This is a genomic window from Clostridium sp. 1001275B_160808_H3 (assembly GCF_015550425.1).
Lineage (GTDB): Bacteria > Bacillota > Clostridia > Clostridiales > Clostridiaceae > Clostridium.
Window position 1 is genome coordinate 1 of record NZ_JADNAT010000023.1, and the last position, 52,678, is coordinate 52,678.

At 29.1% G+C, this 52,678-nt stretch carries 42 protein-coding genes, 7 tRNA genes, 1 riboswitch and 2 other annotated features; of the genes, 7 read left to right on the forward strand and 42 right to left on the reverse strand.

Annotated elements, in window-relative coordinates:
* Nucleotides 1–510 precede the first annotated feature (510 nt).
* The gene (locus tag I2A75_RS14730; protein WP_195265899.1) at nt 511–1,500 is read left to right on the forward strand and encodes a DUF5050 domain-containing protein; all 990 of its coding nucleotides are present in this window, start codon (nt 511–513) and stop codon (nt 1,498–1,500) included.
* A gap of 32 nt (nt 1,501–1,532) precedes the next feature.
* Here I2A75_RS14730 and murD read toward each other — a convergent pair whose 3' ends face one another.
* From murD to purR, 37 genes are all read right to left on the reverse strand, one after another.
* Nucleotides 1,533–2,912, reverse strand: a complete 1,380-nt coding sequence (gene murD / locus I2A75_RS14735; protein ID WP_195265901.1) for a UDP-N-acetylmuramoyl-L-alanine--D-glutamate ligase — start codon at nt 2,910–2,912, stop codon at nt 1,533–1,535.
* A gap of 269 nt (nt 2,913–3,181) precedes the next feature.
* Nucleotides 3,182–4,573 (reverse strand): glycine--tRNA ligase, encoded by a 1,392-nt coding sequence (locus tag I2A75_RS14740; protein ID WP_195265903.1) that lies wholly within the window; start codon nt 4,571–4,573, stop codon nt 3,182–3,184.
* Between the two features lie 44 nt (nt 4,574–4,617).
* Nucleotides 4,618–4,784: a binding site (T-box leader), on the reverse strand.
* A gap of 221 nt (nt 4,785–5,005) precedes the next feature.
* Nucleotides 5,006–5,080, reverse strand: a tRNA-Asn gene (locus I2A75_RS14745).
* A 31-nt stretch (nt 5,081–5,111) separates the two neighbouring features.
* A tRNA-Asn gene (locus tag I2A75_RS14750) sits at nt 5,112–5,186 on the reverse strand.
* A 31-nt stretch (nt 5,187–5,217) separates the two neighbouring features.
* Nucleotides 5,218–5,292 (reverse strand) — tRNA-Asn (locus tag I2A75_RS14755).
* A 164-nt stretch (nt 5,293–5,456) separates the two neighbouring features.
* Nucleotides 5,457–6,962 (reverse strand): lysine--tRNA ligase, encoded by a 1,506-nt coding sequence (gene lysS / locus I2A75_RS14760; RefSeq protein ID WP_195265905.1) that lies wholly within the window; start codon nt 6,960–6,962, stop codon nt 5,457–5,459.
* 14 nt (nt 6,963–6,976) lie between these two features.
* Nucleotides 6,977–7,459, reverse strand: coding sequence for a transcription elongation factor GreA (greA, locus tag I2A75_RS14765; RefSeq protein WP_195265907.1), 483 nt, complete (start codon nt 7,457–7,459; stop codon nt 6,977–6,979).
* A gap of 213 nt (nt 7,460–7,672) precedes the next feature.
* Nucleotides 7,673–8,659: a tRNA dihydrouridine synthase DusB gene (gene dusB, locus I2A75_RS14770; protein ID WP_195265909.1), complete on the reverse strand. Its 987-nt coding sequence runs from the start codon at nt 8,657–8,659 to the stop codon at nt 7,673–7,675.
* Nucleotides 8,660–8,665: 6 nt separating this feature from the next.
* Nucleotides 8,666–9,445 (reverse strand): type III pantothenate kinase, encoded by a 780-nt coding sequence (locus I2A75_RS14775; RefSeq protein ID WP_195265910.1) that lies wholly within the window; start codon nt 9,443–9,445, stop codon nt 8,666–8,668.
* Between the two features lie 132 nt (nt 9,446–9,577).
* Nucleotides 9,578–11,248, reverse strand: a complete 1,671-nt coding sequence (locus tag I2A75_RS14780; protein ID WP_195265911.1) for a formate--tetrahydrofolate ligase — start codon at nt 11,246–11,248, stop codon at nt 9,578–9,580.
* Nucleotides 11,249–11,566: 318 nt separating this feature from the next.
* Entirely contained in the window at nt 11,567–13,369 is a 1,803-nt protein-coding gene (ftsH, locus tag I2A75_RS14785; protein WP_195265913.1) for an ATP-dependent zinc metalloprotease FtsH, read from the reverse strand.
* A gap of 45 nt (nt 13,370–13,414) precedes the next feature.
* On the reverse strand, nt 13,415–13,954 hold the full coding sequence (hpt, locus tag I2A75_RS14790; protein WP_195265915.1) for a hypoxanthine phosphoribosyltransferase: 540 nt from the start codon (nt 13,952–13,954) through the stop codon (nt 13,415–13,417).
* Nucleotides 13,955–13,958: 4 nt separating this feature from the next.
* The gene (gene tilS, locus I2A75_RS14795; RefSeq protein WP_195265925.1) at nt 13,959–15,353 is read right to left on the reverse strand and encodes a tRNA lysidine(34) synthetase TilS; all 1,395 of its coding nucleotides are present in this window, start codon (nt 15,351–15,353) and stop codon (nt 13,959–13,961) included.
* 305 nt (nt 15,354–15,658) lie between these two features.
* Nucleotides 15,659–18,043, reverse strand: a complete 2,385-nt coding sequence (spoIIE, locus tag I2A75_RS14800; protein ID WP_195265927.1) for a stage II sporulation protein E — start codon at nt 18,041–18,043, stop codon at nt 15,659–15,661.
* Between the two features lie 431 nt (nt 18,044–18,474).
* Nucleotides 18,475–18,561: transfer RNA gene (locus I2A75_RS14805), tRNA-Leu, on the reverse strand.
* A gap of 5 nt (nt 18,562–18,566) precedes the next feature.
* Nucleotides 18,567–18,643: transfer RNA gene (locus tag I2A75_RS14810), tRNA-Met, on the reverse strand.
* A 6-nt stretch (nt 18,644–18,649) separates the two neighbouring features.
* Nucleotides 18,650–18,725: transfer RNA gene (locus I2A75_RS14815), tRNA-Met, on the reverse strand.
* 22 nt (nt 18,726–18,747) lie between these two features.
* A tRNA-Leu gene (locus tag I2A75_RS14820) sits at nt 18,748–18,834 on the reverse strand.
* Nucleotides 18,835–19,021: 187 nt separating this feature from the next.
* Nucleotides 19,022–19,432 (reverse strand): S1 domain-containing RNA-binding protein, encoded by a 411-nt coding sequence (locus tag I2A75_RS14825; protein ID WP_195265929.1) that lies wholly within the window; start codon nt 19,430–19,432, stop codon nt 19,022–19,024.
* A gap of 82 nt (nt 19,433–19,514) precedes the next feature.
* Complete coding sequence (locus I2A75_RS14830) at nt 19,515–19,799, reverse strand: septum formation initiator family protein (RefSeq protein WP_308463897.1); 285 nt, start codon at nt 19,797–19,799, stop codon at nt 19,515–19,517.
* 83 nt (nt 19,800–19,882) lie between these two features.
* Nucleotides 19,883–20,272: a spore cortex biosynthesis protein YabQ gene (gene yabQ, locus I2A75_RS14835; protein WP_195265931.1), complete on the reverse strand. Its 390-nt coding sequence runs from the start codon at nt 20,270–20,272 to the stop codon at nt 19,883–19,885.
* Nucleotides 20,273–20,280: 8 nt separating this feature from the next.
* Complete coding sequence (gene yabP, locus I2A75_RS14840; protein ID WP_008681654.1) at nt 20,281–20,574, reverse strand: sporulation protein YabP; 294 nt, start codon at nt 20,572–20,574, stop codon at nt 20,281–20,283.
* A 51-nt stretch (nt 20,575–20,625) separates the two neighbouring features.
* Entirely contained in the window at nt 20,626–20,886 is a 261-nt protein-coding gene (locus I2A75_RS14845; RefSeq protein ID WP_142691423.1) for an RNA-binding S4 domain-containing protein, read from the reverse strand.
* A gap of 65 nt (nt 20,887–20,951) precedes the next feature.
* Nucleotides 20,952–21,227 (reverse strand): HU family DNA-binding protein, encoded by a 276-nt coding sequence (locus I2A75_RS14850; protein ID WP_008681650.1) that lies wholly within the window; start codon nt 21,225–21,227, stop codon nt 20,952–20,954.
* A gap of 203 nt (nt 21,228–21,430) precedes the next feature.
* The gene (mazG, locus tag I2A75_RS14855) at nt 21,431–22,903 is read right to left on the reverse strand and encodes a nucleoside triphosphate pyrophosphohydrolase (protein WP_195265934.1); all 1,473 of its coding nucleotides are present in this window, start codon (nt 22,901–22,903) and stop codon (nt 21,431–21,433) included.
* A 19-nt stretch (nt 22,904–22,922) separates the two neighbouring features.
* The gene (locus I2A75_RS14860; RefSeq protein ID WP_195265936.1) at nt 22,923–24,458 is read right to left on the reverse strand and encodes a polysaccharide biosynthesis protein; all 1,536 of its coding nucleotides are present in this window, start codon (nt 24,456–24,458) and stop codon (nt 22,923–22,925) included.
* 105 nt (nt 24,459–24,563) lie between these two features.
* Entirely contained in the window at nt 24,564–25,112 is a 549-nt protein-coding gene (gene spoVT, locus I2A75_RS14865; RefSeq protein ID WP_195265938.1) for a stage V sporulation protein T, read from the reverse strand.
* A gap of 454 nt (nt 25,113–25,566) precedes the next feature.
* Nucleotides 25,567–26,544: a peptidylprolyl isomerase gene (locus tag I2A75_RS14870; RefSeq protein WP_195265940.1), complete on the reverse strand. Its 978-nt coding sequence runs from the start codon at nt 26,542–26,544 to the stop codon at nt 25,567–25,569.
* Between the two features lie 96 nt (nt 26,545–26,640).
* Nucleotides 26,641–30,150 (reverse strand): transcription-repair coupling factor, encoded by a 3,510-nt coding sequence (gene mfd / locus I2A75_RS14875; RefSeq protein ID WP_195265942.1) that lies wholly within the window; start codon nt 30,148–30,150, stop codon nt 26,641–26,643.
* Between the two features lie 20 nt (nt 30,151–30,170).
* A complete protein-coding gene (gene pth / locus I2A75_RS14880; RefSeq protein WP_195265944.1) occupies nt 30,171–30,746 on the reverse strand; it encodes an aminoacyl-tRNA hydrolase in 576 nt (191 codons plus the stop codon).
* A gap of 121 nt (nt 30,747–30,867) precedes the next feature.
* A complete protein-coding gene (locus I2A75_RS14885; protein ID WP_195265946.1) occupies nt 30,868–32,004 on the reverse strand; it encodes a S1C family serine protease in 1,137 nt (378 codons plus the stop codon).
* Nucleotides 32,005–32,028: 24 nt separating this feature from the next.
* A complete protein-coding gene (locus I2A75_RS14890) occupies nt 32,029–33,450 on the reverse strand; it encodes a HAMP domain-containing sensor histidine kinase (protein ID WP_195265981.1) in 1,422 nt (473 codons plus the stop codon).
* Complete coding sequence (locus tag I2A75_RS14895) at nt 33,450–34,136, reverse strand: response regulator transcription factor (RefSeq protein ID WP_195265948.1); 687 nt, start codon at nt 34,134–34,136, stop codon at nt 33,450–33,452. Before I2A75_RS14895 ends, I2A75_RS14890 begins: the two co-directional genes overlap by 1 nt.
* A 167-nt stretch (nt 34,137–34,303) precedes the next feature.
* Nucleotides 34,304–35,263, reverse strand: coding sequence for a ribose-phosphate diphosphokinase (locus I2A75_RS14900; RefSeq protein WP_195265950.1), 960 nt, complete (start codon nt 35,261–35,263; stop codon nt 34,304–34,306).
* Nucleotides 35,264–35,312: 49 nt separating this feature from the next.
* Nucleotides 35,313–36,683 (reverse strand): bifunctional UDP-N-acetylglucosamine diphosphorylase/glucosamine-1-phosphate N-acetyltransferase GlmU, encoded by a 1,371-nt coding sequence (gene glmU, locus I2A75_RS14905; RefSeq protein WP_195265952.1) that lies wholly within the window; start codon nt 36,681–36,683, stop codon nt 35,313–35,315.
* 236 nt (nt 36,684–36,919) lie between these two features.
* Nucleotides 36,920–37,204 carry a septation regulator SpoVG gene (gene spoVG / locus I2A75_RS14910; protein ID WP_008681625.1) on the reverse strand — a complete coding sequence of 95 codons (285 nt, stop codon included), beginning with the start codon at nt 37,202–37,204 and terminating at the stop codon, nt 36,920–36,922.
* Nucleotides 37,205–37,331: 127 nt separating this feature from the next.
* Nucleotides 37,332–38,150, reverse strand: a complete 819-nt coding sequence (purR, locus tag I2A75_RS14915; RefSeq protein WP_195265955.1) for a pur operon repressor — start codon at nt 38,148–38,150, stop codon at nt 37,332–37,334.
* Between the two features lie 279 nt (nt 38,151–38,429).
* Between purR and murC the strand changes: the two genes are divergently transcribed.
* The 3 genes from murC (at nt 38,430) to I2A75_RS14930 (ending at nt 42,210) form a co-directional block, all read left to right on the forward strand.
* Nucleotides 38,430–39,803 carry a UDP-N-acetylmuramate--L-alanine ligase gene (murC, locus tag I2A75_RS14920; protein ID WP_195265957.1) on the forward strand — a complete coding sequence of 458 codons (1,374 nt, stop codon included), beginning with the start codon at nt 38,430–38,432 and terminating at the stop codon, nt 39,801–39,803.
* 269 nt (nt 39,804–40,072) lie between these two features.
* The gene (locus I2A75_RS14925) at nt 40,073–40,891 is read left to right on the forward strand and encodes a purine-nucleoside phosphorylase (protein ID WP_195265959.1); all 819 of its coding nucleotides are present in this window, start codon (nt 40,073–40,075) and stop codon (nt 40,889–40,891) included.
* Between the two features lie 98 nt (nt 40,892–40,989).
* Nucleotides 40,990–42,210: a NupC/NupG family nucleoside CNT transporter gene (locus tag I2A75_RS14930; RefSeq protein WP_195265961.1), complete on the forward strand. Its 1,221-nt coding sequence runs from the start codon at nt 40,990–40,992 to the stop codon at nt 42,208–42,210.
* Between the two features lie 274 nt (nt 42,211–42,484).
* Here the strand turns inward: I2A75_RS14930 and I2A75_RS14935 are convergent, their stop codons facing one another.
* Nucleotides 42,485–43,561, reverse strand: a complete 1,077-nt coding sequence (locus I2A75_RS14935; RefSeq protein WP_195265963.1) for an aminopeptidase P family protein — start codon at nt 43,559–43,561, stop codon at nt 42,485–42,487.
* 297 nt (nt 43,562–43,858) lie between these two features.
* Between I2A75_RS14935 and I2A75_RS14940 the strand changes: the two genes are divergently transcribed.
* Nucleotides 43,859–44,557, forward strand: coding sequence for a metallophosphoesterase family protein (locus tag I2A75_RS14940; RefSeq protein ID WP_195265965.1), 699 nt, complete (start codon nt 43,859–43,861; stop codon nt 44,555–44,557).
* Between the two features lie 43 nt (nt 44,558–44,600).
* Here the strand turns inward: I2A75_RS14940 and I2A75_RS14945 are convergent, their stop codons facing one another.
* A complete protein-coding gene (locus tag I2A75_RS14945) occupies nt 44,601–45,038 on the reverse strand; it encodes a cytochrome b5 domain-containing protein (protein ID WP_195265967.1) in 438 nt (145 codons plus the stop codon).
* 94 nt (nt 45,039–45,132) lie between these two features.
* Nucleotides 45,133–45,430: a binding site (T-box leader), on the forward strand.
* A gap of 53 nt (nt 45,431–45,483) precedes the next feature.
* Here I2A75_RS14945 and asnS point away from each other — a divergent pair.
* A complete protein-coding gene (gene asnS / locus I2A75_RS14950; RefSeq protein WP_195265969.1) occupies nt 45,484–46,878 on the forward strand; it encodes an asparagine--tRNA ligase in 1,395 nt (464 codons plus the stop codon).
* A 120-nt stretch (nt 46,879–46,998) separates the two neighbouring features.
* Here the strand turns inward: asnS and I2A75_RS14955 are convergent, their stop codons facing one another.
* From I2A75_RS14955 to xylA, 3 genes are all read right to left on the reverse strand, one after another.
* Complete coding sequence (locus tag I2A75_RS14955; RefSeq protein WP_195265971.1) at nt 46,999–48,228, reverse strand: chloride channel protein; 1,230 nt, start codon at nt 48,226–48,228, stop codon at nt 46,999–47,001.
* Nucleotides 48,229–48,308: 80 nt separating this feature from the next.
* Nucleotides 48,309–48,381, reverse strand: a riboswitch (Fluoride riboswitch).
* A 54-nt stretch (nt 48,382–48,435) separates the two neighbouring features.
* Nucleotides 48,436–49,890: a xylulokinase gene (gene xylB / locus I2A75_RS14960; protein WP_195265973.1), complete on the reverse strand. Its 1,455-nt coding sequence runs from the start codon at nt 49,888–49,890 to the stop codon at nt 48,436–48,438.
* Nucleotides 49,891–49,956: 66 nt separating this feature from the next.
* Nucleotides 49,957–51,264, reverse strand: a complete 1,308-nt coding sequence (gene xylA, locus I2A75_RS14965; RefSeq protein ID WP_195265975.1) for a xylose isomerase — start codon at nt 51,262–51,264, stop codon at nt 49,957–49,959.
* A 174-nt stretch (nt 51,265–51,438) separates the two neighbouring features.
* Between xylA and I2A75_RS14970 the strand changes: the two genes are divergently transcribed.
* Nucleotides 51,439–52,587 (forward strand): ROK family transcriptional regulator, encoded by a 1,149-nt coding sequence (locus I2A75_RS14970; protein ID WP_195265977.1) that lies wholly within the window; start codon nt 51,439–51,441, stop codon nt 52,585–52,587.
* The last annotated feature ends 91 nt before the right edge of the window (nt 52,588–52,678 follow it).

Below are 52,678 nucleotides of genomic sequence, written 5' to 3' on the forward strand. Positions count from 1 at the left end.
CTCAATAAAAAGTTTAATCTCTTCGCTCAAATTACTTTGAGTCTTAATTTTAAGACGTCTAAAAGAATTGCTGGTTTTTACTTAACTTATATTCTGTTCAATTTTCAAAGATCTACACTTTGCCGTCTCATCGACTGCTTTATCATAATAACATTTCACTACTCAATTGTCAACACTTTTTTGTCATCAATTTTTCTTGAATTTTTCTTGTTATTTAGCTTTCGTTCCCGACGACGTTATTTATAATATCATGATTATAATTATCCCTAACTCCAATTTCATATTATTTATTTATTTTATTATTAAATTTCTAGCTAATTCTAATTTATTCTCTTTTTTTCATATAATGATACACCAGGCAAAGTTAACTGCTAATTCTACAGTTTTAACACAATTAATATCATATTTCATCAAAATTATCTATATTTTCACAATTTTATTTTACTTAATATCAATTTTAATCTAAAATATTATTATAAAATAATACAAATTAAATATTGGGAGGCATATATGGTAAAAAGGGCTTTTTTTATTTTAATTATATCAACATTTTTATTTGTAGGTTGCGTAAACAAGAATTCAGATACATCTTCTACAACCAACTCTACATCTCTATCGACATCATATAAGGAAAATATAAATAATAATACTAAAGCAACTCTTTCAGGTAAGACTTCTACTTATACTAAATATATATCTTTAGGTAATTATTTATTCTTTCCTAATGTTGCTAACAATAATAAATTATCGATATTAGATATTTCTAAACCTATAAATAAAATAACTAACAATTTAGTTGTAGATAGTTTTGATTATTCTGTTGACTCATTAGCTACTGATAATAATTTCATCTACTTTTCATCAACATCTAATAGTAAAGGACTTTATAAATTAGATTATCAAAAAAAGAATGTTACAAAAATTAATGATAGCTACCCTAAAGGATTAGTTTATCAAAATGAGAAACTATATTATACCGATTTAAATACCCAAAACATCTACTCATTTGATGTTAAATCTAACTCTAAAACATTATTATCAAATACTAGGGTAGGAGAATTTATCGTAAATAATAATTCTATATACTATAAAAATTTGGATGATTCCTCAAAACTATACTGCCTAAAATTAGATAAAAGTGCAAACTTCAAATTAACAGATGCTCCTGTAGATAGCTTTATAACTTATAGTAATAAAATATTATTTATAAATACATCAGATAATAATTCTTTATATTCTTTAGACTTATCAAATAATGAAGTAAAAAAAGTTATAGATATTAATGCTACTAAATTAAAGCAATTCGATGATAAAATTTATTTTATAAATAATAATGATCCAAATTCTATCTATGAACTTAAAGCTATAGATCAGAATAGTAATTTTGATTATAATAAAGTATTTTCAGATTTCACAAATGAATATTTTCCTACAGATAAGGGAATTTTCATAGAGACTTCGTCAAATACTAATGAAATAGAAATTCTTAATATAAACTAAAAAAATAAAAGGCCATCTGGCCTTTTATTTTTTTATGATATTCTATTTACTATTTCCTTAAATTTATTTCCTCTTTCAGCAAAGTTAGGGAACATATCAAAAGATGCACAAGCTGGTGATAAAGTAACTATATCCCCCTCTACTGCTAATTCTTTAGCTTTAAATACAGCATCCTCCAAAGTATCTACCAGACTTATAGAAACTTCAATACCTTTTTCTTCTTTCAATTTTAAAAATGCATCTTTAATTAAATCCTTTGTAGCTCCTAGCAATATTAATTCCTTTATATACGGATATCCTTCCTCTGCTAAAGGCTCAAAAGGAATATGCTTATCATAGCCTCCTGCTATTAAAATTACTTTTCTTTCAAAAGCGAATAATCCAGCTAATGTTCTTGTTGGACTTGAAGCTATAGAGTCATTATAATATTTAACACCATTAATTTCCCTAACTAATTCACATCTATGCTCAACACCACCAAAGTTCTCAGCAACTTTCTTCATAACCTCTATAGATACATCATCTTTTGTTGCTAAAAATGCAGCTAAATAATTCTCTATATTATGAATTCCTTTAATAGCTATATTTTCTTTATCACAGACCATCTTACCTTCTAGATATAACACGTTATCCTTTAAGTATGCACCATTTTCAATTTGTCTTTTAGAACTAAACTCTTTAACTATTCCTTTTGCCTCTGAAACGAATCCATGAGTTATTTCATTTTCTCTATTTAATATTAAAACTCCATCTTTATCTTGATTTAAAAATATGTTTTTCTTAGCATCTATATATTCTTGCATATCAAGATGCATATCTAAATGATTTGGTGCAAGATTTGTTACTATCGCAATATCAACCGGAGCATCCATAGTCATAAGCTGAAAGCTAGATAATTCTAAAACAACTTTATCTTCTTCTCCTATTTCTTCTATATCGGAGAACAATGGGGTTCCTATATTTCCACCAACCCACGTTTTATATCCTGCTTCTTCTAGAAGCTTTGATATAATCGTTGTTGTTGTTGTTTTTCCATCACTTCCTGTAATTCCGTAAACTTTCCCCTTACAATATCTAACAAACTCCTCCATTTCTGAAGTTATATATGCACCTTCATTTTTTACTTTTACTAAAGCATCACAATCTATTCTCATTGAAGGAGTTTTAAATACAACATCAAATCCCGTTAACCTATCTAAGTAACCATCTCCTAGTTCTAAGATAACTGATAATTCATCAAACTCTTTTGCAATGTCACCTAACTCTTCTCTATTCTTCTTATCAAATGCAGTTACAACCGCTCCAAGCTTAACTAAAAACCTTATAAGCGGTATATTGCTAACTCCTATTCCTACAACAGCAACTTTTTTCCCTTTTATAAAACTTTTAAATTCATTAAATTGCTTTTTCATAATCTTCCTCCAAAACCATCTATAAAATATTATATGAAACTCTTTTTAGTAAGTTCAAATTAGTAATATAAACTTATTAAACAAATCATTTATAACCAACTAAATATGTATTATCATTTCTCACATTTGTTCGGATTAGTAACTTCTCCTTGCCAAACGTAAAATTTGGAACCTCTCTTAAAGTCTGTCCCAATTCCTTCTAATTATAACACTTAAATTAATTAAATACAAAAGAGAGGAGAATTTCAACATCTCCTCTCTTTTTAGAATTAGAATTCTAAGCTTTTTTCAATGTAAGCTTCTAAATCTGAAATTTTTACTCTCTCTTGTTCCATAGTATCTCTATTTCTAATAGTAACTGATTCATCTTCTAAAGTATCAAAATCTATTGTTATACAGAATGGAGTTCCTATTTCGTCTTGTCTTCTATATCTCTTACCGATACTTCCAGCCTCATCATATTCTATATTGAATTTTTTGCTTAAATCAGAATATACATCTAAGGCTTTTTCGGAAAGTTTCTTTGAAAGTGGTAAAATCGCAGCCTTATATGGAGCTAAAGCTGGATGTAAATGCATAACTGTTCTAACATCTCCACCTTCTAACTCTTCTTCATCATATGCATCTACTAAGAATGCTAAAGCAACTCTATCAGCTCCTAAAGATGGTTCTATAACATAAGGAACATATTTTTCGTTAGTTGTTGGATCTAAGTAGCTCATATCTTGACCTGAATGTTCTTGATGCTTTTTTAGATCATAATCTGTTCTATCAGCTATTCCCCATAATTCACCCCATCCAAATGGGAATAAGTATTCTATATCTGATGTTGCATTTGAATAGAATGATAGTTCTTCTTCACCATGATCTCTCATTCTTAAGTTATCTTGTTCTACTCCTAGATTTAATAAGAAGTTCCAGCAATAATCCTTCCAGTACTTAAACCACTCTAAGTCTGTTCCTGGCTTACAGAAAAATTCTAACTCCATTTGTTCAAATTCTCTTGTTCTAAATGTAAAGTTTCCTGGAGTTATTTCATTTCTAAATGATTTACCAATTTGAGCAATACCAAATGGAACTTTCTTTCTTGAAGTTCTTTGCACTGATTTAAAGTTTACAAATATACCTTGAGCTGTCTCCGGTCTTAAGTATATTGTACTAGCGGAATCCTCTGTTATTCCTTGGAATGTTTTAAACATTAAATTAAACTTTCTTATATCAGTATAATTTAATTTTCCGCACTTAGGACATACTATATTATTCTTTTCTATGTATTCCTTTAATTGCTCATTAGACCATCCATCTGCGCTAGCAACTTCTGCTCCATTTTCAGTCATATGATCTTCTACAATTTTGTCTGCTCTAAATCTTGCTTTACATTCTTTACAATCCATTAAAGGATCTGAAAATCCACCAACGTGTCCTGATGCAACCCATACTTCTGGATTCATTAATATAGCACAATCTACTCCTACATTATACGGACTTTCTTGAACGAACTTCTTCCACCATGCTTTTTTAACGTTATTTTTAAATTCAACTCCTAATGGACCGTAATCCCAAGAGTTCGCTAATCCTCCGTATATCTCTGATCCTGGGAATACAAAACCTCTACTCTTACAAAGAGCAACTATTTTTTCCATAGTTTTTTCTACTGCCATTTTAATACCTCCAATTTTTTTATAAATAAAAAAAGCCTCAGACCTAAAGGGACGAAATTTCAATTCCGCGGTTCCACCCTTCTTGGCTTTAGCCCAACTTTCAATGTTAATACTCAAAAGCGCCCTTCAACTTAAATTAATAACGATTCACACCAACCATCGTCTCTCTAAAAGAAATATTAAGTTTACTCCTCTTTATCATTGTACCTATTAAATTATATATTAATTTTACCAAAAGCCTTTTATATGTCAAGTATAAAAGACTTTTTATTAAATATTTAAATTATATTAATAACTTATATCATTTTGATTGTACTTAACTTCAAATACTATAATTCAAATTCTAGAATTCAAATATTATATATCATTATATAATAAAAGAGTTTTATAACAATAGATAAATTATCTACTCTTATAAAACTCTTATAAAAATGGCTCCGTGGAGAGGATTCGAACCTCCAACCTATCGGTTAACAGCCGAGTGCTCCACCATTGAGCTACCACGGAATATTCTTATAAATTAATCTTAAAATTAAAATGGCTCCGTGGAGAGGATTCGAACCTCCAACCTATCGGTTAACAGCCGAGTGCTCCACCATTGAGCTACCACGGAATATTCCTATAAATTAATTTCAAAATTAAAATGGCTCCGCGAAGAGGATTCGAACCTCCAACCTATCGGTTAACAGCCGAGTGCTCCACCATTGAGCTATCGCGGAATATTTACTACATTAGTTATTATATCAAGTTTTATTAATATTGCAAGTGTTTTTTGTAATTTTTTTAATTTTAATTTCTAAAAATAAAAAAAATATTCAAAAGCAATAAACCATTTGCATAAAATTAAATAAAATGGGAGCAAAAAACTTTACTCCCTAAAATATTATTTTTGTGGTTTCATTGTTGGGAACATTATAACATCTCTTATAGATGCTGAATCTGTTAAGAACATTATAACTCTATCTATACCTATACCTAATCCACCTGTTGGAGGCATACCTGTTTCTAAAGCGCTCATAAACTCTTCATCTATCATGTATGCTTCATCATCACCTAGTTCTCTTTCTTTTTCTTGTTGATTAAATCTCTCTCTTTGAACTATTGGGTCATTTAATTCGGAATATGCATTACATATTTCTCTTCCAAATACAAATCCTTCAAATCTTTCAGTAAATTTATCATTTCCTCTTTTCTTTTTAGTTAAAGGAGATATTTCTACTGGATAATCACAAATAAAGGTTGGTTGTATCATATGTTGTTCTGCATATTCTTCAAATAGAACATTTAACACTTCACCTTTTGTAACATGCTTAATATTCTTTTTAAATTCTAAATTCTTTTCTTTAGCTATAGTTTGAGCTTCTTCATCTGATTTTATTTCATTAAAATCTATACCTGTATGTTCTTTTACAGCATCAACCATAGTTATTCTTCTCCATGGTGGTGCAAAGTCAATTTCTGTACCTTGATAATTAACCTTAGTTGTTCCATTTACTTTTTCACATACTGATGCTATCATATTTTCTGCAATTTCCATCATATCATTATAGTCAGAAAATGCTTCATATAATTCTATCATTGTAAACTCAGGATTATGTCTTACAGACATACCTTCATTTCTGAAAGTTCTTCCCATATCATAAACTTTTTCTAATCCAGCAACTATACATCTCTTTAAATATAATTCTGGAGCTATTCTTAAGTACATATCTATATCTAAAGTATTATGATGAGTTATAAATGGTCTTGCTGATGCTCCTCCTGCTATAGGTGCAAGCATTGGAGTTTCAACTTCTATAAATCCTCTGTTATCTAAGAACTCTCTCACGCCTTTAAGTATAGCTGCTCTCTTCATAAAGTTAGTCTTAACTTCTGGATTTGAGATCATATCTACTTCTCTTTGTCTATATCTTAAATCTGGATCTTTTAATCCATGCCATTTTTCTGGTAATGGTTTTAATGATTTACATATTAATTCGAAGCTCTTAACTTTAACTGATACTTCTCCAGTTTTAGTTTTAAACACTTCTCCAGTTGCAACAACCCAATCACCTAAATCATATGTTTTATATGATTTTAAGGCTTCTTCTCCTACTTCATCTATTTTTATAAATAATTGAATTTTTCCATCTCTATCTTGTATGTCTGAGAATACAACTTTTCCTTGACCCCTCTTAGACATAATTCTTCCAGCAACTGTAACTATAGTTCCTTCTAAATTTTCAAAATCATCCTTAACATCCTCTGACATATGTGTTCTTTCAACTTTATAAACGTCAAATGGATCCTTTCCTTGATTTTGTAACTCTATTAGTTTTTCTCTTCTTAATGCTTCTTGCTCACTAAACTGAGATTCTAACTCTTGTATATTCATTTCCTCAGTTGACATTAAATATCCCTCCGTTACTCTCTTCTTATTCCTAATACTTCAAACTTGTTTGTTCCACCTGGAACTAACACTTCAACAATCTCTCCAACCTTTTTACCTAATAAAGCAGCTCCTACTGGTGATTCATTTGATATTTTGAATTCCATAGGATCTGCTTCTGCTGAACCTACTATTGAATATTCAACTTCTTCATCAAATTCATAATCCTTAACTTTAACTATTGTTCCTACTGCAACCTTATCTGTTGGAATTTCTGATCCATCAACAACAACAGCATTCTTTAGCATATTTTCTAATTGAATAATTCTACCTTCAGTAAATGCTTGTTCGTTTTTAGCTTCATCATATTCTGAGTTTTCGCTTAAATCTCCGTATCCTAATGCTACTTTTATTTTTTCAGTTATTTCTTTTCTTTTAACAGTTTTTAAAAATTCTAATTCATCTTCTAACTTTTTTACACCTTCGTATGTCATTACGAACTTTTTAGTTTCACTCATGATTTTCTCCCCTTCAAATTTCTACTTTTATTTAAATACCTAACACTAGGTCTGATATTCTTAAAATCATTTAAAACATTATAAATCAGCAAGTATTATATGTCAACTAAGTTATAAGCTAAAGGTATCCCTTTATCTTTATTTAACAGATATATAGTATTCTCGCTTTTAATATATTTATTCTTTTAAAAATTTATTATTCAGGTATATAATTTAAACTTTATCGAAACTTCTTATTAATTCATACTTATAGTTATTTAACAATTCAATTACAGAATTGCTATCTTCTAAAGTATTCATAACTCCCCTTATGTCATTACTTTTAGGTAATCCCTTCATATACCAAGATGCATGTTTTCTCATTTCCCTCACAGCTTTTCTCTCGCCATCGTACTTAATTGCTAATTCATAATGTCTTAAACACATATTTATTCTGTCTAAATAACTTATTTCTAAAGGTGAATTTCCTTTTAAGGCATATTCAATTTGCTTAAATATCCACGGATTCCCCATACTCCCTCTTGCAACCATAATTCCATCGCAATTAGTTTTATTCTTTAACTCTAGTGCATCTTCTGCTGTAAATACATCTCCATTTCCTAACACTGGTATTGAAACAGCATCCTTAACTTTCCCTATTATATCCCAATCTGCTTTTCCTTCATACATCTGTTCTTTGGTTCTTCCATGAACAGTAATCGCATCTACTCCAGCATCTTCAAGACCCTTAGCAAATTCAACAGCATTGATATTTCCTTCATCCCAACCTTTTCTGAATTTAACTGTTACTGGTTTAGTAGATACCTTTTTAATTTCTCTTACTATATTGGCTGCTAACTCCGGATGCTTTAGTAAAGCTGATCCTTCCCCATTCTTAGTAATTTTATTTACAGGACACCCCATATTTATATCTATTAAACAAATATCTTCTCTTTCATTAAAATATCTTTGTACTACTTCAGCCATTATCTTAGGATCATTCCCAAAAATTTGAGCTGCAACAGGAGTTTCTTCATCAGCTATTCTAAGCAATGACTTTGTATTTTCATTTCCATAGTAAAGGGCTTTAGCGCTTACCATCTCTGTATAAACTAACCCACATCCCATCTCCTTACATAGTCCTCTAAAAGATATATCTGTTACCCCTGCCATAGGTGCTAGAAAAACATTATTTTCAAATTCTAGGTTTCCAATTTTCATATTATACTACTCCTTATTTTTTTCGTATATTATTCTTAACCCCTCTAATGTTAAACTAGAATCAACCTTATCTATAACGTCTGTTTCCTTAGCTATTAATTTTGCTAATCCCCCTGTCGCTATAACTAAAGGTTCATCTGAACCAAGATCTTTCATTTCTTTTTTTATTTTATTTACTATATATTCTACCTGCCCTATATATCCATAAATTATACCCGCTTGCATGCTAGATATAGTATTTTTACATATTATATTTTTTGGTACTTCTAATTCTACTCTCGGTAACTTTGCAGCTCTATCAAATAAAGCATCAGATGCTATTCTTATTCCTGGTGTAATACATCCCCCAAGATAGTTTGCTTCTTTAGTTAATGAACAAAATGTTGTTGCTGTTCCAAAATCTATTATTATAAGATCTCTCTTATACTTGTCATGAGCAGCTACAGCATTTACAATTCTATCAGCTCCCACTTCCTTTGGATTATCATATTTAATATTTATTCCAGTTTTAACCCCTGGACCTACAATTAAAGGATTAATTCCAAAACTCTTTTTTATCATATTCTCTAATGAATGCATTATATTAGGAACAACAGATGAAATTATTATTCCTTTTACTTCTCTAGGATTTAGATTACTTTGAATAAAAAGCTGCATAACTTGAATAGAATATTCATCTGATGTTTTTTTTGCATCAGTAGAAATTCTCCAGCTAGCAATATTTTCAGAATTATTATATACTCCCAAGACTATATTTGTATTACCTACGTCTACTACTAAAATCATACAAGCACCACCTTAATACAATTAAAAGCAGCTTTGAAAGCTGCCTTTATTTAAATAAATATAATCACAATAATTTAACAATTTAATTTTAACAATTACAAATCATTTGTCAAGTGTTGTAAAATCTATATATTAAAATAATCCTACTATTTCTCCATTATCTAGTATATCCATTTTATTTGCGGCTGGAACCTTTGGAAGTCCTGGCATTGTCATTATATCACCATTTAGTGCAACAATAAACCCAGCTCCATTAGAAACTCTTATCTCTCTTACAGTTATTTCAAAATTTTCAGGTCTACCTTTTAATGATGGATTATCAGATAAGGAATATTGAGTCTTTGCCATACATATAGGTAATTTATCTAATCCAAATCTCTCTAACTCCTCAATTTGTTTTTTGGCATTTGGAGTAAAGACCGCCTTATTTGCTCCATAAATTTCTCTAGCAATTATATTTATCTTTTCTTCAATAGTATTTTCTACATCATAAATTGGTTTAAAGTTAGACTTTTCTTTTTCTAATACCCCACAAACAACTTCTCCTAGCTCAATTCCACCTTCTCCACCTTTTGCCCACACATCTGATAAAGCAACCTTAACACCTAATTTATTGCAATAATCTATAATAAATTCCACTTCTTCATTGCTATCACTTACAAATTTGTTAATAGCTACAACTACTGGTACATTATATTTTTTAATATTTTCAATTTGCTTTTCTAAATTAGTTATTCCCTTAGCTAAAGCTTCAACATCTGGAGTGTTTAACATCTCCTTGCTCACCCCACCATGATTCTTTAGTGCTCTAACAGTTGCGACTATAACAACACAATCTGGAGTTAATTCACCATATCTACATTTTATATCCATGAATTTTTCAGCACCCAAATCAGCACCGAACCCTGCTTCAGTAACAACTATATCACCTAATTTAAGTGCCATTTTTGTTGCTATTATAGAGTTGCATCCATGAGCTATATTTGCAAACGGTCCTCCATGTATTATTGCTGGAGTATTTTCTAATGTTTGAACTAGATTAGGCTTTATAGCATCTTTCATAAGTAAAGCCATTGCTCCTTGCACATTTAGCTGCTTTGCATAAACTGGATTTCCATCTAAATCATAAGCTATTAATATATTACCCATTCTCTCTTTAAGGTCTGATAAACTATTAGCTAAACATAGAATAGCCATAATTTCTGATGCAACAGTTATCATGAATCCATCTTCTCTTAGAAAACCATTAAGCTTTCCGCCTAGTCCAACAACTATATTTCTAAGTGCTCTATCATTCATATCCATTACTCTTTTAAATACTATTCTTCTTGAATCAATTCTTAAATCATTACCTTGATGTATATGATTATCTATAGCTGCCGCTAATAAGTTATTAGCACTAGTAATAGCATGCATATCCCCTGTAAAATGTAAATTTATATCTTCCATGGGTACTACTTGAGCATAGCCACCACCTGCTGCTCCCCCTTTTATTCCAAACACTGGTCCAAGTGAAGGCTCTCTTAATGCTATAACTGCATTCTTCCCCATTTTACAAAGTGCTTGCCCTAGGCCAACTGTAACTGTTGACTTTCCTTCACCTGCTGGTGTTGGGTTTATTGCAGTAACCAAAACTAGCTTGCCATTTTCTTTATTCTTATTTTTTTCTAATATATCTAAAGATAACTTACATTTATATTTCCCATATTGCTCTATATCATCTTCAGTTAAATTTAACTTTTCTGCTATTTTTGTTATATACTCCATTTTGGCTTCTTGAGCTATTTGAATATCACTCTTCATCTCAATACACTCCTGTCTTTTATAAAATTATTTAATATTCTTATTCTATACATAAATTATATCATCTATTTCATAACTTTTAAATATTCATTCGAATATTATTAAATTATTTTTAATTATAATTCGCTATATTGTGTTAAATTCTTATTTTTGCTTTAATTTCAAAATATATAATTCGTGTTTTTTAATACATATAATAAAATTTATGAATAATCCTTATATTACACAACCTTTTTACATCTTAATAATTAATTTTAAATTTTATAATAAATTCTCTATAATAAGAAAGAGTAGCCATATGGCCACTCTTTCTTATTATTAGCTAGCTTCAAAAATTCTTACAAATTCTTCACCATCTATTTTTTCTTTTTCTAATAAAGTTGCTGCTACCGCATGTAATTTATTAATATTTTGACTTAATAAACTTTCTGCTCTTTCATATGCTTCATCAATAAATCTCTTAACTTCTTTATCGATTTCTGCTCCAACTTCTTCACTGAAGTTTCTGCTATGTCCTAGGTTTCTTCCTAGGAACACTTCATTATTATCTCCGCCATATGAGATAGTTCCAAGCTTATCGCTCATTCCATATTCCATTACCATAGCTCTTGCTATAGCACTTGCTCTATCAATATCATTCTTAGCTCCAGTACTAATATCTGATAATATTAATTTTTCAGCAACTCTACCTCCAAGTAATCCAACCATATCATCTTTTAACTTTTCTTTTGATGTATATGATCTATCTTCTTCTGGTAAATGCATTGTATAGCCACCAGCCATACCTCTTGGTATTATACTAATTTCATGAACTGGATCTGAATGAACTAAAAGTTTCATTACAACTGCATGACCTGCTTCGTGATATGCAGTTAACCTTCTATCATGTTCATTAATAGCTCTACTTTTCTTTTCTGGTCCAGCTATTACTCTAGTTATAGCTTCTTCAAAATCTTGCATACCTATTAATTTTTCATTTTTTCTAACAGCTAATAACGCTGCCTCATTTGCTAAGTTTTCTAAATCTGCCCCACTAAATCCTGGAGTTCTCTTAGCTAATACTTTTAATTCTACATCTTCTGATAAAGGCTTTTTCTTAGTATGAACCTTTAGTATCTCTTCTCTTCCCTTTACATCAGGAGCCCCAACAACAATTTGTCTGTCAAATCTACCTGGTCTAAGTAACGCTGGATCTAATATGTCAGGTCTATTTGTTGCTGCAATCATTATTATTCCTTCATTAGCACCAAAACCATCCATCTCAACTAACAATTGATTTAATGTTTGCTCTCTTTCATCATGTCCGCCACCAAGACCTGCACCTCTTTGTCTACCTACTGCATCTATTTCATCTATAAACACAAGTGATGGAGCACTCTTTTTAGCTTGCTCAAATAAATCTCTGACTCTTGATGCACCAACACCAACGAACATTTCAACGAAATCTGATCCTGATATACTATAGAAAGGTACTCCAGCCTCACCAGCTATTGCTTTTGCTAATAAGGTTTTACCTGTTCCAGGAGGTCCTACTAATAAAACTCCCTTAGGTATTCTAGCTCCCATCTCAGTATATCTAGATGGTTGTTTTAAGAAATCAACTATCTCTTCTAATTCTTGCTTTTCTTCATCAGCACCCGCTACATCATCAAATGTAACTCTTTTTGCATCTGGAGGCATTACTTTTGCTCTGCTTTTTCCAAAGTTCATAACACCTCTTCCGCCACCACCACCTTGTGACTGTTGTGACATCATAAAGAAGAATACAAAGAATAGAACCATTATCATTATTGTAGGTATTATACTAATCCATACACTACTATTTGAAGGCTGTTTAAAATCTACTCTTATATCATCTTTAGGAGTTTGAGCCATTAACATCTGCACCATTTCACTAGGAGCATATGTATTAAATTGCTTATCGTCTCTTGTTTTTCCTGAAATTAACATCTTATCTGGATGAACCATAATACTTTCTATCTCATCATTAACCCATTTTTGTTGAAAATCACTGTATGATATCTCATCTGCCATCTTACCGCTATTCCATAAGAATGTTGCAGATAAGAAAAGTATCAAAATAACAAATATCCATACTGTTGCACTTGAATATTTTTTCATTCAAGGCCCCCCTTTCCTCTAGTTTTATTATATTGCATTTTAAATTTAATTTTTATATACTTCTTCTTTTAATATGCCTACATATGGTAGATTTCTATATCTTTCTGAAAAATCTAATCCATACCCAACTAAAAATTCATCTGGAACTTCATATCCACAATATTTAACTTCTATATCCACCATTCTTCTAGATGGCTTAGTTAAAAAGGTTATTATTTCGATACTATTAGCTTTTCTAGTTTTCAAGTATTTTAATAAATAATCTAATGTAACTCCACTATCTATAATATCTTCTACTATAATTATGTCTTTACCTTCAATGCTATGATCCAAATCTTTTAAAATTCTAACTACTCCTGATGTTTCAGTAGAAGCTCCATAACTAGATACTGCCATAAAATCAATTTCACATGGTATTGTTATATTTTTTATAAGATCAGATGCAAACATAACTGAACCCTTTAAAATTCCTACAATAAGTAAATTTTTATCTTTGTAATCTTCACTTATCTTAGTTGCTAATTCCTTAACCTTAACTGATATTTGTTCTTCAGTAAGTAATATCTCCTTTATGTCCCTTATCATTCTCCTATTCCTTTCTAATAAAAGTAATTTTTATTATATTTTTAGTTTCTTTAGTTATCTTAAATTTATCTGAAACTTTATACCCTACTATCCACGCTATTTCATTATCAAAACATAAAATTGGGATTTCATCTCTTTCCTCAAATGGAACCTTTAAATCAATAAATACATCTTTTAACTTTTTACTTCCCTTCATTCCAAGTGGAATTATCTTATCCCCATTTTTTCTTTCTCTAACAATTAGCTTTTCTTTTATCTTATCATAATCAAAATATTTTATTAATACGTTATTAGAAAATTCTATATTATTTTTATCTTTTATAACCTTAAAATCAATATTATATTTATTAAATTCACTGGTATATTTATTTAATTGATCCTTACCTATTAACACCTCTTTTTCTTCATATTCTTTTTTATCATATGATTTATTTTTTAAGTATATATCTCCATATACATTTTCGGCTACTATTCCATTAGGTAAATCAATTTTTTTGTTTGTAGAATTTTTTGCAAGCTCAATCACTTCATAAATATGCTTCATTTCAAAATTATTGTACTTTCCAGTAAACTCCACAAACGCCTTTTTTATAATTCTTGTTATTATAGCTTTATCTAACAAAAATGCTTCTTTCGATATAACTATATGATTATTTTTATTATTACAATACTTTTTATAACTATTATTGCATTGTTTTTCAATAAAGTCATTATCTATTTGTAATAAATTTGTCATTCTGTTCAAAGTTTCTATTATATCTTTGTTAAAATTCTCCTTCATATAAGGTAGTATATCTAATCTAACTTTATTTCTACTATATATATTTTCTAAATTAGTTTTATCTATTCTAGGATTTAAATTGTTATCTTCACAATAATTTTCTATCTCATCTCTCGAAAGACATAATATAGGTCTTATTATTCCACCTTTTCTTTTACTCCTGATACCACATAATCCTTCTATTCCCGCTCCTCTCATCATATTCATGATAACAGTCTCAGCTTGATCATTGGAATTATGTGCTACTGCTATCTTACTATAATTATGTGTATTTTTTATAAAATCAAAAAAATTATATCTTTCTTCTCTTCCTGCCATTTCATGAGAAATACTTTTTTCTTTAGCTATTTCATCTATATTAATTCTTTTTGAATAAAAATCTATATTAAATTCTTCACATATTTTTTTTGCATATTCTTCATCATTGAAAGCATCCTGCCCCCTTAACATATGATTAACATGAGCTGCTCCTATATCTATATTTAGAGAGTTTCTTAACTTATAAAGTATATGAAGTAAACAAACAGAGTCAGGCCCTCCAGATAAAGCAACCAAAACTCTATCTCCATCTTGTATAAGATCATTTTTAATTATAAAATCCTTTACTTTGTTTATCACATTTATGCTCCTCAGTATATTTATTTTATTATATAATTCCTAATAATCACTTCCCTAATACAGTCTAAATAATATTTTTCTTATAATACTTAAATAATATTAATAATGTTATGAACTTATTTAATTAAACATAAAACTTTTAAGCTATATATCATATTCCATATGAATAATTAAAACATATATAATATAATAACCTTAACATATATATATGTAAACAATTATGATTGCTAATTTTTTCAACATCAAAAATTGAAGAAGATGAGATACCGAATTTATATCCCATCCTCTTTTATTTAATCCTCCTATTAATAAACAGAGTACATTTTGGAAACCAAAACTGTCATATCATCCCATACCTTTCCACCACTTAACACTATCGCCTTTTCAAGAATATCTCTAGATAACGCTGCTGGATTTGTATCTGCATATTGTAAATATTCCTGTAACCAAGAATAGCTTCCAACATTATTTTTATCTATATCTAAAACACCATCACTAATTGAAACTATTATATCACCGTGTTTTAGTTTTACTTTCTCTGAACTTATATCTACACTATCTAATATTCCAAAAGGTAAACTGCTAGATTTAACAACTTTAACATCTTGTCCTCTTTTTATAAAACTAACAACTCCACCTATCTTTATAAACTCTGTTTCACCAGTATATAAATCAACTACACTTAAATCCATAGTAGTAAATTTTTCATCTTCATTAAACTTCATAGCCATAATAGAATTAACTGTATTTATAGCTGTTTTTTCACTAAATCCATTTTCTATAAACCTTTCAATTAAATCAACAGCTAGTCCACTTTCTGTTCCAGCCTCAGGACCAGAACCCATTCCATCACTTACTATAGTTAAATATGTGCCATCATTATTTTTAGAAAAACTATAACTGTCTCCTATTGAAGTTTCGCCATCTTTAGCTCTTGTTGCAGCATAAGAAGTCATATGATATTTAGGAGTCTCTTCTATTATAATTGAGCAATCATTTGTATCAGGATCTATCCTGCAACCTTCACTTGATATTGATACTGGAACTCTCACTAGCCCATTAATTACAGGTAATATGTTCTTAGCACAATAACATCCACCTTCACAGTTATTTAAAGTTAATTTTATTTTCATTCTACCTTTTCTATCTAAATAGCAAAATACATCCTTATATTCTATTTTATTTTTACTTAAGGCCTTCTTTAATACCTTGTCTATTTCTGAGCATATAGATATATCTTTTTCAAAATCTCTTATCATATCTCCCATAGTTTGAGATATATTATTTATATGATTTGCAATTAAGTTTCTTCCTTCTGTTAACCTTGTTTTTAAAGCTTCATTAACAGTATAATTATTTACAATTTCTTGAGCATTTTTCATTAAACTTCTTTTCTTTACGCATTTCTTTTCTAAATCTTGCGGAAAATATATATCATTATTTTCACAACTACTTATAAGTTCAGAAAAACCTTCAAAAGTAGAATGTAAATTACGATCCCAACACCTCTGTCTAAGCTCACAATTGTAACATACTCTATCTGCTAAGCTCTCTACCATAGCAGTTCCTTTATTATTTAATGATAAAATATCATTTTCTCCCAAATTCAATATTGATGCTGATAAACTTGACAATATCGATTTCATTGAGTTAAGCCTATCAACAAACTCATTTTTTACACCATTTAGATGTATATCATTAATAATTTCTGCCTTCTTTTCTTGATTAAATTCCTTATTTATATATTCTATAACCTTTTTAGGAATACTAATTAAAATTACTATAGCTACTACTACTTCTATTCCTCCATAAATAGAAAATTTATCCGAATACATTGATACTATGAAGTAAACAACGGAATATGCTATTGAAGAAAATATCCTTCCCGTATCTTTAAATATTCCAATTATAAGTCCACATAAACCATATAAACCTATAGATATTATTATATCATTATTAGTTATTCCAATGACAAACCCCATCGAAACTCCTATAGCAGATCCTAATCCTGTCCCCCCTATATATGCAAAAATAGCTATTATAGTTAACGCTAATATATTTCTTAAATGAACTCCCAAAATATTTAAGTTACCTATTCCTGCAACCAATAAGCATAATAAAATCCCTATACTTATCAATTCTTCTGTTGAGAAGAAATAATTACTTTCTAATTCATCAACACAATTCAATGCATAATTAAGTATGTACCTAACAGGTATTATACTCAATACCTTTAAAGCCGAAAAAGTTAAATTAACGCCTATAGGCTGATTATTTATTATTAAATTATATATAAAAAATGTTGAAAATATTAAACCAAAAGTTACTGTGTCTCTTTGCTTTAACTCTATTTTATTACATATTTCAATATATAGCATTACTACAACAGCTACTATACAATAAGCAATTGCTCCTTCCAGAGTTTTATATATAGAAAGATATCCAGCAATAATACCTAATAGAGATAATAATATATCTCTTCCCTTCTCTTTTCTTATTCCAATAAGATATGCAATCCCAAAAGGCGCTATCCCCATATCTATAGTTACAGATAATAAAACTCTACTTAACAAAAATCCTATCAAAAAAGCTGCAATTGCACTAATAGCCGTCCCATTTAATCTTAATTCTTTTTTATTTTTTCTATTTTCTAATCTCTTATATGTTGATATATCAACACCATATTGCATATACTCCCCTCCAACTTCCATAAAATGTAATTTAAATTATAGCATTACTTTTAGGAAATATATGTCATATGATGTATCCTATTATCCACTTTCGTTGGACAATAAAATATAAATTTCCTTATATGTATTTAGATACTTTTTTAATATTATATTTATATAAATTTGCTTGAACTCTATGTATACTGATAGTTTATATAGTATTTTAATTATATAAATATCTATTATAAATTTCTTTTAATAGTTTAACTTTTAATACAATTTTGTCACTATAACAAACTTTATGAAGAACAAAATTTTTAAATATAGTAATTTTTTATTTTTGTTTATCATATAATTTATGTTATTAATTTTTATATTTAAACTTATATCTAGTCTTTAAATTAATAAAATTTTATATAACAAAAAAGTACTTAAGAAATCTTAAGTACTTTTGGTGCTGAAGACCGGAATCGAACCGGTACGGTATCGCTACCGCAGGATTTTAAGTCCTGTGCGTCTGCCTGTTCCGCCACTTCAGCGTATATGGTAGCGGAAATAGGACTTGAACCTACGACACCTCGGGTATGAACCGAGTGCTCTAGCCAGCTGAGCTATTCCGCCATTTTATGGTTGCGGGGGCAGGACTTGAACCTACGACCTTCGGGTTATGAGCCCGACGAGCTGCCAACTGCTCCACCCCGCGATATTATAAGTTGAATTTAGCTTGGTGCTGAAGACCGGAATCGAACCGGTACGGTATCGCTACCGCAGGATTTTAAGTCCTGTGCGTCTGCCTGTTCCGCCACTTCAGCATGTTTTTACTGTCGCCCCTCAGCGACAAAATTAATTATATATTATGTTTTCTATAGTGTCAACATATTTTTTAATTTTTTTCTAATAACATTATGTTACTCAAATAATAAAGGACTGATATCCATTATGCAATCAGCCCTTTATAGATTTATATATTAAATTTATATGATGTCTTTATTTATACTGTTAGAAGTTTCTTCTTCCACTTTTAGATTTAAAATCTTGATTCTTTTTTACATCTTGCATTCTTTCTTCGCTGTCCTTTAAGAATCTTGACATTATATCTTCAAAGTTACCTGAATTCCCACCGGATTTCTTATTTTCTGAAGACCAATCTATTTCTATAGGTTTTACTGATTTTTTTTGAACATTTGCTTGCTTAATTGATAAACTTATCTTACCATTATCGTCAATTGATATTACTTTTACCTTAACCTTGTCTTGTTCATTAAGATGTTGTCTAATATCCTTAACGAATGAATCTGCTACTTCTGAAATATGAACTAATCCTGTTTTACCTTCTATCTCTACGAAAGCTCCAAAACTAGTAATATTAACCACTGTACCTTCTAATATGTTTCCTGCCATTAAGGTCATGTTACAAAGATTCCTCCTTAAAAATTAAATAATATATGTTATTATAATAATAACCTTTTTTTGTAGTTTTAAAACATATTCTTTAGTTTTGCGTTTTAGGATTTACAACTTTTTCGCCCTCTTTTATCATTCCTAGCCTATCTCTTGCAAGTTTTTCAATATATTCATTAGAATCAACTTTTTTTAAATCTGCCTCTAACTTACTATTCTTACTTTTAAGCTCTTCTAGCTCTTTTTGGCTAATAATAATATTCTCTTGGATTCTTTTCATTGTAATTTCCTGTTTAATGTAATTAAATACGAAAATTGCAAAAATAAAAACTATAATTAATCTTTTAAGAGTTAATTGCTTTTTAATTGCTCTCACCCTCTTTAAAATATATTATATAATATATTTTAAACACTATACATATTTTATTCAAGCTATTTTTTTATGTTACTACTTTGAATCTACTTTTTTCCACAAATATTATAATATACAACTTTTATAGGATAAATTAAATTTTTCAAAATTATCCTTATAAATTTACTAACTTTATCTATTATATATCTCTCTAACTTTAAAATTGTAGGGCTTATTAATTTTAAATAAATAATCAAGGTTACTATCATGAATATATATACATATGGTCCTAAGAAGGCATAATTAGTGTATAGTAAAAAAGCAAATACTATAAAAGCAGTTAATATCCAAAATAAAATATCTTCTATTATGATTATTATCTTGGGTATTTTTACTCCTCTTATTATGTTATACAGGTCAAACATAATTCCTATCAGTATTCCCGAAAGAATGGAATACATAACTATGTCAAATTGAACATCTATTGATAACGGCATACTTACCTCTATTTAAACAACTTAGAAATTATATTTTCTTTTTCTTTTTTAACTTCTTTACTACTATATACTATGGAAGATATATTTCCTATAATTATTACGTCACCATTCTGTACATCTAATTTATTCATCTTTAATTCTGATCCCTTGATAGTTAAAAACCCTAATTTTGTATTTAATAATATTTTTTCATCATCGAAACTTATGACTTCTTCTACACCTGTAAGTGTTAATCTTTTTCTATTCTCTAAAGTTATATTACCCCTTGGCTCTTCTAACTTATTTTCATTTCTCTTTTCCATCTTATCTCCTCCACATATTCTTTATAAAAATATATGAAGGAGTTATTGTTTTTATTCTTTATCTTCCTCTCCTTCTAATATCTCATACATTTCTTTTGCATTTTCTTTTTTTACATGCTCAACTATATTAATTATTCTTGCTTTTAATGATCTATTTGCAAATTGAATTTCTATTATATCGCCTTCTTTTACAACTGTTGATGCTTTTGCAACTTTATCATTAATAGAAACTCTTCCCCCTTCACAAACCTCTTTAGCAACTGTTCTTCTCTTTATTATTCTAGAAACCTTAAGATATTTATCTAACCTCATAATAACTCTCCTTATTATTTTATATTATCAAAAGAACCCGAGGGAATACTCGGGTTCTAAATATACTACTTATTAACTTTTTCCTTAAATTCTTTACCAGCTTTAAATACTGGAACTGTTGAAGCTGGAATGTTTATAGTTTCTTTAGTTCTAGGATTTCTTCCTTCTCTTGCAGCTCTTTCTCTTGTTTCGAAAGTTCCGAATCCAACTAATTGAACTTTTTCACCTTTTTCTAACGCTTCTTCAACGCTTTCTATGAATGATTTTAAAGCTAATTCAGCATCTTTCTTAGTTAATTTACTTTTTTCTGACATGCTAGTGATTAATTCTGCTTTATTCACAATTACATCCTCCTTAAATAACCCGTTATATATTTTAGTAGTTAACTATTTCTGTTAATATGTACTATAACTACATTCTCTTATTATATATCGTCTTTTGGTGCTAGTCTATAACATTATCAATTTTTTGTTATAAAAGCTATTTATTACAATAAGTTATTTATAGTATAGTATAAACCACTATATATTATTCTTCAAAAAATTTATAAATCCTTCTTTTTCTCATTAAATTCTTTGTTTTTTGCTTGTTCCCATAACAAATCCATCTCCTTTAATGTCATTTCATTTAAATTTTTGTTGGATTTTAAAGCCTCTTCTTCTATAAAAGAAAATCTTCTTATAAATTTTTGTATAGTTGAATTTACCGCTTCTTCTTCATCAATATTTAATTTTCTGGCTACATTAACACATGCAAATATTAAGTCTCCTACTTCATCTTTTATTTTTTCCTTATTATTGGATTTATATACATCTAATACCTCTTTTAATTCCTCTTGCACCTTTAAAGCTGCATCTTCAATATCATCCCAGTCAAATCCTACTTTAGCTGCCTTTTTTTGAACCTTATGCGCTCTAATCAAAGAAGGTAGTGCCTTAGCTATTGCATTCATTTCTTCTGTAACTGTATTAAAACTCTTTTCTTTCCTCTTAAGTTCTTCCCAATTTTCAAGAACTTCTCCACTATTATTAACTTTTCCATCACTAAATACATGAGGATGTCTATAAATCATTTTATTACATATAGATTCAAGTATATCATAAATATTAAAATACCCATCATCTTTACCTAATGAAGCATGGAAAACTACATGTAATAGAACATCTCCTAATTCTTCTACCATTCCATCTATATCATCATTATTTATACTATCTATAACTTCGTAAGCTTCTTCTAAAAGTTGATTTTTAATACTCTCATGAGTTTGTTCCATATCCCATGGACAACCATTTTCTCCTCTTAAAGTATCTATTATTTCAACTAAATCATTAAAATCTTTTTTATTATCCATATCTTTAGGTATATATATAGATGTCAAGTAATCTATATCTTCTTGCATATCAAGCTCATATATTGGTATTTTCCTTACAGATTCTTCTGAAACTATCCCTGCAGCTCTAACATAATATATCTCAGTTTCATCATTATAATATTCAAGTAATCTAAGCTTAACTTCTGATGCTATTAACGGATTGTACACCTGAGTTATTATAGTTCCTATTCTTTTGTCTAAAATTTGATTTTTCATATCAAATGCATCTATAACCTTTAGTCCTTCTATCGGATCAATCTTTAATACATCCATCATAGCATCTATAAAACTTACAGCTGGAAGTATTTCATAACTTATTCCTTTTTCATCGCATAAATTCATAAGATTAAAAACTGATTTTTCTGCAACTAAAGGATGTCCTGGAACTGCATATATTATCTCTTCATCCTCTTTATACTTACTTACTATATCTTCTGCGATGCTATTATAAACCTGATCAAAGCTTTCAGACGTTTCATAATAGTGATCATATGTTTTGAATTCTTTTATCTTTCCTCTTAAATAATCAACAGTAGGATGTTTCTCTGTTCTAAAATAAATATTTTCCCCCTCTTCTAATGCCTTAACTGCTCCTATAGTTAAAGCTTCAGGTGCTCCTGGCCCTAAACCTATTATCTTTATCATTAGGTTCTCTCCTTACTCATTAATTTTTTACAATTCTATTTTTTATTTCGTCTATGCTAAATACCTTTAGTATTAGTATTAATGCCATATATATAATAATACCCAAAAATATAGCTATTAAGCAAGCAGAACCATTACTACCTGTTTTATTAAATAAATATAAATATGATGATAATACTCCAAATATCATAATTAAAGCTGCAATAATTGGTTTTATAGTTGTTTGATATATATTTAATTTTAATTTTAATCTCTTCTTTAGTGAAATTAAGTTTAGTATTGTTGATACTAAGTAAGCTGATATACTAGCTATTACTGCTCCATAAATATTTATATTTGTCATAGGCACTAGCACAAATGTTAAAATAATCTTTACGATACATCCTATAAACAAGTTTATTATAGGTCTAATATAATGACCTATTCCTTGCATAATTGATGTAGTTGTCTGAGTAATTATTATGAATGGAACTGATAAAGATAAGTATTTAAGTATTAATACGCCATCCCATTTCCCGGGAAATATTAGTTTCATTATTGGCCCTGCAAGAAAAAACAACCCTAATGTACATGGCATAGCTATTAACATAGATAGCTTTATTGATAATTGAACTTTTGACTCCAAATCCTTTCTTCTATTCATTATATAATTTTCTGCTATTATAGGAATCAGTGAGGTTCCTACTGCCATAGATAATGTTAATGGAATATTAGTTATTACATTTGCCTTTCCTGTTAATTGCGCATATAAAATAGTTGCACTTTCTGATGTTAAGCCAGCTTGCAAAAGCTTTTGTGGAACTAATATAGAATCAATTAAGCTCATTATAGTCCCTACTGTTGTTCCCACTGAAATAGGTAAAGCAATTTTCAAAATAGAAGTTAGTACTTCTGGGTTACTTTTAACTTTTTTACTCCACATTTGCTTTTTTACTTTTTTATACTTTTCGTGAAGATAAGTTGCTCCTATTACTCCTCCAGCAGCTGCCCCAAAAGCAGCTCCCCCTGCTGCATATTCTATTCCCTTAGGTAAAAATAATATAGCAAGTCCAACTCCTATTATCACCCTTCCTATCTGCTCAAGTATTTGTGATACACCTGATGGAGTCATATTTTGCAGCCCTTGAAAAAAACCCCTATATATAGTCATTATAGATATTACAAATGGTGCAAAGGATATTCCAAGTAAAGCATAATATGATTTCATATCCCACTGAACAAATTTAATAATAGGTTTAGCAAAAAAGAATAATATAAGGGTTGTACCAACACCTAAGAACATCATTAAGATTGTTGATTCTTTTACAACCTCGAATATTCCCTGTATATCTCCCTTTGCCTTTTTCTCTGATATCATTTTCGAAATAGCTACTGGTACTCCTGATGCCATAGCAACGAAAAACATATATAAAGGATATGACATTTGATAATATCCAACACCTTCGTCACCTATAAGCATTATTAGTGGCCATCTAAAGAATAATCCTAAAAATTTCGCTACTATTCCTGCTATTCCAAGTACTAGACTTGCTTTAAGTAGTGATTGTTTCTTCATAAAATACCTCCAAACTCAAAATAGTTCTAGTAAATTTGTATTGTAAGTTTAGAGGTATTATTACTTTATTTTATTGATAACTTTATATTTAATAAAATATTTATTTTATTGTTCCATTTGCTTACCTAAGAAAGCTGAAGCAGTTTCAGATAACTTTAATTCAAGTTCTCCTAGCTTTTCTCCTGATTCTTTTGATAATATAATAACTGCTCCAATTGCATCACCTTCAGCTATTATTGGAGATATTACTTGGCTAGCGTATTTTCCTATTTCTTCATCATTATGTAATGGAATAGTCTTATTTTGTTCTGTTATAAGAACAGCTCTTCTATCTTCCATTATTTTTTCTAATTCTACACTAACTTTTCTTTCCATGTAGTCTCTTTTTGGAGCTCCACTTACTGATATAAATGCGTCTTTATCTGCAATTAAAACAATATGTCCAATTGCTTGTTGCAAGCTTTCAGCATATTCTTTTGAGAAATCTGTCAACTCTCCAATTGGTGAATATTTTTTTAAAATAACCCCGCCTTCTCTATCAGTGAAAATCTCTAATGGATCCCCTTCTCTAATTCTTAATGTTCTTCTTATCTCTTTTGGTATAACAACTCTACCTAAGTCATCAATACGTCTAACAATTCCTGTTGCCTTCATTATTATGAGCTACCTCCTTTTATTAATAATAATTAGTTGCAATATTATTATTTGACTTCTTAGAAATTTTATACACATATAACCAAAATTTATAAAACGATATCATATTGCTAGTTTTCTTAAATAATATATAAAATATATAAAGTTATAATTAATTTATAATACAAGAAAAGACTCAATCTCAGAAATTTATTTAATATAAAACTTATTTAATTTCAAATAATCTTCATTGCCCTTAAAAATTTAATCTCTTATTTTTATAAAGGGGCTCGCGTTTCGCGACCCCCTTTTAAACCATTGATTTTACTTACTTAAAAGCATTTTTAAACTTAAATATAAATTTTATTTATTACTTATATATACGCAAAGAGGGAAGTTCGAATTAGAACTTCCCTCTTTATCAGCTAATATCAAAATTTATTTTAATACAATCCTTTTTTAATAACCTCTTATATTAAAGTTTATCTTCATATGTCTTTACATTATAATCTTTTTTCCATTGTTCAATAGAATTTGAATAAATTTCATTTTTCTTTTCATTTTCTAATGTAGTCTTTATAGAATCCTTTGATTCATCAAATGTTCCTTGCTTAACATCAGTTACTTTAATTATATGGTAACCAAATTGGCTCTTTACAGGTTCTGATATTTCGCCATCTTTTAATTTTTTAAATGCATCTGTAAACTCTTGCACATATTGAGTTGTATTATATGGAGTAACCCCTAAGTTCCCTCCATTTTCTTTAGTTCCTGTATCTTCTGAGAATTCTTTTGCTAGTGCAGCAAAATCTTCACCATTTGCAGCTCTTTCTCTTATTTCCTTAGCTTTCGCTTCATCTTTTATTAAAATATGAGAAACATTAGCTTCACCAAAACTATCTTTATTTTCTTCATAATATGTTTTTATTTCATCGTCTGATATGTTAACATCCTTAAATAAATCTTCAGTTACTTTTTGAGTAGCTAATTGATTTTTCATGTTTTCTGTAAGCTTAGATGTATATTCATCTAAAGTCATTCCAGCTTGCTCAAGAGCTGCATTAAATTGTTCATCACTGCCATAACTAGTCTTTAAATTTTCTATATACTTTTGAACCTCAGCATCAACTTCTTCTTGAGTTGGAGTTAATCCCAATTCTTCTGCTTTTTTAAGCATCATTTTTTCTTCAACTAATAAATTTATTGCTTGAGTTCTTAAAGCTTTCACTTGCTCTGCCATATCTGGATTAGTATCATATTCAGATCCATATTGTTGTAAATACGGATCAGCGATTTCATCTACTTCTCCCTTAGTTATTTTTACATCTCCAACCTTTGCTAACACAGTATTTTTTATTGCTTCTGGTGTCTTTTGTATCATTTCACATCCAACTGCTGAAAAAGCAAATATACTTAAAGCTCCTGCAGCTATAATTTTCTTAATTTTAATCACTTATGTTCCCTCACTTTTCTTTTAATTTGTTTCAATACCATTATACATAACTAGTATATCAATATTGTGTCAGTTATTCAATTTATATAAATATCTTTACATATTTTTTGTTAAATTGTCTAACATTTCCTTATAAAATCCTAATGCCTTTTCTTTCTTTATTTCCGAACTTCTTACTGCAAAATATGGATTTTCCCCAAACATTAAAAATACCTTATCCTTATAATTTTCTAACAAGTATTTATATATGATATTTAAGTTCTTAATTCCATCCGCAAATATAAACTTAACTTCCTTTGGTGTTTCCTTTATTTCTTCAATAGAAATAAGTTTTGCCCTACTCTTAATATAAGCTATATCCATTAAATTATATACAGGGTCTGGAATTTCTGAATATCTATCTTCAAGTTCAGATTTTATATCCATATAATCTTCTAATCCATCAATAGCAGCAATCTTCTTGTATATTTCTATTTTTTGAATTTCATCTTCAATATAAGTTCCTGGTATATATGCATCTACCTTTATATCTACTGTAGTTTCAATAGGCTCTTTCTCTATTTCACCCTTAATAATTTTTATTGTATCTTCTAGCATTCTACAGTATAAATCATATCCTATTGCAGCCATGTGACCATGTTGAGCTGAACCCATCATATTTCCAGCCCCTCTTATTTCTAAATCTCTCATTGCTATCTTAAAACCTGATCCAAGCTCTGTGAAATCCTTAAGAGCTTTTAATCTCTTTTCAGCTACCTCTGTTAATATTTTATCTTTAGTATACATAAAGTAAGCATATGCTATTCTATTTGACCTTCCAACTCTACCTCTTAATTGATAAAGTTGCGATAATCCCATTTTATCTGAATCATGAATTATCATAGTATTAACATTTGGTATATCTATACCTGTTTCTATAATTGTTGTACACACTAAGATATCGTAATCCTTATTCATAAAGCTTACCATTTCTTTTTCAAGTTGTCTTTCAGTCATTTGCCCATGTATTATTCCAACTTTACATTCTGGAACTAATTCACTAATGTATTTAGCCATGCCTTCTATACTTTCAACCCTATTATAGACATAGTAAACTTGACCGCCTCTATTTACTTCTCTTAATATAGCATCTCTTACTAGTTGATCATTTTGCTCCACTACATAAGTTTGTATTGGATATCTCTCTTCTGGTGGTGTCTCTATTACAGATATATCTCTTGCTCCTGTTAATGACATATGAAGAGTTCTTGGGATTGGTGTTGCACTTAAAGTTAATACATCAACATTTTTCTTTAATCCTTTTATTTTTTCTTTTTGAGCAACTCCAAATCTTTGCTCCTCATCTATTATTAGAAGTCCTAAGTCCTTAAAAACAATATCCTTAGAAACTAGCCTATGAGTTCCTATTAATATATCCACATTCCCTTCTTTTACAGCTTGAAGTGTTGCTTTTTGCTCTTTTGCACTTCTAAATCTACTTATCATATCTATTTTTACTGGAAAATCTGAAAATCTCTTTGTCATGTTTTTATAATGTTGCTCTGCCAGTATAGTTGTAGGTACTAGGAATGCTACTTGCTTACCATCCATAACAGCTTTAAATGCTGCTCTAATAGCAACCTCAGTTTTTCCATACCCAACATCACCGCATAGAAGTCTATCCATAGGTTTATCAGTTTCCATATCATGCTTAATTTCTTCTAGAGATGTTAATTGATCTGGAGTTTCCTCAAACGGAAATTCATCTTCAAACTGTTTTTGCCACTCTGTATCTTTTCTAAACTTATATCCCTTTAAAGTAGCCCTTGTAGCATAAAGCTTAACCAAATCTTCTGCTATCTCATTTATAGATTTTTTAACTTTTGCTTTTGCTTTATTCCATTCATTACTTCCAAGTTTATTTACCTTAGGAGTTTTACCTTCACTTCCTATATACTTTTGAACTAAATCTAACTGATCAACAGGGACATATAATTTATCACCTTTATCATAAACAATATCTAAATAATCTCTTGTATGTCCACCAACTTCAATTTGCTTTATTCCTTTATAAACACCAACTCCATGATTAGCATGAACAACATAATCTCCAAGCTTAAGCTCTGCAAAGCTTTTTATTTTCCCTATACCTTTTCTTGAACTAGCCTTTTTAGATATTTTTCTTTTAGCTTCTCCGAAAACATCTTTATCTGATATTACACACAGTTTTAAATCAGGATACTCAAAACCTTTTAATAGATTTCCGAAGGTAATAACAACCTCTCCAAACTCTATTGATTTTATATCCTCTCTGTAAGAACTTTCAATTTCCCTATCTCTTAATGTATTTACAAGTCTTTCTCCCCTAGTCCTTGTTCCCGATAATATTATCGTCTTATATCCCTTTGACTTTTTCTCTTTAATATCATCTATTAACAAATCTAATTGACCTTGATAGCTATTTAGAGTTGATGCATTAAATGAATATCTTTCTATAGGATTTAAAATTTTACTATTAACAGCAAATACATCTAAAGTTATTGATTTTTGAGATTCTAATTTTTCAATTAAATCATCTTTATTTAATAAAAGCTTACTTTGAGATGGTAAAATTCCTCCTCTTTGTAAAAAAGCTTCATAATTTTCACTAAATTCAAAATAACAACTATCTAGCTTACCTTCGCATTTCTTAACATCATCAATTATATATACATAATCTTTTACATAGTTAAAAAAGCTATCTGTCTTATCATAGAAATAAGGTAAATAACTGTCTAAAGTTTCAAATGTTAAAGTTTCTGTTAAAGATTCTATATTAGCACTTATAATTGATTCTAACTTTTGGATTCTTTCGTCATTCCCTTTATTCTTATCCTTAATTTCTTGGAATTCTTTTAAAATAGCTTCTTTTCCTCTATTTAATGCTTCTTCATTTAGTATAATTTCTTTTGCTGGGAATATTTCAATATTGTCAACCTTTTCAATACTTCTTTGTGATTCGGTATTAAAAGTTCTTATAGACTCTATTGAATCTCCAAAAAGCTCTATTCTATATGGATAGGTAGATATTGGTGGAAATATATCAAGAATTCCTCCTCTTAAAGAGAATTCTCCTTTTCCTTCTACAGATTCTACCCTTTCATAACCGCTTTCTAATAGTTTTTTAGATAAATCCTTAAAATTAACATCATCATCTACACTTAATTTAAAGGTATATTCCATAAATAATTCTTTAGGAGTATAAACTGATGTTAAAGAATCTATTGATGTTACTATTATTTTATTTTTATTATCTAAAATTTCTTTTATTACCTTTAGCCTTGCCCATCTTAAATCTCCTGAAATAGCATCTATATTATAAAAAACTACCTCTTTTGCAGGAAAATAATAAATATCATTCGTATAAAAACTTAAGTCTTCATATATATTCTTAGCTTCCATATCGCTATGTGTAAGTATTATCATAGGAGAATCTATACTTTCATATATCCCAAAAATACCATAGCTTTTTCCTGAATCCGATAATCCATTTATATTAATCGGGTATCTTCTTTTATTAATACCCGCTATTATTTCACTAAAAGTAGAGTCATCTCTTAAAGGTTGTAGTACCCCCTTTAATCTCATTAATATACACCGTCCTTAATCTATTCTTTTTTTGATGATTTAAACCCATTAAATTTATTCATTGCTTCCTTTGTTCCATCTTTTATTATAACTTCTACGGATTTTGAAGAGGCATCTATAACTTCCATCAAACTATCCATTTCTTCTTTGTTAAATCTGCCCAAAACATGAGATACTAAATCACCTGTAGGTTGTCCTACGCCTATTTTAATCCTTGGAAAAATATCTGTGCCCATATTAGCTATTATACTCTTTATACCATTATGTCCACCAGCACTTCCTTTTTCCCTAATTCTAAGTTTTCCAACTTCTAAACTAATATCATCATATATAACTATAACTTCATCATTTTCTAATTTATAAAAATTTATAACTTCTCGTACACTTTCACCACTTAAATTCATATAAGTTGTTGGCTTCAACAAAATAACCTTATTATTATTTATAAATCCTTCTCCGTATACTCCTTTAAATTTTGTCCTATTTACATCTATATTATACTTATCTGAAATATAGTCTATAGCCTCAAATCCTATATTATGTCTAGTTCCATCGTATTCTTTTCCTGGATTTCCTAATCCGACAATCAAAAACATATTATGCTGCCTCCTAATTGCTATTAGCATATTTATTATTATACTAGCTTTTTACAATAATAAAAGTACTTAAAATAAAATTGCAACCCTTAAATAGAGCTGCAAACAATTATATTTATTTTTATTTATTATAAATCTTTATTTCTAAGTCTTTTACTTCACCAGAACGCATTACTTTACATTTTAATATGTCTCCTGGTGCTTTATTTTTTAATATTTCAGATATTTGACTAATACTAATTATCTTTTCTCCATCAATTTCAAATATTATATCTGTAGGACGTAGCCCAGATTTATATGAACTTCCCTCTTGGTTAATTGCTGCAATATAAAAACCAGCTGCGTCAGTATACTCCTCACCGTTAATAAATCCTCCTTCTGAAATACCTAGCATATCTTTTATCTTATTTGTTGAACTTATTATTTCCTCTAGAGAACTAAAATCAACAGCATAGTATAGTCCATTTTGATTCATCTCATTCGTTATTTTATAACTGGCAATACCTATAATTTCTCCATTTATATTACTTATTATTCCTCCAGTATTCATAGCTGTTACTGGAGTACTAATTTCTAATAACTTATGCCTAATATTATTAGTATTTATGCTTCTATTAGTTGCTGTTACTATTCCTGGTATTATATTATCTATGTAATCGCTACCAGTGGAATTACTAATAAGAAGTATCCTGTCTCCTTCTAATATATCTGATTTTGCTACAAATTTAATTGGTGTTAATTCCTCATTATAATTCACTTGTATAAGCGCAATATCTATATCTTCATCTGCTACAACTATTTTAGCCTCTATAGGCTTAACCCCTGTAGATGGCAATTTTACATATATATTTTTAAAAGCCTTTATTTTTGAATAGCTTGTTAATATCTTCCCATCACTTTCTATTATTACTCCAGTTGTATTACTGTCAAAATATTTATTTTGTGTTAAATTAACCTCACTATCGCTTATTGTTACTAGAGATTGTTTTACTTTTTCTATCAATTCAGAATACTCTAAAGAAACAGTACCTTTTTCTGATTTATCATTGATTTCATTAATTAAATCTCTATATTTGCTTTCAATAAATAAACTTGAAAATAGTGCCCCTGATAATCCTGCTATAATTAATAAACTTAAAAACTTACTAAGCATCTTAATGTTAGATTTTGTTCTCTTTCTTTTAAATTTTATTGAAGGGAAGCTTTCATTTACCAACTCATCTTTATCACTAAATCTATCCTTCAACTTTTTATTCATAAAACCCCTCCTCCAACATTAACTTTATTTAATCGATCTTTTAAGTGTAAAAGTAAACTTAACACCTTTTCCTTCTATGTTGTTAAACCAAATATCTTGATTGTGCTGAGATAATATCAATCTGACTATCGGTAGTCCTAGTCCTGTACTTATTTTATTGGTTCTAGCCTTATCCATCTTGTAAAACCTTTCCCATATTTTATTAACATCCTCTTTAGGGATATTTGGCCCACTATTAAATATACTAACATATACAACTTCACCCTTTGCATATGTTTCTATTTGTATCTTTCCATATTCATCTCCATATTTTATGGCATTTTCAAGAAGATTAGTTACAACTTGTATTATTCTATCTCTATCACCCATGCAGTATTCATGACTATCACTAAATATGACCTCAACTTTAATTTTTTTATCATTTATCTTTCCTTCTAGATTTAATGCACATAATGTTATTATTTCATTTATATCTAACTTAGTCACTTTTAACTTAAACTTTCCTGATTCCATAGTTGATATATCTAACAAATCATTCACAAGCCTTGATAATCTACAAACTTCATCATTTACTATATTCAAATAATAATTTTCTTTATCTTTTGGAATAACCCCATCAATAATACCTGTTATGAAACCTTTAATTGATGTTATTGGAGACCTTAATTCATGCGATACATTTGAGATAAATTCACGTCTCACATTATCGACCTTTTCTAAAGATTCTGCCATTACATTGAATGAATTTGCTAATTCTCCTATTTCATCATCTGAATCTATATAAACTCGCTTCTCTACCTCACCCTTTGCTAGTTTCTTAGCTGCACTATTAATTTCAGATAAAGGATTTATTAATATTTTTCGAGAGAAATAGTATGCAATTACACTCGATAAAATAACAGCACCTAATACAGATATCCATATCACACTATATAAATCTTTTAAAGCTCTATCACTTTCAATGTCTTCGAAAACTACTACTATACCTTTAAAGCTTTCTTCATTAAATAATGGAGTTGAATAAAGCTTAAGTTTTTTATTAGATTTATCAAAAAAATTTTTTTCTAACATCTGCCCAGATTTTAATATTTTTAAATCTGAATCAGATATGTCTATTTTTTTATACATTAAGTGCCCAAGACTCTCATCAGATACGGCATATACATAACCTTGATTATCTAAAATTATAGAATCCATATCAACAGAAATTTTTATTATATTCATTACACTTTTTAAATCATCATACCTAGTTTCACTATTTTCATTTAAAAATTCTTCTGTAGAACCTTGAATTATATCCATGTATTTACTTATACGTTCAGATCTTTCAATTGAATATTCTCTATTAATCCAAGTTGATAAAACCATTCCTATCAATATTAATACTATTACTGTAATAGATGAAAAGGTAATTAAAATTTTATATATTACACTTTTCTTTTTCATCATTTCACCTCAAATTTATATCCAACACCCCAAACAGTTTCTATTTGCCAATTTTCTCCGCAACTTATTTTTTCTCTTAATCTTTTAATATGAACATCAACAGTTCTAGAATCTCCTGGATAATCATATCCCCATACTTCACAAAGTAGCTGTTCTCTTGTAAACACCTTATTTTTATTGCTTGCTAAATAATGAAGTAATTCGAATTCTTTAGGCGGCATTTTTATTTCAACACCTTTATAAACAACATTATAAGAATTTGCATCTATAACTAAATCTGAATAATTTATTATTTCAGTATTCTTTTCATCATAATTATATCTTCTCATAACAGCTTTAACTCTTGCCAAAAGTTCTTTCGGCTCAAATGGCTTCACTATATAATCATCGGCCCCTAGTTCTAAAGCTAAAACTTTATCAAATGTATCCCCCTTTGCAGTCAACATTATCACCGGGATTTCACTTGATTTTCTAATCCACTTTAAAACCTCTATTCCATCCACTCCAGGTAGCATAATATCTAAAAGTATTAAGTCTGGCTTAAAATCTCCAAAAGCAATGCAAGCCTCTCTTCCATTATGACATCTTCTAGTTTCATATCCTGAGCTTATTAAATACATATTTATTACTTCACATATGTTTTCATCATCGTCAACAATTAATACTCTACCTAATCTATTATCCATAATAACACCGTCCTCATGTTTATTATAATTCATTTATATCCTATATAAAAATTATTATATTAATTATAAACAATAATTAATAATTGTTACAAATTATTAATCATTGACATAATTAATAGGCCTCTAAAAAGTTTGTGCTTTTTAGAGGCCTTTTATCCTATTATGTATTAAACTTCAAATAATTTGCTTATTGGTTCATCATCATATATTCTCTTTATTGCTTCTGCAAATAATGGTGCTACTGATAATGATTTAAATTTCACTAAACCATCTTTTTCAGGTAACTTAATTGTATTTAACATAACTAACTCTTCTATTGCAGAATTATTAATTCTTTCGAAAGCAGGACCTGATAAAACTCCATGAGTACAGCATGCATAAACATTTTTAGCACCCAAATCTTTTAATGCATTTGCTGCATTTGCTATAGTTCCTGCAGTATCTATCATATCATCTATTAAGATACACTTTTTACCTTCAACATCACCTATTATGTTCATAATTTCTGATACATTTGCCTTTGGTCTTCTCTTATCTATAATTGCTATTGGTGCATGTAATCTATCAGCAAACTTTCTTGCTCTAGTAACGCTTCCTAAATCAGGTGAAACAACTACAACATCATCTCTATCATCAAAGCCCTTTTCAACAAAATATTTAGCTAATATTGGTGATCCTAATAAATGATCAACTGGTATATTGAAATATCCTTGAATTTGTGCTGCGTGTAGATCCATAGTTAATACTCTATGAGCTCCTGCTGCAGTTAAAAGATCTGCAACTAATTTAGCTGTTATTGGGTCTCTTGACTTAGCTTTTCTATCTTGTCTCGCATATCCATAATAAGGCATAACAACTGTAATTCTACCTGCTGAAGCTCTCTTAAATGCATCTATCATTATTAAAAGTTCCATTAAATTATTGTTAACTGGTGAACTAGTTGATTGAACTAAGAACACATCTGTTCCTCTTACAGTTTCTGCTATATCAACTGATATTTCTCCATCACTAAAAGTTGAAACCTTAGCTTTACCTAATGGCAAACCTAAAATGTCAGCAATTTCTTTTGCTAATTCTGGATGTGAGTTTCCAGTAAATATTTTAATATTTTTTCCATGGGTTATCATTGTGTGAAGACCTCCTTAAAATTTTTGGCACTTTTGTTTATCTAAATAACTATTTGTTAGTAAGACCTTTTTTAGCCACCCAACCTTCAATATTCCTTTGTTTTGCTCTTGCTACTGCAAGTTCTCCTTCTTTTACATCATTAGTAATTGTTGAACCTGCAGCTATATATGTGTTATCTTCAACATTAACTGGAGATACTAAATTAGTGTTGCAACCTATAAAGCTATTGTTCCCAATTTTAGTTTTATGTTTCTTTTGTCCATCATAATTAACAACTACTGTTCCACAGCCAAAATTACAATTTTCACCTACAGAAGCATCACCTATATATGTTAAGTGTGATACCTTAGTATTATTCCCAATAGTTGATTTTTTAATTTCTACAAAATCCCCTATTCTTGCTCCAGATCCAATTACAGATTCTGGTCTTATATATGCAAATGGGCCTACTGTAGTACTTTCACCAATTTGGCTATCAATAATAACTGAAGATTGAATTTCTACATTATTTGAAATTATACTGTTTGATATTCTTGAATTTGGATATAAAATAACACCTTCTCCAATTTTAGTGTTTCCTTCTAAAACATTACCTGGATAGATGATTGTATCTCGTCCTATTTCTACATCATCACCTATATATGTAGTGCTTGGATCTATTAATGTTACGCCGTTTATCATATGTTTTGTATTAATTCTATTTCTTAATATTCCTTCTGCTTCTGATAATTGTACTCTTGAATTAACACCTATAGTTTCTTCATAATCAATTACAACTGCTCCTACTTTTTTACCCTCTTCTTTTAATATTCCAATAACATCTGTTAAGTAATATTCACCTTGGTTATTATTATTAGATAATTTATCTAATGAATTTAAAAGCATTTCTATATCAAAGCAATATATTGCTGCATTCATTTCATTTATTTTTAGCTCTTCTTCAGTACAGTCTTTATGCTCAACTATTTTTAAAACTTCATCATTTTCTCTAACGATTCTTCCATATCCAGTTGGATCTTCAACTATTGAACTTAATAATGTAGCACTATTATTATTTTCTATATGTGTTTTAAATAAATTATCAACTGTTTCGGCTTTTATTAAAGGTGCATCACCACAAAAAACTCCTACAACACCTTTTTTACCTCTTAAAAAATCAATAGCACATTTTACCGCATGACCTGTACCTAATTGTTCATCTTGTAATGAATAACTGACATTTCTGGATGAAGTTTTTTCTTTTACAAGCTCTGCTCCTTTTCCAATAATAACATTTATATCATCTATATTAGCTTTTCTCATAGTATCTATAACATGATTAACCATTTCTTTACCACATACTTTATGTAAAACCTTTGGCAAATCAGATTTTATTCTAGTTCCTTGTCCAGCTGCTAAAATTAATGCACATTTATACATAAAAAAACACCTCTCTATAAAATGTTAAGGACAAATTTATAATTAATTAAAAAAATGTTCGTAAACATCTCATTCTATTATATTGTATTAGAAAAAGTATTTCAACCTATTTATCCTTTCATATATATCTACTATACCTATATATTTTGTGAATTTCATCAACATATATCAAAACAAAAATAAATTTTTACAAAAAAAATAAAAGGGTTAACCCTTTTATTTTTAAATAACATATTTTAGCCAACTACTTCCTCAGAATCCTCTTCAAGCTTAGCTTTTTCATAAGCTTCAAGTATTGAATTCTGAATCTTTTCTCTAGTGTCTGTGTTAATAGGATGTGCTATATCCTTAAACTCTCCATCTGGTGTCTTTCTACTTGGCATAGCTATAAATAATCCATTTTGTCCTTCGATTACCTTGATGTCATGAACTACAAATTCGTTGTCAAATGTAACAGAAACTATAGCCTTCATTTTTCCATCGGAAGCTATCTTTCTAATTCTTACATCGGTTATTGTCATCGCACTACACCTCCGTTGCTCTGATAGATATAAAATTCTATAAAAAATATAAAAATCCTTCTTTTATTTAAAAATTTTTTAAATTTTTTAAAAATTTACAACTTTGTGTAACTTAACCGTATTTTTTTTAATTATTTATCAAATTTGAAGGTCTAACCTCTAAATCTTTTGATTCACCTAGATGTCTTAATTCTACTATAGATATATAATTATCAACTCTTTTTTGAGCCACTCCTATGTTATCTACTAAAACTCCAATTCCTATTAATTCACTATCAAATTCTTTTAATAAATCCTTTATTCCTTGTGCAGTTCCACCACCTCTTAAGAAATCATCTATAAATATACATTTACTTTTCGTTCTCATTGATTTCTTTGAAAGCGACATCTGTTGAATTCTTCCGCTAGTACCTGACACATAATTTATTGTAACAGTCGATCCCTCTGTTACTTTGTTATCTCTTCTTATTATAACTAGTGGAATTCCTAAATTTCTTGCAACTTCATAAGCAAGTGGAATTCCTTTAGTTTCAACTGTAACGACATAATCTACGTCCTTATTATAAAATACCGAAGATAATATAACTCCAGCTTTACTTATAATTTGTGGATTATACATTAAATCTGTCATGTATATAAAGTTTCCTGGAACAATTCTACTTTCATCTTTCAACATTTCACATAAATCTTCAGCAAATTTTTTTCTACTTTCATTTTCTATTCCAGGAATATATTTTATTCCCCCTGCTGCTCCAGCTATTGTTTCAACTTTTCCCATTTCTAATTTTTCTAAAATTTCTCTTACAATTACTATATCTTCACTTATGGTTGATTTTGCTGCATTTAATAAATCTGAAAACTTATTTAATCCAATGACCTTATTTGGGTTCTCAGTTAAAATTTTTGTAATGGCCACTACTCTGCTATTTCTACTTAGCTTTTCCAAAATATATCACCTACAATTTTAATTTTTTCCGAATTATTCGTTAGTTTCAAGCATCTAATATTCATATTTTATTCTATATTTTTCTCAATATCAATAGATTTTAATCAGTTATCTCCTATTTAACTTATAATTATTATTTTTTTAATAAAATTTTATCAATTTAATTAATATAAAGCTTTTTTATGTGTTCATTTTCTTAAATTTGTATATAATTATAAGGTGATAACTATTTACAGTAATTTTTATAAAAGAATTCTTAATAATAAAGGGGTTGATTTTTTGTCTTTTGATTTAAGCAAAGATATAAATAAGAAAGTTCATTTTGTAGGTATTGGCGGCATTAGTATGAGCGGACTTGCTGCACTTTTGCTAACAAAGGGGTTTAAAGTATCCGGTTCTGATTCTAAAGAATCTGAAATTACTAATAAATTAAAATCTGAAGGTGCCGAAATTTACATAGGTCATGATAAAAACAACTTAAAAGATGTAGACTTAGTAGTTTATACAGCTGCTATTCCATCAGATAATCCAGAAATAATTGAGGCTAAGGATAAAAATATCGACCTTATGGATAGAGCTGAATTTCTAGGTTTGATAATGAAAGGTCATAAATATAATGTTGCTATATCAGGTACACACGGAAAAACCACTTGTACATCTATGCTTTCACATGTGACTTTAAAAGCTAACTTAGACCCTACAATATTAGTAGGTGGTGACTTAGATGTAATTAACGGTAACTTCAAAATAGGAGATAGTGAATATTTCATAACAGAAGCTTGTGAATATAAAGAATCATTCTTAAAATTTTATCCTTATATAGGAGTTATTTTAAATATAGATGCAGATCATCTAGATTATTATAGAGATTTAAATCACATAAAGGAGACTTTTGAAAAATTCTCAAACATAATACCAAGTGATGGATATTTAATAGGTTATTGTGAAGATGAAAATGTAAATGAAATATTAAACAAAACTAAATGCAATACAATGAGTTATGGTATAAATAAAGGTGATGTAAGAGCTACAAATATATCTTTTAATAATAAAGGTTGTGCAAGCTTCACTGTATGTAAAGATAATAATGAGTTATTCGATGTAACTTTAAATACTACTGGTAAGCACAATATATTAAATGCCCTATCAACTATCTGTGTTGGATTAATATTTAATATACCTTACACTTCAATAATAGAAGGATTAAGAGAGTGTAAAGGCGCACATAAAAGATTTGAATATAAAGGTGAATTTAATGGTGCTACAATAATTGATGATTATGCTCATCATCCAGTTGAAATTAAGGCTACTTTAGATACAGCAACAATAATACCTCATAAGAATATTTATGCTGTATTCCAACCACATACTTATACAAGAACAAAAACTTTATTTGACGAGTTTACTGGATGCTTCTCCGATGTAGACGAACTGTTACTTATGGATATATATGCTGCAAGAGAAAAAGATAATGGTATAGTAAACTCAGAACAACTTGGAGATGCAATAAGAGCTAAAGGAATTAAATGCACTAATATTCATAGCCATGAAGAAGCTGCAAACTATTTAAAAAATGTAGCTTCCAATGACGATATTATTTTAACTATTGGTGCTGGAGATGTAGTAAAAGTTGCAGATATAATGTTGAAATAATTATTATTTCAATTTAAACTTATATTATTGTCTTATTAACAAATACTATAAGAAGTAGAATTATATGATTTCTTCATCTATAAATCTACTTCTTATAGTTTTTTTGCCATCTTTTGACTAATATACTAATAATATTGATATTATTTGCTTTTTATGTTTATTTTTGAGCAAGTTTATTTTATAATTTACGAGAACTACAAGTACTATTCTATGATTTTTTTATTATTTAAAATCTTACATAGTACAAATATTAAAATAGAGGTGATTTTATGGATTTATCAAATAAGATTAAAAACGCTGCAGATTTTATAATGGAAAAGTCTAAATACAAACCAGAAATAGGTTTAATTTTAGGTTCAGGATTAGGCTCATTAGCTGATTCTATAGAAAACCCTGAATTTTATCCTTACGAAGAACTTCCTCACTTCCCAATATCAACAGTTGAAGGTCACGCTGGAAGATTAGTTGTTGGTATGTTAAATGGAAAATGTGTTGTTGCAATGCAAGGAAGATTCCACTACTATGAAGGATATTCTTATAACGAAGTAACATTCCCAGTTAGAGTTATGAAATTACTTGGTGTTGAAAAATTAATTGTTACTAATGCTGCTGGAGCAGTAAATACAAGTTTTAAGCCTGGTGATTTAATGCTTATAAATGATCATATTAATTTCTCTGGTGACAACCCACTAATAGGTGCAAATCTTAAAGAATTTGGTCCTAGATTCCCAGATATGTCAAATGCATATAACTCAGAACTTATAGGTAAAGCTTTAAATGTAGCTAAGGATTTAAAAATAGATATTAAACAAGGTGTTTATATGATGTTTAGTGGTCCAACTTATGAAACTCCTGCTGAAGTAAGAATGGCAAGAATACTTGGTGGTGATGCAGTAGGAATGTCTACAGCTCCTGAAGTAATAGTAGCAAACCATTCTGGAATGAAAGTTTTAGGAATTTCTTGCTTAACTAATATGGCTGCTGGAATTCTTGAACAACCATTAAATCATGAAGAAGTAGTAGAAACTTCTAATATGGTTAAAGAAAAATTCACTACATTTATGAATAAAATAATTGAAGTAATATAACTTTAAATAAATTAATTAATTTATTTATACACATAAGAAGAAATCGATATAAATTATACACATAAGAAGAGATCGATATAAACGAAGGAGAAATAAAATTGGAAAGATTAGTTGGAATAATAGGGGTCATAGTTATAATCGGAATAGCTTTTTTACTTTCAGAAAACAAAAAGAAAATTAATTGGAAACTTGTAATAACTGGATTAATATTACAAATTGTATTTGCAATATTAATCTTAAAAGTTCCAGTTGGTAGAACAATTTTTGAAGGTGCTAGTAATGCAATAACAAAATTATTAGACTTTACTAAAGAAGGTACGGACTTTTTATTTGGTCCACTTGCAGATTCTAATGGAATAGGATTTGTATGGGTTGTTCAAATATTACCTACAATAATATTCTTTTCTGCATTAATGGGAGTATTATATTATCTTGGAATAATGCAATTTATAGTTAAGTTTATTGCTAAATTTATTGGAAAATTACTTGGAACTAGTGGATCTGAAACCTTAAGTGCAGTTGGTAACATCTTTTTAGGCCAAACAGAAGCACCGCTCCTTGTTAAACCATTTGTTAAAGACATGACTCGTTCAGAACTTTTAGCTATAATGGTTGGTGGTATGGCTACTGTTGCTGGTGGTGTTATGGCGGGATATGTTGCTATGGGTGTAAATGCTGGGCATCTACTAGCTGCAAGCATTATGGCTGCTCCTGCTGGATTAATACTTGCTAAAATTTTAGTTCCAGAAACAGAAGAAAGTAAGACTAAAAATTCAACTGACATTTCAGTCGAAAATACAGCTTCTAATATAGTTGAAGCTGCTGCTAATGGAGCAAGCGATGGTTTAGGATTAGCATTAAATGTCGCTGCTATGTTACTTGCATTTATAGCTTTATTAGCTCTTGTTAACTTTATAATTGGAGCTATTGGTGGCCTATTTGGGTTCCCCGAGCTAAGTTTTCAATGGATACTAGGAAAGTTATTTTCCCCATTAGCCTTTGTTATGGGAGTTCCTACTGTTGATATATCAGCAGCTGGAAGCTTACTTGGTCAAAAAATAATATTAAACGAATTTGTTGCTTATTCTGAACTTGCAAATCTAATAAAACTTGATATGTTACAACCAAAAACTACAATGATATTAACATATGCATTATGTGGATTTGCTAACTTTAGTTCTATAGCAATACAAATAGCTGGTATAGGTGGTTTAGCTCCTGATAGAAAAGGAACTATTGCTAAATTAGGCTTTAAAGCTCTAATTGGCGGAGTACTTGCAACATGCCTAACTGCAACTATAGCAGGAATATTATTTTAAATAAATATATAAATCTTAAAATTAACTATAAAATTTATTCAATTTCAAGTAGGCTTTATTGCCTTAAAGAAGTTAATCTCTTATTTTTTATAAATGGTCTCACGAAACGTGAGACCCTTTTAAACCATTGATTTTACTTACTTAAAGGCATTTTTAAATTTAAATAGAAATTTTTATATATTATTTATATATATGCAAAAAGGGAAGCTCGAATTAGAACTTCCCTTTTTGTCGACTAATATCAAAATTTATTTTGATACAGACCCTTTTAATTTTATATTATAGTTATATCCTTAGTTACTGAATTTAGAACTTCACATCCATCTTTAGTTACTAACACTAAATCTTCTATTCTTACACCAAAGTCATCCTTTAAATATATTCCTGGTTCAATTGAGAATATCATTCCTTCTTTAATCTCCTCATGATTTGATGAACTAACATCCCCAAAATCATGATCTTCTATTCCAATACTATGTCCTGTTCTGTGAGTAAAATATTCTCCATACCCAGCATCTTCAATGTAATCTCTTGCTGCCTTATCTATATCAGAGAACTTCATTCCTTCTTTAACCTTACTTATAGCACTTAAATTTGCTTCTTTAACTATATTATAAATTTTTGCATGTCTTTCACTTGGTGCTTCACCGAAAAATACAGTTCTAGTCATATCTGAACAATATGAATTATACACACCTCCTATATCTATAACTATACTATGTCCCCTTTTTATAGTATCATTACTAGAATGATGATGAGGGTCTGCTCCATTAGGACTAATAGCAATTATAGGTGAAAATGAAAATTCATTTACTCCATGCTTTTCATATAAATCCACTAATAAATTAGCATAATACTTTTCTGTCTTTCCCTCTTCTAATCTGTTCCATAATTCAAGCATTACTTTATCATTTATTTCTGAAGATTTTTTCATTAATGCAATTTCTTCTTGATCCTTTATCATTCTTAACCTATCAATAATAGGTGATGAATTAACAAAAGCCTTCGCTCCATTATTATTCATAAGTTTTATTAAGAAATGTGCTGGCCAATTTTTATCCACACCCAATGTACTTTCTTTATCCACAATTGTGCATAATATTTTTATTGGATCTTCGATATCTGTGTACCAAACTAAATCTACGCCTAGGTCTTCATATATAGGAAATAACTTATTCACTATAAGTTTATGATTTCCCTTTGTACTTAAATATAAAGCTATCATTCTTTCTCCAGGAGAAAACCACTTTCCTGTTAAGTAAAAAATAGCTGGAGGAGATGATATAATCATTTGATTTAATCCTTGCTCTTCCATTGCTTTTAAAACATTGTTAACTCTATTTAATTTCATATATTTTACCTCCTAATTTTTTTCTATAAATATAATATACCTCATCATGTAGATAATATCTATTTATAATAATATTATTAAATTTATTTATAGCAAATATTTAAAATGATATAATATATATTATGCGATTAAAAATAAACCAAATAATTTATATATTTTCGATTTTACTTGAATATAAATAATTATATTAAGCATTTAATATAAAATTAATTTAATTATGCGATTTATTATTAAAACATATATATTTAAATCCAATAATAGCTTTAAAATTATATATTTATTTAGGAGGATTATCTCATGAAAATAGCTGCAATTTCAGATATACACGGAAATATTTATTCACTAATGAAGGTCTTAGAAGATATTGATGAACAAAAGGTTGATTTAGTAATTTGCCTTGGAGATTTAGTTGGCTATGGTCCTCATCCAAATGAAGTTATTGCTTTAATTAAGAGAAGAGAAATACCTTGTATAAAAGGTAACTATGATGCATCTGTAGTTGATGGAGGATTTACATTCATAAGAGATACTAGCATAAATTCCTTTGCACTTCCTTGGGCATGTGAAGAAGTTAGAGCCTCCAATAAATACTATTTATCACAACTACCAACATATTTAGATTATGATATTAATGGAGTTAAAATTAAATTTACTCACGGTAGCCCAAATGCCATAAATGAATACCTATTTGAAGATAAAGAAAATACTGAAAAGGTAATGAGTGAATTAGAAGAAGATATTTTAGTTTGCGCACATACTCATATTCCTTCATATAAAAAATTTAATAATAAAATATTTATAAATGTAGGAAGTGTTGGCAAACCAAAAATAGGTCGTCCAAACGCAACTTACTGTATACTTAATATTGATGAAGATAAAAATGTGGATGTTAAATTTAGAGAGCTAGAATATGAATTCAAAAGAATAGTAAAAGATTCTCAAATGCTCAATTTTCCTGCTCAATTAGTTTCCTCTTACGAGAGTGGAAATGAATAATAATAAAAAAATTGCTACGATTACATAACGTAGCAATTTTTTATTATTCTTCCCAACTACATTTTTTAGTATAATTCATTACCCCTACTACTATTAATTTAGACAAAATATTTTTATCCCCGTTATGACAATTTTTAAAAGCTTCACTATAGTCGGAACCTGCTTTAATTCCAAAATGCTTGCCATCTTTCCATTGAGGCATATCGCGCGTATCATATATAGTTCCATCTACAGCAATATATGCTGGCATTCCATTTTCTCCATTATATAAAGACAATTCTTCCTCAGTTAATTGAAGTAATTCTTCGTCTCTATTTTTATTATAAAAACTTACCTCCTCTAAGTATGAACTAATTTGATTACAAACTCTATCCATAACCTGTAATATATTTTCTTTATATTCTTTTGGATATGTTACTAACATACTTTTTAGCTGATTTAATTCAATAAATTTTTCTTCTAAAAACCCCTTATAATCCATATAATCCTCCATAAAATATTATCTAAAATTATATTATGATTTAAAGTTGCAAATGTTAGTGAATTGGTGTAAAATCGTAATAAACATTATAAATTTTATTACTATGACGAGAAGAGTAGCTATATGGAGGTAGTCTTAGCGAGTAAGGAATGGTGTGAGCCTTATACGAAGCCTTTAGTGAAGAACATCTCTGAGTTTCTAACCGAACAAGTGAAAATTATCATCTTTCATTTATATAAGATGTATATTAGGTTAATTAATTAGTTTCACTTAAGTAGACTTAGACGGATTCAAACCGTTATTATTTGAATGACATTACTTGTGTCAGTAGAGTGGCTATTTATACGATAGCAATCTGGGTGGTACCGCGAAATTATCCTTTCGTCCCTATTTTAGGGATGAAAGGTTTTTTATTTTACAAAAAATTATGGTAGGAGGAACAATAATGGATAAAGTTATTTTAGTAAAATCACTTTACAGAAATCAAGATGAATATTTATCTAAAGAAATAAAAATTTCTGGTTGGATAAGAACTCTAAGAGCATCAAATGCTTTTGGATTTATTGAAGTAAATGACGGTACATTTTTTAAGAATGTTCAAGTAGTTTTTGATAATAAACTTGATAACTTTAAAGATGTATCAAAACTACCTATTAGCTCATCAATAACAGTTATAGGTACTTTAGTTGCAACTCCAGAAGCTAAGCAACCATTTGAAATTCAAGCTAAGGAAATAGTTATAGAAGGTTTATCTCAATCAGATTATCCACTTCAAAAGAAGAGACATACTTTTGAATATCTTAGAACTATTGCTCATTTAAGACCAAGAAGTAATGCATTTTCAGCTGTATTTAGAGTACGTTCAGTAGCAGCTTATGCTATCCACAAATTCTTCCAAGAAAGAGGATTTGTTTATACTCATACTCCATTAATAACTGGAAGTGACTGTGAAGGTGCTGGAGAAATGTTTAGAGTAACTACTTTAGACCTACACAATGTTCCAAAAACTGAAGAAGGTGCAATAGACTTTAAGCAAGATTTCTTTGGTAAAGAAAGTAACTTAACAGTATCAGGACAATTAAATGCTGAATGTTATGCTTTAGCATTTAGAAATGTTTATACTTTCGGACCTACTTTCAGAGCTGAAAATTCTAATACAGCAAGACATGCAGCTGAGTTCTGGATGATAGAGCCTGAAATAGCATTTGCTGATTTACAAGATGATATGGAATTAGCTGAAGATATGCTTAAATATGTTTTAGAATATGTTTTAGCTGAATGTCCAGAAGAAATGGCTTTCTTCAATCAATTTGTTGATAAAGGAATTCTAGATAGATTAAATCATGTTATGACATCTGACTTCGGAAAAGTAACTTATACCGAAGCAGTTGAAATATTAAAGAAAGCTGATAAGAAGTTTGAATACCCTGTTGAATGGGGAATTGATCTACAAACAGAACATGAAAGATATCTTACTGAAGAACACTTCAAGAAACCTGTTTTTGTAACTGATTATCCAAAGGATATAAAGGCATTCTATATGAGATTAAATGATGATGGAAAAACAGTTGCTGCAACAGATCTTTTAGTTCCAGGTATAGGAGAACTTATCGGTGGTAGCCAAAGAGAAGAAAGATTAGACATCTTAACTAAGAGAATGGCTGAACTTGGACTTAACGAAGAAGATTACTGGTGGTATTTAGAGCTTAGAAAATACGGAGAAACTAAGCACGCTGGATTTGGATTAGGATTTGAAAGACTTATTATGTATATTACAGGTATGTCAAATATCAGAGACGTAATTCCATTCCCAAGAACTACAGGACAATCAGACTTTTAATATAGGAACCCCTAGTGAATATTATATTTACTAGGGGTTCTATATTAAAAGCACCATAATTTTATAATAACTATTTATCTATGAGACTATTTATAATTTTTTTATAAATGCACTAAGATATCATTTTTTTGTATTTTCCAAAGATATCCCCTCATGCTCTTCAAACCTTTTTAACTTAGGCGTATTAATAATCTGAGCTCCATAAATTCCGTTATGCCCTATTACATAATAACTAATAAATGCTCCAATTATATAATATGGTACAGCTTCTCCTCCAAATAAATTTATTCCAAGCATAATTGTAGTAAGTGGAGTATTAGTAGCACTCCCAAAAACACAAATCATTCCAATAGCTGCTAATAATGAAGGCTCTATATTAGTTAAGTTACCTATGGCACCACCTAAAGAAGCACCTATATCAAATAGTGGAGTAACCTCTCCCCCTTGAAATCCTGCCCCTAAAGTTAATATTGTTAGTATTAATTTCTTTATTGGATCTAAAATAGTTACTTCTCCTGAAAAACCGCTGTCAATAAGCCAAGTGCTTAGTCCTTCAAATTTATATAATCTAAATATTACAATTACTAATAAAACTACTATTGAAGATATTATCGCTCTATATATATTATTTTTTATATTTTTATTATAAAAGCCTTTAACTAAATGAATACCTTTTGCAAACATTCTTCCAAAAACCCCAAATAATATTGATGATATTATTACTATTAATAATGTATATATAGTAATACTTGGTACAGATTTTATTAAATGAACTGTATGATTTATACCTAATGATTCTGTAACAAAATTAGCCGCATACGAACTAATAAAGCAATATATCATTGCTTCATAGCTAAGCTTTCCTATAAAACATACTTCCATACCAAAAAATGTACCAGCAAGTGGTGTTCCAAAGACTGAGCCAAATGCAGCACTTATTCCTGACATAATTAGAATTCTTTTCTCCTTATGCTCCATTTTGAAAATATTAGCTACCTTATTTGTCAAGGCTCCTCCTATTTGAACTGCTGTACCTTCTCTTCCCGCTGATCCCCCAGATAAATGCGTTAATACAGTAAAAATAAATGTTAAGATTGCCATCCTAAATGGAACTTTTACCTCCTTATGAACACTTTCAATAATTAAATTGTTTCCTCTATTAGATCCATTCCCATACTTTGAATATGTATATGCTGTTAATACTCCTATTATAGGAATTAAAAAAATTAGATAAGGAAATCCCTCTCTTAAGGTTGTAACGAATTCTAATGATCTTAAAAATATTGCTGATATAATTCCCATTACAATTGAAACTATAATAGTTGAAATAGTTAATTTAAAAATTCTCATCTTTTGCCTACCTTTCCTTTTCATAAAAAAGTACATCTATATAAATTTATAAATAATAAAAAAGACTAATGCTCTACGATTAAATCATAGAAGTCATTAGTCTTACTTGACGGTTTAGATTTCTCATGGGAGAACTTCATTCCCAAAAATTATTCCTATTTTTTATTATTATAATACTAAAGTTTATGAAAATCAATCTATGCCTTTCTATATATTCTTTATATTTTCATATACTCTTCTATAACGAGAATACACTTCTTTATACGTTTCTACTGCTTCTTCATTTGGATAGTAGCATTCTTTTTCTTTTACTATTACTTTTACAGCATCTTCAAAAGAATCGAACCAACCTAATGAAACAGCAGCTATGATTGTAGCTCCAAGAGATGGACCTTCTTCTATTTTTAAAGATATTACCTTTTTATTAAATACGTTAGCTTGAATTTGAAGCCAATCCTTAGACTTAGCTCCTCCTCCTACGGAAATTATTTCTCTATCACTATCATCTTCATATATGCTAAAGCAATCCTTTAATGAGAAAGTTATTCCTTCAATTACTGCTCTTGCAAAATGATTTAAATCATGACTTTTATCTATTCCTATGAAAGTTCCTCTTATATTACTGTCTGCATAAGGTGTTCTTTCTCCAACTATATAAGGAGCAAATAATAATCCATTAGATCCTTCTTTAACATTAGATACTCCGCTTAAAAGTTCATCAAAATCTTTATCCTTTGCAAAGGTATTTCTAAACCAGCTTAAAGAATCTCCAGCAGAAAGAGTTACCCCCATTGAGTAACAGCTATTTGGTAGTACATTATTAAACATGTGAAGTTTTCCACCATAGTTCTTATACTCTTCTTCATATTTTAAATATACACCTGAAGTTCCTATACTTAATAAATCTCTATTTTTATTTATTATTCCTGAACCTAAAGCCGAACAAGGATTGTCTGATCCTGCTGGGAAGATTTTAATACTTCCTTTGGCATTTAACTTTTCCTTTAATTCTTCATTTAATTCTCCAACACATTCAGTTGAATTATATATCTTAGGATATTTATTTAAATCTAAATCTAAAAGATTTGCTATTTCTTCAGACCATTTTCCTTCTTTAATATTTAACATTTGTGTTCCAGCTGCATCAGATATATCTGTACATATGTTACCTGTATATTTAAATACTAAATAATCTTTAGGTAAACAGAACTTTTTAGTCTTTTCCCAATTTTCAGGTTCATTTTCTTTTACCCATAATACCTTTGGAAGCGTAAATCCTTCAAGGCTTTTATTCCCTGTGATTTCAATTACTTTTTCTCCAAAGTTATTCATTATATATTCACATTGCTTAGTTGTTCTTGTGTCATTCCATAGAATACTTCTTCTTATAGGTTTATTTTCATTATCTAATAATACTAAGCTATGCATTTGCCCTGATATACTTATAGCTCTTAATCCATCTCCACCTAAATCATTAGTTATTTTTTCCAAAACCTTAACTGAAGCATTATACCAATCTTCTGGCTCTTGCTCAGAATGTCCATCTCTATTATTGTATAAAGGATAACTTTCTGAATGCTTCAATACTACTTCTCCAGCTTTATCTAAAGCTATCCCCTTGATAGAACCCGTTCCTAAATCTAAACCTATAACATATTCCATAAAAATATCCTCCCAGTATTTAATAAAGTAGGGAGACATTTGTCTCCCCCTATTTATATATAAATTTTAGTATATTAAATCATTTAATCTTGATTTTACAAATTCAATATGTGATGATTTATTATTAACTTCTTTAACTGATAATGCATGATTAGTTAAAACTTCTAAATCTAATTCATTGTTTAATAATTGTTTACCTAATTCGCTATCATAAGAAGAATATCTATCCTTTTTAACATTGTCTAGGAATCCAGTTTCAATTATTCTAGCTGCTGCTTTTAATCCTCTTGCATAAGTATCCATTCCTGCAATATGAGCTATAAATAAATCTTCTTGTTCAAAAGAGGTTCTTCTAACTTTAGAATCAAAGTTTATTCCACCATCATGTAGTCCACCATTTTTTAACACTTCTATTAATGCTAAAGTAGTATCATATACATTAGTTGGGAATTCATCTGTATCCCATCCTAATAATGGATCTCCTTGGTTAGCATCAATTGAGCCTAAAGCATTATAATTTCTAGCTACATTTAATTCATGTTCAAAAGTATGTCCAGCAAGAGTTGCATGGTTTGCTTCAATATTTAACTTAAAGTGTTCCATTAAGTCATACTTTTGAAGGAAAGCTAAAGCTGTAGCTGAATCAAAATCATATTGATGAGTCATTGGCTCTTTTGGTTTTGGTTCAATTAAGAAAGTTAATTTGTGATTAATCTTTTCACAGTAAGCTATTGCCATTTTATATAATCTTGCGATATTTTCTTCTTCAAATTGAATATCTGTGTTTAATAAAGTTTCATAACCTTCTCTTCCACCCCAGAATACAAAGTTTTTACCGCCTAATTTTTTGCTTATATCTATTCCCTTTTTAACTTGAGCTGCTGACATTGCATATACATCTATATTAGGGCTTGATGCTGCACCATTAACATATATAGGGTTAGCATGTCTATCTGCTGTGTTCCATAAAAGTTTAATCCCAGTCTTGTCCATCTTTTCTTTCATGTAATCTGTTATAACATCTAAGTTGTGGAAGAATTCTTCTAAGCTATTTCCAAATGGAGCAACATCCATGTCATGGAAGCAAAAATATTCAACGCCTAACTTTTGTAAAAATTCAAAATTTGCATCAACTTTATTTTTTGCTGTTTGCATTGGATCTTCTGATATCCAATTTCTTTGGTTAGTTCCTTTTCCAAATGGATCTGATCCATCATTACAGAAAGTGTGCCAATAAGCTACTGCAAACTTAAGATGTTCTTTCATTGGCTTTCCCATTACTATCTCTTCTGGATTGTAATGATGAAACGCAAGCATATTATTACTTTCTGGTCCTTCATATTTTATTTTTTCAATATTATTAAAAAATCCCATTTTCCCACCTCTTTTAATTAGTTAGTTTTCCTATCTAACTTAATAATAACTCTTAATTTTAACGATGTCAATGTTTACATTTAATTTTTTTGTCTGTTTCGCATTTTATTATTTTTGAACTTTTCTTATACCTATGCTATATTATTTATAAACAATCAAAGAGGATGGTACACTATGGAAAACAAGTTTAACATTAGGAAGTCCAATATAGTTGAAATCTTAAGCCTTCTTTATAGTAAACCTAATATATCAAGAATAGAAATCTCAAAGCTTATTAATCTTAATAAAGCTAGTGTCTCTGAGATTATTAGTTTATTAATTGAAAAGGATATAGTTTATGAGATTGGAATAGGTAATGGGAGCTCGAGTGGAGGTAGAAAACCTATATTACTCAAATTAAACGAAAAGGCTGGATGCAGCTTAGGGATTGATTTAGGCATTGATTATATTGGATTTTTACTTACTGATTTAAATAAAAATGTTTTATCCCATGAGCGTAAAGAAATAAAAATCACAAAAAATAATGTTGTTGAAACAATAGTAGATATTATAAATTCTTTACAATATATAATAAATGAATACAACTATGGATTAATAGGTGTTAGTCTTTCCATACATGGTAGAGTGTTTATGGATGAAATTAAATTTACTCCATATTATGATTTAGATAAAATTAATTTAAAGGATGAGCTATCTAAAATCATGCCAAATATAAGTTTTCATCTAGAAAATGAATCTAATTTAGCTGCAATTGGAGAATTTCAAAACTCTTCAGAATCTCTAAATAATTCTATAGTAATTAATGTACATACTGGAATTGGTGCTGGAATAATAATTAATGGTGAATTATATTCTGGCTTTGAAGGCCGCGCAGGCGAAGTAGGTCATATGGTTCTTATACCAAATGGTAAAAAGTGCCCTTGTGGTAATAATGGTTGCTTTGAGCAATATTGCGCAATTCCTGCTTTATTGGAGGACTTTAATATTAACTCTACAAAAAAAATATTTACAGTAAAGGAACTTTGTGATTTATATAAATCAAATGATAAAGTTGCAATTGAGGCTATATCTAGAAATATAGAGTTTATAGCTATGGGGTTAACCAATATATTTAACTTTTTTGCACCAGATAACATATTTATACATAGTGAGTTAATTGATTATATACCTGAATACTTAACATTAGTTAACCAAAAAATCAACTCTATTTTTTCTAAGGATATTACTTTACTTGAGAATAAACTCGATGGTAAATCTAATTTATATGGTGGTATACATCGTTGCATTTTTGACTTTTTTGATAGATTTACAGACATTATATAAAGGGCCTCGCGAAATAAACTGATACCTATGTCAAGGACATTATAAAAAAAGGGTTATGCACAAAGAAGATGATTTCTGTATTGAACAGGGG

What these genes read in the sequence shown, in the direction of transcription:
- I2A75_RS14730 (WP_195265899.1), top strand. Translation starts at nt 511, where the DNA reads ATGGTAAAAAGGGCTTTTTTTATTTTAATTATATCAACATTTTTATTT.
- murD (WP_195265901.1), bottom strand. Translation starts at nt 2,912, where the DNA reads ATGAAAAAGCAATTTAATGAATTTAAAAGTTTTATAAAAGGGAAAAAA.
- I2A75_RS14740 (WP_195265903.1), bottom strand. Translation starts at nt 4,573, where the DNA reads ATGGCAGTAGAAAAAACTATGGAAAAAATAGTTGCTCTTTGTAAGAGT.
- lysS (WP_195265905.1), bottom strand. Translation starts at nt 6,962, where the DNA reads ATGTCAACTGAGGAAATGAATATACAAGAGTTAGAATCTCAGTTTAGT.
- greA (WP_195265907.1), bottom strand. Translation starts at nt 7,459, where the DNA reads ATGAGTGAAACTAAAAAGTTCGTAATGACATACGAAGGTGTAAAAAAG.
- dusB (WP_195265909.1), bottom strand. Translation starts at nt 8,659, where the DNA reads ATGAAAATTGGAAACCTAGAATTTGAAAATAATGTTTTTCTAGCACCT.
- I2A75_RS14775 (WP_195265910.1), bottom strand. Translation starts at nt 9,445, where the DNA reads ATGATTTTAGTAGTAGACGTAGGTAATACAAATATAGTCTTGGGAGTA.
- I2A75_RS14780 (WP_195265911.1), bottom strand. Translation starts at nt 11,248, where the DNA reads ATGAAGAGTGATATTCAAATAGCTCAAGAAGCCAAAATGGAGTATATA.
- ftsH (WP_195265913.1), bottom strand. Translation starts at nt 13,369, where the DNA reads ATGAAAAAATATTCAAGTGCAACAGTATGGATATTTGTTATTTTGATA.
- hpt (WP_195265915.1), bottom strand. Translation starts at nt 13,954, where the DNA reads ATGATAAGGGACATAAAGGAGATATTACTTACTGAAGAACAAATATCA.
- spoIIE (WP_195265927.1), bottom strand. Translation starts at nt 18,043, where the DNA reads ATGCAATATGGTGTTGATATATCAACATATAAGAGATTAGAAAATAGA.
- I2A75_RS14825 (WP_195265929.1), bottom strand. Translation starts at nt 19,432, where the DNA reads ATGACCTTAATGGCAGGAAACATATTAGAAGGTACAGTGGTTAATATT.
- yabQ (WP_195265931.1), bottom strand. Translation starts at nt 20,272, where the DNA reads ATGCCGTTATCAATAGATGTTCAATTTGACATAGTTATGTATTCCATT.
- yabP (WP_008681654.1), bottom strand. Translation starts at nt 20,574, where the DNA reads ATGGAAAAGAGAAATGAAAATAAGTTAGAAGAGCCAAGGGGTAATATA.
- I2A75_RS14845 (WP_142691423.1), bottom strand. Translation starts at nt 20,886, where the DNA reads ATGAGGTTAGATAAATATCTTAAGGTTTCTAGAATAATAAAGAGAAGA.
- mazG (WP_195265934.1), bottom strand. Translation starts at nt 22,903, where the DNA reads ATGATAAAGATAATAGGTTTAGGGCCAGGAGCACCTGAAGCTTTAACT.
- I2A75_RS14860 (WP_195265936.1), bottom strand. Translation starts at nt 24,458, where the DNA reads ATGAAGAAACAATCACTACTTAAAGCAAGTCTAGTACTTGGAATAGCA.
- spoVT (WP_195265938.1), bottom strand. Translation starts at nt 25,112, where the DNA reads ATGAAGGCAACAGGAATTGTTAGACGTATTGATGACTTAGGTAGAGTT.
- mfd (WP_195265942.1), bottom strand. Translation starts at nt 30,150, where the DNA reads ATGAGATTAAAGGGGGTACTACAACCTTTAAGAGATGACTCTACTTTT.
- pth (WP_195265944.1), bottom strand. Translation starts at nt 30,746, where the DNA reads ATGTTTTTGATTGTCGGATTAGGAAATCCAGGAAAAGAATACGATGGA.
- I2A75_RS14885 (WP_195265946.1), bottom strand. Translation starts at nt 32,004, where the DNA reads ATGAATAAAAAGTTGAAGGATAGATTTAGTGATAAAGATGAGTTGGTA.
- I2A75_RS14890 (WP_195265981.1), bottom strand. Translation starts at nt 33,450, where the DNA reads ATGAAAAAGAAAAGTGTAATATATAAAATTTTAATTACCTTTTCATCT.
- I2A75_RS14895 (WP_195265948.1), bottom strand. Translation starts at nt 34,136, where the DNA reads ATGGATAATAGATTAGGTAGAGTATTAATTGTTGACGATGATGAAAAC.
- I2A75_RS14900 (WP_195265950.1), bottom strand. Translation starts at nt 35,263, where the DNA reads ATGATAACCCATGGAAAAAATATTAAAATATTTACTGGAAACTCACAT.
- glmU (WP_195265952.1), bottom strand. Translation starts at nt 36,683, where the DNA reads ATGTATAAATGTGCATTAATTTTAGCAGCTGGACAAGGAACTAGAATA.
- spoVG (WP_008681625.1), bottom strand. Translation starts at nt 37,204, where the DNA reads ATGACAATAACCGATGTAAGAATTAGAAAGATAGCTTCCGATGGAAAA.
- I2A75_RS14925 (WP_195265959.1), top strand. Translation starts at nt 40,073, where the DNA reads ATGGATTTATCAAATAAGATTAAAAACGCTGCAGATTTTATAATGGAA.
- I2A75_RS14935 (WP_195265963.1), bottom strand. Translation starts at nt 43,561, where the DNA reads ATGAAATTAAATAGAGTTAACAATGTTTTAAAAGCAATGGAAGAGCAA.
- I2A75_RS14940 (WP_195265965.1), top strand. Translation starts at nt 43,859, where the DNA reads ATGAAAATAGCTGCAATTTCAGATATACACGGAAATATTTATTCACTA.
- I2A75_RS14945 (WP_195265967.1), bottom strand. Translation starts at nt 45,038, where the DNA reads ATGGATTATAAGGGGTTTTTAGAAGAAAAATTTATTGAATTAAATCAG.
- asnS (WP_195265969.1), top strand. Translation starts at nt 45,484, where the DNA reads ATGGATAAAGTTATTTTAGTAAAATCACTTTACAGAAATCAAGATGAA.
- I2A75_RS14955 (WP_195265971.1), bottom strand. Translation starts at nt 48,228, where the DNA reads ATGAGAATTTTTAAATTAACTATTTCAACTATTATAGTTTCAATTGTA.
- xylB (WP_195265973.1), bottom strand. Translation starts at nt 49,890, where the DNA reads ATGGAATATGTTATAGGTTTAGATTTAGGAACGGGTTCTATCAAGGGG.
- xylA (WP_195265975.1), bottom strand. Translation starts at nt 51,264, where the DNA reads ATGGGATTTTTTAATAATATTGAAAAAATAAAATATGAAGGACCAGAA.
- I2A75_RS14970 (WP_195265977.1), top strand. Translation starts at nt 51,439, where the DNA reads ATGGAAAACAAGTTTAACATTAGGAAGTCCAATATAGTTGAAATCTTA.